This window comes from Mesorhizobium sp. M1295 (genome assembly GCF_040318135.1).
In the GTDB taxonomy this organism is placed as follows: Bacteria; Pseudomonadota; Alphaproteobacteria; order Rhizobiales; family Rhizobiaceae; genus Mesorhizobium.
Genome location: NZ_JAMYLU010000005.1, coordinates 166,963 through 221,672, shown reverse-complemented (window position 1 = coordinate 221,672; position 54,710 = coordinate 166,963). Strand labels below are relative to the sequence as shown.

At 63.4% G+C, this 54,710-nt stretch carries 60 protein-coding genes and 2 pseudogenes (2 of these 62 only partly in view); 35 read left to right on the top strand and 27 right to left on the bottom strand.

All coding sequences use genetic code 11. From position 1 onward, the window contains the following. The 3 genes from NKH29_RS10440 to NKH29_RS10430 form a co-directional block, all read left to right on the top strand. Window positions 1–85, top strand: the end of a protein-coding gene (locus tag NKH29_RS10440) for an ABC transporter permease (protein ID WP_023718882.1). It extends 677 nt beyond the left edge of the window; only the last 85 of its 762 coding nucleotides appear in the window; the start codon falls outside the window, past its left edge; its stop codon occupies window positions 83–85. A 137-nt stretch (window positions 86–222) separates the two neighbouring features. Continuing rightward, window positions 223–714: a MarR family winged helix-turn-helix transcriptional regulator gene (locus NKH29_RS10435; protein WP_352815867.1), complete on the top strand. Its 492-nt coding sequence runs from the start codon at window positions 223–225 to the stop codon at window positions 712–714. Continuing rightward, complete coding sequence (locus NKH29_RS10430; protein WP_352592336.1) at window positions 711–1,391, top strand: GNAT family N-acetyltransferase; 681 nt, start codon at window positions 711–713, stop codon at window positions 1,389–1,391. The genes NKH29_RS10435 and NKH29_RS10430 overlap by 4 nt, the downstream gene beginning before the upstream one ends. A gap of 101 nt (window positions 1,392–1,492) precedes the next feature. On the opposite strand, the gene NKH29_RS10425 is transcribed toward NKH29_RS10430, so the two are convergent. Next, entirely contained in the window at window positions 1,493–3,484 is a 1,992-nt protein-coding gene (locus NKH29_RS10425; protein WP_352481384.1) for a PhoX family protein, read from the bottom strand. A 203-nt stretch (window positions 3,485–3,687) separates the two neighbouring features. Between NKH29_RS10425 and NKH29_RS10420 the strand changes: the two genes are divergently transcribed. The 4 genes and pseudogenes from NKH29_RS10420 (at window position 3,688) to NKH29_RS10405 (ending at window position 7,223) form a co-directional block, all read left to right on the top strand. Next, on the top strand, window positions 3,688–4,026 hold the full coding sequence (locus NKH29_RS10420; RefSeq protein WP_023718878.1) for a hypothetical protein: 339 nt from the start codon (window positions 3,688–3,690) through the stop codon (window positions 4,024–4,026). A 14-nt stretch (window positions 4,027–4,040) separates the two neighbouring features. Further along, window positions 4,041–4,742 (top strand): phosphatase PAP2 family protein, encoded by a 702-nt coding sequence (locus NKH29_RS10415; protein WP_352481383.1) that lies wholly within the window; start codon window positions 4,041–4,043, stop codon window positions 4,740–4,742. Window positions 4,743–5,060: 318 nt separating this feature from the next. Continuing rightward, window positions 5,061–5,330, top strand: coding sequence for a helix-turn-helix domain-containing protein (locus tag NKH29_RS10410; protein ID WP_023718875.1), 270 nt, complete (start codon window positions 5,061–5,063; stop codon window positions 5,328–5,330). 181 nt (window positions 5,331–5,511) lie between these two features. Next, window positions 5,512–7,223, top strand: a pseudogene (locus tag NKH29_RS10405) (SulP family inorganic anion transporter). A gap of 13 nt (window positions 7,224–7,236) precedes the next feature. On the opposite strand, the gene NKH29_RS10400 reads toward NKH29_RS10405, so the two are convergent. Beyond that, window positions 7,237–8,097 carry an SMP-30/gluconolactonase/LRE family protein gene (locus tag NKH29_RS10400; RefSeq protein WP_023718873.1) on the bottom strand — a complete coding sequence of 287 codons (861 nt, stop codon included), beginning with the start codon at window positions 8,095–8,097 and terminating at the stop codon, window positions 7,237–7,239. A gap of 115 nt (window positions 8,098–8,212) precedes the next feature. Between NKH29_RS10400 and NKH29_RS10395 the strand changes: the two genes are divergently transcribed. Together NKH29_RS10395 and NKH29_RS10390 are read left to right on the top strand one after the other, a co-directional pair. Next, the gene (locus NKH29_RS10395) at window positions 8,213–9,016 is read left to right on the top strand and encodes a helix-turn-helix domain-containing protein (RefSeq protein WP_023718872.1); all 804 of its coding nucleotides are present in this window, start codon (window positions 8,213–8,215) and stop codon (window positions 9,014–9,016) included. A 911-nt stretch (window positions 9,017–9,927) separates the two neighbouring features. Then, window positions 9,928–10,146, top strand: a complete 219-nt coding sequence (locus tag NKH29_RS10390) for a DUF6647 family protein (RefSeq protein ID WP_352999550.1) — start codon at window positions 9,928–9,930, stop codon at window positions 10,144–10,146. Window positions 10,147–10,256: 110 nt separating this feature from the next. Here NKH29_RS10390 and NKH29_RS10385 read toward each other — a convergent pair whose 3' ends face one another. From NKH29_RS10385 to NKH29_RS10375, 3 genes are read right to left on the bottom strand one after another with little or no spacing between them, the layout of a single operon-like run. Continuing rightward, a complete protein-coding gene (locus NKH29_RS10385; protein WP_352999522.1) occupies window positions 10,257–11,063 on the bottom strand; it encodes a C40 family peptidase in 807 nt (268 codons plus the stop codon). A 41-nt stretch (window positions 11,064–11,104) separates the two neighbouring features. Then, on the bottom strand, window positions 11,105–12,049 hold the full coding sequence (locus NKH29_RS10380; protein WP_352999521.1) for a CHAD domain-containing protein: 945 nt from the start codon (window positions 12,047–12,049) through the stop codon (window positions 11,105–11,107). Then, entirely contained in the window at window positions 12,046–12,519 is a 474-nt protein-coding gene (locus tag NKH29_RS10375) for a CYTH domain-containing protein (RefSeq protein WP_023718867.1), read from the bottom strand. The genes NKH29_RS10380 and NKH29_RS10375 overlap by 4 nt, the downstream gene beginning before the upstream one ends. Window positions 12,520–12,607: 88 nt before the next feature. Here NKH29_RS10375 and NKH29_RS10370 point away from each other — a divergent pair, with 88 nt between their 5' ends. Genes NKH29_RS10370 through NKH29_RS10355 form a run of 4 tightly spaced genes read left to right on the top strand, consistent with a single transcriptional unit; the run spans window position 12,608 to window position 16,336 of the window. Continuing rightward, window positions 12,608–13,324, top strand: coding sequence for a CerR family C-terminal domain-containing protein (locus NKH29_RS10370; protein WP_502911234.1), 717 nt, complete (start codon window positions 12,608–12,610; stop codon window positions 13,322–13,324). Continuing rightward, complete coding sequence (locus tag NKH29_RS10365) at window positions 13,321–14,274, top strand: HlyD family secretion protein (RefSeq protein WP_352999519.1); 954 nt, start codon at window positions 13,321–13,323, stop codon at window positions 14,272–14,274. Before NKH29_RS10370 ends, NKH29_RS10365 begins: the two co-directional genes overlap by 4 nt. Beyond that, on the top strand, window positions 14,271–15,191 hold the full coding sequence (locus NKH29_RS10360) for an ABC transporter ATP-binding protein (RefSeq protein WP_023718864.1): 921 nt from the start codon (window positions 14,271–14,273) through the stop codon (window positions 15,189–15,191). Before NKH29_RS10365 ends, NKH29_RS10360 begins: the two co-directional genes overlap by 4 nt. An 8-nt stretch (window positions 15,192–15,199) precedes the next feature. Beyond that, complete coding sequence (locus tag NKH29_RS10355) at window positions 15,200–16,336, top strand: ABC transporter permease (RefSeq protein ID WP_023718863.1); 1,137 nt, start codon at window positions 15,200–15,202, stop codon at window positions 16,334–16,336. A 36-nt stretch (window positions 16,337–16,372) separates the two neighbouring features. On the opposite strand, the gene NKH29_RS10350 is transcribed toward NKH29_RS10355, so the two are convergent. The 3 genes from NKH29_RS10350 to NKH29_RS10340 all read right to left on the bottom strand — a co-directional run bounded on the left by NKH29_RS10350 (window position 16,373) and on the right by NKH29_RS10340 (window position 18,616). Beyond that, window positions 16,373–17,026: a glutathione S-transferase family protein gene (locus tag NKH29_RS10350; protein WP_352495448.1), complete on the bottom strand. Its 654-nt coding sequence runs from the start codon at window positions 17,024–17,026 to the stop codon at window positions 16,373–16,375. A 92-nt stretch (window positions 17,027–17,118) separates the two neighbouring features. Further along, window positions 17,119–18,096: a threonine/serine dehydratase family protein gene (locus tag NKH29_RS10345; protein ID WP_352495447.1), complete on the bottom strand. Its 978-nt coding sequence runs from the start codon at window positions 18,094–18,096 to the stop codon at window positions 17,119–17,121. Window positions 18,097–18,298: 202 nt separating this feature from the next. After that, the gene (locus NKH29_RS10340) at window positions 18,299–18,616 is read right to left on the bottom strand and encodes a hypothetical protein (protein ID WP_023718860.1); all 318 of its coding nucleotides are present in this window, start codon (window positions 18,614–18,616) and stop codon (window positions 18,299–18,301) included. Between the two features lie 181 nt (window positions 18,617–18,797). Between NKH29_RS10340 and mbfA the strand changes: the two genes are divergently transcribed. Continuing rightward, window positions 18,798–19,781: an iron exporter MbfA gene (mbfA, locus tag NKH29_RS10335; RefSeq protein ID WP_023718859.1), complete on the top strand. Its 984-nt coding sequence runs from the start codon at window positions 18,798–18,800 to the stop codon at window positions 19,779–19,781. A 6-nt stretch (window positions 19,782–19,787) separates the two neighbouring features. Here the strand turns inward: mbfA and NKH29_RS10330 are convergent, their stop codons facing one another. From NKH29_RS10330 to NKH29_RS10320, 3 genes are all read right to left on the bottom strand, one after another. Next, window positions 19,788–20,132, bottom strand: coding sequence for an antibiotic biosynthesis monooxygenase family protein (locus NKH29_RS10330; RefSeq protein WP_023718858.1), 345 nt, complete (start codon window positions 20,130–20,132; stop codon window positions 19,788–19,790). Beyond that, entirely contained in the window at window positions 20,129–20,461 is a 333-nt protein-coding gene (locus NKH29_RS10325) for an NIPSNAP family protein (protein WP_023718857.1), read from the bottom strand. Before NKH29_RS10325 ends, NKH29_RS10330 begins: the two co-directional genes overlap by 4 nt. Window positions 20,462–20,556: 95 nt before the next feature. Next, complete coding sequence (locus tag NKH29_RS10320; RefSeq protein WP_352481378.1) at window positions 20,557–20,772, bottom strand: DUF1127 domain-containing protein; 216 nt, start codon at window positions 20,770–20,772, stop codon at window positions 20,557–20,559. 68 nt (window positions 20,773–20,840) lie between these two features. Between NKH29_RS10320 and NKH29_RS10315 the strand changes: the two genes are divergently transcribed. Continuing rightward, entirely contained in the window at window positions 20,841–21,515 is a 675-nt protein-coding gene (locus NKH29_RS10315) for an ArsR/SmtB family transcription factor (RefSeq protein ID WP_352789094.1), read from the top strand. Between the two features lie 224 nt (window positions 21,516–21,739). Here the strand turns inward: NKH29_RS10315 and ligD are convergent, their stop codons facing one another. The 3 genes from ligD to NKH29_RS10300 form a co-directional block, all read right to left on the bottom strand. Further along, window positions 21,740–24,241 carry a DNA ligase D gene (gene ligD / locus NKH29_RS10310; RefSeq protein WP_352999517.1) on the bottom strand — a complete coding sequence of 834 codons (2,502 nt, stop codon included), beginning with the start codon at window positions 24,239–24,241 and terminating at the stop codon, window positions 21,740–21,742. 9 nt (window positions 24,242–24,250) lie between these two features. Next, a complete protein-coding gene (ku, locus tag NKH29_RS10305; protein ID WP_352999515.1) occupies window positions 24,251–25,102 on the bottom strand; it encodes a non-homologous end joining protein Ku in 852 nt (283 codons plus the stop codon). A gap of 125 nt (window positions 25,103–25,227) precedes the next feature. Next, window positions 25,228–25,734: a YciE/YciF ferroxidase family protein gene (locus tag NKH29_RS10300; RefSeq protein WP_023718852.1), complete on the bottom strand. Its 507-nt coding sequence runs from the start codon at window positions 25,732–25,734 to the stop codon at window positions 25,228–25,230. Between the two features lie 407 nt (window positions 25,735–26,141). Between NKH29_RS10300 and NKH29_RS10295 the strand changes: the two genes are divergently transcribed. The 3 genes from NKH29_RS10295 to NKH29_RS10285 all read left to right on the top strand — a co-directional run bounded on the left by NKH29_RS10295 (window position 26,142) and on the right by NKH29_RS10285 (window position 28,704). Further along, entirely contained in the window at window positions 26,142–26,288 is a 147-nt protein-coding gene (locus NKH29_RS10295; protein ID WP_023718851.1) for a hypothetical protein, read from the top strand. A gap of 257 nt (window positions 26,289–26,545) precedes the next feature. Next, window positions 26,546–26,926, top strand: a complete 381-nt coding sequence (locus NKH29_RS10290; RefSeq protein WP_502895944.1) for a thiol-disulfide oxidoreductase DCC family protein — start codon at window positions 26,546–26,548, stop codon at window positions 26,924–26,926. Between the two features lie 50 nt (window positions 26,927–26,976). Then, window positions 26,977–28,704: a saccharopine dehydrogenase family protein gene (locus NKH29_RS10285; protein WP_352999513.1), complete on the top strand. Its 1,728-nt coding sequence runs from the start codon at window positions 26,977–26,979 to the stop codon at window positions 28,702–28,704. On the opposite strand, the gene NKH29_RS10280 is transcribed toward NKH29_RS10285, so the two are convergent. The 3 genes from NKH29_RS10280 to NKH29_RS10270 form a co-directional block, all read right to left on the bottom strand. Next, the gene (locus NKH29_RS10280) at window positions 28,617–29,000 is read right to left on the bottom strand and encodes a DUF1850 domain-containing protein (RefSeq protein ID WP_352789103.1); all 384 of its coding nucleotides are present in this window, start codon (window positions 28,998–29,000) and stop codon (window positions 28,617–28,619) included. The genes NKH29_RS10285 and NKH29_RS10280 overlap by 88 nt on opposite strands. After that, window positions 28,997–31,093 carry a TRAP transporter permease gene (locus tag NKH29_RS10275; RefSeq protein ID WP_352999511.1) on the bottom strand — a complete coding sequence of 699 codons (2,097 nt, stop codon included), beginning with the start codon at window positions 31,091–31,093 and terminating at the stop codon, window positions 28,997–28,999. Before NKH29_RS10275 ends, NKH29_RS10280 begins: the two co-directional genes overlap by 4 nt. 180 nt (window positions 31,094–31,273) lie before the next feature. Further along, window positions 31,274–32,233 carry a TAXI family TRAP transporter solute-binding subunit gene (locus NKH29_RS10270; protein WP_352481372.1) on the bottom strand — a complete coding sequence of 320 codons (960 nt, stop codon included), beginning with the start codon at window positions 32,231–32,233 and terminating at the stop codon, window positions 31,274–31,276. Window positions 32,234–32,491: 258 nt separating this feature from the next. Between NKH29_RS10270 and NKH29_RS10265 the strand changes: the two genes are divergently transcribed. Together NKH29_RS10265 and NKH29_RS10260 are read left to right on the top strand one after the other, a co-directional pair. Continuing rightward, on the top strand, window positions 32,492–32,845 hold the full coding sequence (locus tag NKH29_RS10265) for a YciI family protein (protein WP_023718846.1): 354 nt from the start codon (window positions 32,492–32,494) through the stop codon (window positions 32,843–32,845). Further along, window positions 32,845–34,101 carry an RNA polymerase sigma factor gene (locus NKH29_RS10260; RefSeq protein ID WP_352999510.1) on the top strand — a complete coding sequence of 419 codons (1,257 nt, stop codon included), beginning with the start codon at window positions 32,845–32,847 and terminating at the stop codon, window positions 34,099–34,101. The genes NKH29_RS10265 and NKH29_RS10260 overlap by 1 nt, the downstream gene beginning before the upstream one ends. A gap of 15 nt (window positions 34,102–34,116) precedes the next feature. Here the strand turns inward: NKH29_RS10260 and NKH29_RS10255 are convergent, their stop codons facing one another. The 6 genes and pseudogenes from NKH29_RS10255 to hrcA form a co-directional block, all read right to left on the bottom strand. Then, window positions 34,117–34,740, bottom strand: a complete 624-nt coding sequence (locus NKH29_RS10255) for a glutathione S-transferase family protein (protein ID WP_023718845.1) — start codon at window positions 34,738–34,740, stop codon at window positions 34,117–34,119. Between the two features lie 183 nt (window positions 34,741–34,923). Continuing rightward, entirely contained in the window at window positions 34,924–35,904 is a 981-nt protein-coding gene (gene cysK / locus NKH29_RS10250; protein WP_023718844.1) for a cysteine synthase A, read from the bottom strand. A gap of 165 nt (window positions 35,905–36,069) precedes the next feature. Further along, window positions 36,070–36,686: pseudogene (locus tag NKH29_RS10245) on the bottom strand (LysE family translocator). Window positions 36,687–36,773: 87 nt separating this feature from the next. Continuing rightward, the gene (locus NKH29_RS10240) at window positions 36,774–38,126 is read right to left on the bottom strand and encodes a PQQ-dependent sugar dehydrogenase (RefSeq protein WP_352592301.1); all 1,353 of its coding nucleotides are present in this window, start codon (window positions 38,124–38,126) and stop codon (window positions 36,774–36,776) included. A 101-nt stretch (window positions 38,127–38,227) separates the two neighbouring features. After that, window positions 38,228–38,425 carry a hypothetical protein gene (locus tag NKH29_RS10235; RefSeq protein ID WP_023718841.1) on the bottom strand — a complete coding sequence of 66 codons (198 nt, stop codon included), beginning with the start codon at window positions 38,423–38,425 and terminating at the stop codon, window positions 38,228–38,230. Between the two features lie 33 nt (window positions 38,426–38,458). Next, window positions 38,459–39,571, bottom strand: a complete 1,113-nt coding sequence (gene hrcA, locus NKH29_RS10230) for a heat-inducible transcriptional repressor HrcA (protein WP_352481369.1) — start codon at window positions 39,569–39,571, stop codon at window positions 38,459–38,461. 132 nt (window positions 39,572–39,703) lie between these two features. On the opposite strand from hrcA, the gene rph reads away from it, so the two are divergent. Genes rph through NKH29_RS10205 form a run of 5 tightly spaced genes read left to right on the top strand, consistent with a single transcriptional unit; the run spans window position 39,704 to window position 43,027 of the window. Then, window positions 39,704–40,420 (top strand): ribonuclease PH, encoded by a 717-nt coding sequence (gene rph, locus NKH29_RS10225; protein WP_023718839.1) that lies wholly within the window; start codon window positions 39,704–39,706, stop codon window positions 40,418–40,420. 33 nt (window positions 40,421–40,453) lie between these two features. After that, on the top strand, window positions 40,454–40,864 hold the full coding sequence (locus NKH29_RS10220; protein ID WP_023718838.1) for a VOC family protein: 411 nt from the start codon (window positions 40,454–40,456) through the stop codon (window positions 40,862–40,864). Further along, a complete protein-coding gene (rdgB, locus tag NKH29_RS10215) occupies window positions 40,864–41,541 on the top strand; it encodes an RdgB/HAM1 family non-canonical purine NTP pyrophosphatase (protein ID WP_023718837.1) in 678 nt (225 codons plus the stop codon). The genes NKH29_RS10220 and rdgB overlap by 1 nt, the downstream gene beginning before the upstream one ends. Then, window positions 41,538–42,701: a radical SAM family heme chaperone HemW gene (hemW, locus tag NKH29_RS10210; protein ID WP_023718836.1), complete on the top strand. Its 1,164-nt coding sequence runs from the start codon at window positions 41,538–41,540 to the stop codon at window positions 42,699–42,701. Before rdgB ends, hemW begins: the two co-directional genes overlap by 4 nt. 5 nt (window positions 42,702–42,706) lie before the next feature. Next, window positions 42,707–43,027, top strand: coding sequence for a low molecular weight protein tyrosine phosphatase family protein (locus NKH29_RS10205; protein WP_023718835.1), 321 nt, complete (start codon window positions 42,707–42,709; stop codon window positions 43,025–43,027). A 190-nt stretch (window positions 43,028–43,217) separates the two neighbouring features. Here NKH29_RS10205 and NKH29_RS10200 read toward each other — a convergent pair whose 3' ends face one another. After that, on the bottom strand, window positions 43,218–43,406 hold the full coding sequence (locus tag NKH29_RS10200; RefSeq protein WP_023718834.1) for a hypothetical protein: 189 nt from the start codon (window positions 43,404–43,406) through the stop codon (window positions 43,218–43,220). A gap of 7 nt (window positions 43,407–43,413) precedes the next feature. Further along, the gene (locus tag NKH29_RS10195; protein ID WP_023718833.1) at window positions 43,414–43,596 is read right to left on the bottom strand and encodes a hypothetical protein; all 183 of its coding nucleotides are present in this window, start codon (window positions 43,594–43,596) and stop codon (window positions 43,414–43,416) included. Window positions 43,597–43,771: 175 nt separating this feature from the next. Here NKH29_RS10195 and rsmI point away from each other — a divergent pair, with 175 nt between their 5' ends. Genes rsmI through NKH29_RS10170 form a run of 4 tightly spaced genes read left to right on the top strand, consistent with a single transcriptional unit; the run spans window position 43,772 to window position 46,641 of the window. Next, complete coding sequence (gene rsmI, locus NKH29_RS10190) at window positions 43,772–44,698, top strand: 16S rRNA (cytidine(1402)-2'-O)-methyltransferase (RefSeq protein ID WP_352481367.1); 927 nt, start codon at window positions 43,772–43,774, stop codon at window positions 44,696–44,698. After that, entirely contained in the window at window positions 44,691–45,068 is a 378-nt protein-coding gene (locus NKH29_RS10185) for a YraN family protein (RefSeq protein WP_023718831.1), read from the top strand. Before rsmI ends, NKH29_RS10185 begins: the two co-directional genes overlap by 8 nt. After that, entirely contained in the window at window positions 45,020–46,321 is a 1,302-nt protein-coding gene (locus NKH29_RS10175) for a complex I NDUFA9 subunit family protein (protein WP_502911233.1), read from the top strand. Before NKH29_RS10185 ends, NKH29_RS10175 begins: the two co-directional genes overlap by 49 nt. 44 nt (window positions 46,322–46,365) lie before the next feature. Further along, entirely contained in the window at window positions 46,366–46,641 is a 276-nt protein-coding gene (locus NKH29_RS10170; RefSeq protein ID WP_352495436.1) for a metallothionein, read from the top strand. A 115-nt stretch (window positions 46,642–46,756) separates the two neighbouring features. Here NKH29_RS10170 and NKH29_RS10165 read toward each other — a convergent pair whose 3' ends face one another. Further along, window positions 46,757–47,992, bottom strand: a complete 1,236-nt coding sequence (locus tag NKH29_RS10165; protein WP_352481366.1) for a flavin-containing monooxygenase — start codon at window positions 47,990–47,992, stop codon at window positions 46,757–46,759. A 94-nt stretch (window positions 47,993–48,086) separates the two neighbouring features. Further along, window positions 48,087–48,893 (bottom strand): undecaprenyl-diphosphate phosphatase, encoded by an 807-nt coding sequence (locus NKH29_RS10160; RefSeq protein ID WP_352481365.1) that lies wholly within the window; start codon window positions 48,891–48,893, stop codon window positions 48,087–48,089. Window positions 48,894–49,054: 161 nt separating this feature from the next. Between NKH29_RS10160 and NKH29_RS10155 the strand changes: the two genes are divergently transcribed. The 6 genes from NKH29_RS10155 to NKH29_RS10130 all read left to right on the top strand — a co-directional run. Next, the gene (locus NKH29_RS10155) at window positions 49,055–49,747 is read left to right on the top strand and encodes a glutathione S-transferase family protein (RefSeq protein ID WP_352789108.1); all 693 of its coding nucleotides are present in this window, start codon (window positions 49,055–49,057) and stop codon (window positions 49,745–49,747) included. After that, entirely contained in the window at window positions 49,728–50,888 is a 1,161-nt protein-coding gene (gene queG, locus NKH29_RS10150) for a tRNA epoxyqueuosine(34) reductase QueG (RefSeq protein WP_352999508.1), read from the top strand. Before NKH29_RS10155 ends, queG begins: the two co-directional genes overlap by 20 nt. Continuing rightward, window positions 50,885–51,793: an SDR family oxidoreductase gene (locus NKH29_RS10145; protein ID WP_352999506.1), complete on the top strand. Its 909-nt coding sequence runs from the start codon at window positions 50,885–50,887 to the stop codon at window positions 51,791–51,793. Before queG ends, NKH29_RS10145 begins: the two co-directional genes overlap by 4 nt. A 56-nt stretch (window positions 51,794–51,849) precedes the next feature. Continuing rightward, window positions 51,850–52,941: a penicillin-insensitive murein endopeptidase gene (mepA, locus tag NKH29_RS10140; protein ID WP_352789116.1), complete on the top strand. Its 1,092-nt coding sequence runs from the start codon at window positions 51,850–51,852 to the stop codon at window positions 52,939–52,941. A 121-nt stretch (window positions 52,942–53,062) separates the two neighbouring features. Further along, window positions 53,063–54,088, top strand: a complete 1,026-nt coding sequence (locus NKH29_RS10135; RefSeq protein ID WP_023718823.1) for a glucokinase — start codon at window positions 53,063–53,065, stop codon at window positions 54,086–54,088. Window positions 54,089–54,207: 119 nt separating this feature from the next. Beyond that, window positions 54,208–54,710, top strand: the beginning of a protein-coding gene (locus NKH29_RS10130; RefSeq protein WP_352999504.1) for an ABC transporter ATP-binding protein. It continues 1,357 nt past the right edge of the window; only the first 503 of its 1,860 coding nucleotides appear in the window; the start codon lies at window positions 54,208–54,210; the stop codon falls past the right edge of the window.

The following is a 54,710-nucleotide window of genomic DNA, read 5'->3' as shown; positions in this document are numbered from 1 at the left end:
CCTCGGCATGACGGTGGTCTTCCTGCTTGTCTGCATAGCGATCGTCGCCTGGATCTTCAGAACCGGCTACCGGCTGCGCAACTGATCGATTGGCCTTGCCAGGCAAAGCAGCCTTATCGATCAACGGAAACAGCACTGAGTGCAGCCCCTGCGACGATAGCCCCTTGACCTTCATGTTTGGTTATATATCATGTTATGATTTATCGCGAGGCGGATTAGCCTATGGAAGACGTCGTACGATCGCTTGGCTTCCTGTGCCTGGGCAGCAGGATGAAGCGTATAGGCGAGCAACTGCAAGCGGAGGCGCAGCGCCTTCTCGACCGGCTGGATGTTCCGGTTCAGGCGAGCCAGTACCCACTGCTGGCCGCGCTCGACAGGCTCGGCCCCCTGCCTGTCGGGGAACTGGCGCAATCCCTTGGCATCGCGCAGCCAGGCGTAACGCGAAGCGTCTCGCTTCTCGCCGAGTTGGGATTGCTCGAGGTCAGTCCGTCGATCGATGACCAGCGGCGCAGGATCGTCTCCCTCACCAGGGACGGCCGGCGGCTGGTCGATGTCGCAAAGCGCGAGGTCTGGTCGCGCATCGAGAACGCCGTCGCGGATCTGTGCGCGGATCTTTCGGGGCCGCTTCTCGATCAGTTGGCCGCCATCGAGGACGGCCTCGCCGCGGCTCCTCTCGACCGTCGTGCACCAAAACCGAGAGATGCCGTGCAATGAAACACCTGCTTGACCGCCCGATCTGGAGCGCGCTTCAGACGCGACATCAGGCCTTCGCGCAAGGTGGAAACCTCGCCAGGCGATATCGGCCGTTGATTGTTCCTTTCGCCGCCACTGGCGCGGACGACGCGGAAAGCCTGCGGGCGCTTGAAAAGCTTGTCTCCCCAGGCGAGAGTGTGATCCTGCTTCAAGCGGACGCCATTGCTCTGCCCACGGGGCTTTCCGCGACGTCGACCGCAGCCGGGGTTCAGATGATTGCCGAGCAGCCGTTGCAGATCGTCTCCGACCAGCGCGTGCAACGTCTGACGCGAGACGACGCCGCTGAGATGCTGGCTCTGGCGTTGGTCACCAAGCCTGGCCCATTCACGCTCGAAGCCTTGAGCCTGGGCGATTTTTGGGGTGTGAAAATCGAGGGCAGACTTGCGGCGATGGCCGGCGAGCGCATGAAGCAACCTGGCTATACCGAACTCAGCGGGGTGTGCTCACATCCGGAATTTCGCGGCGGTGGCCTGGGCAAGCTGTTGTCAATATTCGTGGCAAACCGGATAGTGGCACGCGGCGAAGTTCCCTATCTCCACGCCTATGCCAGCAACGCCACGGCCATTAGATTGTACGAGTCCATTGGCTTCAGGTTGCGAAATACAATGAATGTGGCCGTGGTTCAGCGCACCGAATGATAGTCGGCGCATGATGCGTAGCATGGATGCATCCCGTATCGGAAAGGAAGGATTTCGTATCGCCGAAATCCTTCCTTGAGACTGCAAGACCTTGCTGCGTGTCAGACCGCGATCTTGCCACCACCTTGCCTGGTGATGGCAACGACCGCCGGCCGCACCGGCATGTCCGGCTTGAAGTCGGGCCAGCGGGTCGACAAATCCTCATAGTAGGACGGACGGCCGAAAGCCTCCCAGTCCTCGCCACCGTCGCCTGGATGCTGGACGGCAACGAAAGCGGTCTGGTCGTCCGGCGCAAACAGGGGACCACACATTTCGGCGCCGATCGGCACGCGGAAGAACAGTTTTGAGGTCGCCCGCGCCGGCCCTTCCGTATCGACCGCCCACAGACCGTCGGTGCGGCCAGTGGCCTTCGGACCCTGACCGTCGGTGGCGACCCAGAGGCGGCCGGTCGAATCAACCGCGCAATTGTCCGGCATGCCGAACCAGCCATTGGCCGTGGTTGCGGTCGAGAAGGTGGCGCCGACTGCCGCAACCGAGGGATCACCGCATTTCAAGAGCACCTCCCACTTGCCCTTGGTGGCGGCAAAATCGCCACCGTCCTCGACGATCTCGATGATGTGGCCAAAGGCATTTTCGGCACGCGGGTTGGCGGCGTCGACCTGATCGGCCTTGCGCTTCGAATTGTTGGTCAGCATGACATAGACCTTGCCGTTGGCGGCATTGGGCTGGATGTCTTCAGGGCGGTCCATCTTGGTGGCGCCGAGCAGGTCGGCGGCGCGGCGCGTCTCGATCAGCACGTCGGCCTGGCTGGCAAAGCCGTTCTCCGCCGTCAGCGGCCCTTGGCCGAAGACGATCGGCAGCCATTCGACCGAACCGTCGTCGGCAAACTTGGCGACATGCAAGGTGCCGTCGTCGAGCAAATCCATATTGGCGGCGCGGTCGTCCGGATTGAACTTGCCTGTGGTGACGAACTTATAGACATAGTCGAAGCGCTCGTCGTCGCCGAGGTAGAAGACGACACGGCCATCCTTGGCGACGATCGATTCGGCGCCCTCATGCTTGAAGCGGCCCATTGCGGTGCGCTTCTTCGGCACCGAAGTCGGATCCTGGACGTCGACCTCGACGATCCAGCCAAAGCGGTTCGGCTCGTTCGGCTCTTTGCCGATGTCGAAACGGTCGTAATGCGCTGCCCATTCATAAGCACCTTCGGGAATGCCGAGCCGCTTGTAATTGGCCGCTTCCTTGTGGCCTTGCGGCAGCTCGCCCGAGAAATAGCCGTGGATGTTCTCCTCGGCCATGACATAGGTGCCCCACGGCGTGACGCCGCCGGCACAATTGTTGACGGTGCCGACAACTTTCGTGCCGGTCGGGTCGGCGCTGGTCTTGACGCGGTCGTGGCCGGCGACGGGGCCGGACAGCGCGATCTCGGTGTTGGAGGTGATGCGGCGGTTGAGCTTGCCGTCGCGAACGACCTGCCATTTGCCGGCTTCCTTGCGGATCTCGACAATGGTGCCGCCATGCGCGGCCATCTCGACGTCGACTTGTTCCTTGCTGAGAGGCGCCTGCTTGGCTTTGCCATCGACGATGGTGACGAGGCCCGGAAACATCAGGTGCGGATTGGTGTATTCGTGGTTGACCACCAGCAGGCCGTGCTCGGCCGAGCCGTCGATCGGGATATAACCGACATAGTCATTGTTGTAGCCGAATTGTCTGGCCTGGGCTTCCGCCGACTGTTTTGTCGGATCGAATTCCGGCGAATCGGCGAACAGCGGATCGCCCCAGCGCAGCAGCACGTCGGCGTCATAACCGGGTGCAACGTGATGCTTGTCGTCGATGCCGGCCTCGAGCTCGTCGAAAGCGAAGGCGGAGCCTTCGGCGGCGCGGGCGTTGTCGGCGGTGATCAGCGCCAGCGGGCTGACGGTAGCGGCTATGGCCGAGACGGCAAGCGAGCCCTTGAGGAAGCCGCGGCGCGAGAACCGCGCGGCGATGATCTCACCCATGGTGCGGTTGTCGCTGGGATTGGCTCCTGGCCCATCGTTTTCCTCGAGCAGGCTGGTGCGGAAATGGGCGTCAGGGGTGCGATGTTCGGTCATAGGGGCCTGCCTCTGGCTGGATAGATTGCTGGAGCGTGTTGCCTGGCCAATCCGGTATCGCCGGCAGGTCACAGTTTGATGACATGCCGGCTAATTGCCATCTGCGATTTCGTGCCCAACATCAGCCCCGCTTGACCGCGACCGGCGCTTCGGAAACAAGAGCTGCGGCAGGCGCGCAAGGACCGCATCGGGAGGAGCAAAAAGTGAGTTTCTGGGGACTTGGGCAGCTCTGCATTTCGACAGTGATCTTCCTGCTTGCGGCGACGGCGGCGAAGCAATGGGGACTGGCGCCGAGCTTTGGCAAGATCGTGCTGACGTTGGCGCTCTATTCGCTCGGCAATCTGATCATGCTGAGGCTGATCCGTGAATTCGGCATGTCGGTGTCGTTCAGCCTGTCAGCGGTGATCCAGCTGGTGTCGGTGAATGTGGTGGCGCTGGTCTTCTTCGGCGAGCGCGTCAATGCCTTGCAGGCGACCGGCATCGTGCTTGCCATCGCAGCTGTGGCGCTGATCACGCTCGGACCCTATCTGCAAAGGCTGTAACTGCGATCGGGCCGATGAAGAAGACCGCAAGCAGACTGCGCAACTGGCTGGAGTTTCCGGTTCTGCTGGCCGGGCTGATCATTGCCGGCGGGCTGTGGGGGTTCGAGGAGCTAATGGAGATGGCGCGGGCCACTACGCCGCATGCCTTCGATACCGAAATCCTGCTTGCCTTCCGCAAGGCCGGCCAACCCGACAATCCGATCGGACCGGCGTGGCTGGAAGGAGCGATGCGCGACATCACCAGCCTCGGCAGCGCCAGCGTGTTGATGCTGATCACGGCAGCAATGATCGTCTATCTGCTCCTCATCCGCAGGCCAGGCGCGGCGCTTCTCATGTTCATCGCGGTAGCGGGCGGCCAGGTCCTGTCAAGCGTGCTCAAGTTCGATATAGATCGGCCGCGCCCCGATCTGGTCTCGCATCTCGCCGACGTGGCATCACTTTCGTTTCCGAGCGGCCACGCCATGCTGTCGGCGGTGACATATTTGACGCTGGGCAGCATGGCGGCGCGGTTTTTGCCCGGGCGGACAACGAAGATCTATGTGCTCGGTCTGGCGGTGCTGACGACGGTGGTGGTCGGCATCAGCCGCATCTATCTCGGCGTCCACTGGCCCTCCGACGTATTGGCCGGCTGGTGCGCCGGCTTTGCCTGGGCGATGCTGTGCTGGCTTGCGGCCCGGTTCCTGCAGCGATGGCTCGGGCGGGCCGGCGGCACCTGACTCATGTCAGTCGATTTGCGGTCAAATCAGCCTGTTGATCAGGCCATGACCGCAGCCTGCCAGCAGGAAAACCATCGACAGCAAGGCTGTCGAGGTCGCCAACGCATTGAATATCTTCACCTGCTCATCCTTTTTGAGTCGTTGCCTGTGAAATCGGGATCGCAATGGATGTCCCGCCAAACGATGCCGAAATTGTAGCATGCTAGCGCATCGGCTGGCAAAGAGTGCTGCATGTTTCACATATGCAAGATGATGCTTGAACCATCATAATGAAGGTATTACACGTGATATCGCAGACTCAGACGGGGGTTATGGCCGATGATCACTGCCGCGCAGATGCGTGCCGCGAGGGCGCTGGCCGGCATCGATCAGAAGACGCTCGCCGAGCGCGCCGGGGTTTCGCTTCCAACCATTCAGCGCATGGAAGCGAGCGACGGCGTGGTCCGGGGCGTGGTCGATACGCTGATGAAGGTCATCCAGGCCCTTGAAGAGGCCGGGGTCGAGCTGATCGGCGACAACCAGGCGAGCGAGCGTGGCGGCAGGGGCGTTCGCCTCAAGCCTGTCACGCCGCAGAACCCGCAAGGCTGACGGTACTGCCGCATCGCCGAAAATCGAAATCGATTTTCGGATAGTCCAATGCGCGGTTCAAAAGTGTTGGAGCGTACCTGTGCGTCGATTTGGACGCACGCCGCTCCAAGTCGCGACGGCGACCGCCGACAGTCCTGCCGACGATCCCGCCGCCTCCTTGGTTTCATGGGGAAGGCACTCGATGGATCAGACCCGGCGGGCAGTGCATCAACCGGCACGGCCGACATTTTCCGAACTGTTCACGCCGAAGCTGGTGACGGTGCTGCGCGAGGGCTATACGCTCGCGCACTTCAAGGCGGATGCCATCGCCGGGCTGACTGTCGCCATCGTGGCGCTGCCGCTGTCGATGGCAATTGCCATTGCTTCAGGCGTGACGCCGGAGCGCGGGCTCTACACCTCGATCATTGGCGGCTTCCTGGTCTCGGCGCTTGGCGGCAGCCGTTTCCAGATCGGCGGCCCGGCCGGCGCCTTCATTGTGCTGGTGGCTGCGACGGTGGCGCGAGTTGGCGTCGACGGCTTGCTGCTGGCGACGATGATGGCCGGCCTGTTCCTGCTTGCCATCGGCTATCTCGGGCTTGGCACCTACATCAAGTTCATCCCGTATCCGGTGACCGTCGGCTCACCGCCGGCATCGCCGTCATCATCTTCTCCGGCCAGATCGTCGAACTCTTCGGGCTGAAGCTCGCCGGCAAGGAACCGGGGCCGCTGGTGCCCAAGCTGATGGCCATCGGCGAGGCGGCCGGAACGATCAACCTCGCCGCAACCGCGGTGGCGGCACTGACCATCATCACCATTGCGCTGTTGAAGCGGTTTCGGCCGAAGTGGCCGGCCATGCTGATTGCCATCGGGCTGGCATCACTCGTCGTGGCATTGCTCGCCATGCCGGCCGAAACGATCGGCACGCGCTTCGGCGGCATCCCGCGCAGCCTGCAATGGCCGGCCTTCCCGCCGCTCAGCCTCGACAGGATAATCGACGTGCTGCCGGACGCCATCGCCTTTGCGCTGCTCGGGGCGATCGAATCGCTGCTGTCGGCCGTCGTCGCTGACGGCATGACCGGAAGGCGGCATCGCTCCAATTGCGAGTTGGTGGCGCAGGGCTTCGCCAATATCGCCTCCGCCTTGTTCGGCGGTATCTGCACCACCGGCACCATTGCCCGCACCGCGACCAATGTACGGGCCGGCGCGCATGGACCGGTCTCAGGCATGATGCACTCGGCCATCCTGCTTGCCCTGATGCTGGTGGCGGCACCGCTGGCCAGCTATATCCCGCTTGCAGCACTTGCCGGCGTGCTGGCGGTGGTGTGCTGGAACATGTTCGAGAAACAGGCCTTCGCCACCTTGCTGCGCGCCTCGCGCGGCGATGCGCTGGTACTGATGGCGACGTTCCTGATCGTCATCTTCCGCGACCTGACTGAAGGCATCGTCGTCGGTTTTGCGCTGGGCTCAATCCTGTTCATCGACCGCATGGCCAAGAGCATCGCGGTGGAGGCGGACCATCAATCCTTGGTGCAGGAAGACGTCGCCGACCGCGCCAGCGCTTATGATTCCAGCGAGGCGAGCGATGCCGATACTGTCGTCTACCGGATATCGGGCGCCTTCTTCTTCGGCGCCGCCTCGACCGTCGGCACGGTGCTGGACCGCATCGCCGACCAGCGCAGGAACTTCATCCTCGATTGTTCGGCGGTGCCGTTCTTCGATTCGACGGCGGCCAATGTCATCGAGGGCGCGGCCCACAAGGCCAGCCGCGCCGGCGTTCGCTTCATTATATTAGGCGCTTCACCGCAGATACGCCGCATGCTGATCAACCACGGCGTCAAGCGGCCGCTGGTGACTTATGCCGCCTCGATCACGGATGCGCGGGCGCAGCTGAAGAAAGCCGCGCCCGCCGCCTGAGCCGATGGCTGGCTTAGTCGAGGCCTAATGCCGCGATCTCGCCGTCGTTCATCAGCGGCACGAAGATTGTCGACTTGCCGTCGGTGCCGATGTCGGCGCTGCCCGGCTTGAACGTCGCAACCGCTTGCGGCGTGCCGCCGGCTTTGTAGCTGTAGAGCGTGCCGGTCATATACGCGGTGGCGTAAACGCTGCCGCCGATGGCGACGACGCCATCGAGGTTAGCGAACTTTTCTGCGCCGGGCAGTGACGCAATTGCCTTGGTGGCGAGGTCGACCGAGAGCAGGCCGCCCGGCTCCGCGGTGCTGAAATCGGGCTTGATGCCCTTGCCCCAGGAAGCGACGATCAGCCGGCCGCCATCGGCGAAGATGCCATTCGGCGAAGCAAGCGCCGCATCCCTGACGAACAGTTCGGGCCGGTCGCCGTCGATGCGATAGATCGTATCGGCAAGCATATCTGTGACGTAGACCTTGCCGGACGCGTCGGCGGTCACGTCGTTGAGGAAGACCGCGTTCGGCAAGTCGATCGTCGATGTTAGCTTGCCGCTTGCGAGATCGACGACGCGCACATGGGTGAGGTCGGCGACGTAGAGTTTGCCGTCGGCAATCGCCATGCCCTTGGGCGCGTCCATGCCGTCGGTCCAATGTTGCGTAACCATCTTGCCGTCCACAGACAGGACCGACAGGTATCCATTGCCGTCGGCGTCGCCGGGATTGCCAACGATATTGGAGATGATGATGCGTTTGCCGGCGGCATCGAACAGCGCCGATTCCGGTTGCTCAAGCCCGGTAGCGCGCCAGAGTTCGGCCGCCTGAACTGCCGGCGCGGCGGCGATGCCGACCAGAGCGAGAAGTATCGAGGTGAAGAGGCTCTTCATGGCTAGTCTCCTGTAATGGAATGGGGGAGAGCTAGGCTTTTCGATACTTTTCGGGAAGATGTATCGGGACTAGTACCGAAGGCTGATACCAAATCGCGTAAAAGAGGTGCATCCCATGAACGGCCCGATCTTCGAAGCGCTGAAGCGGACGCTTAAGGCCAAGGGCGTGACCTACCGTGTCCTTGCCGAGCGGATGGGCGTTTCCGAGCCGACGGTGAAGCGCATCTTCCATGAGCGCAACTGCAAGCTCGACCGGCTGATCGAGATCTGCGATGCCGCCGGCGTGGAGTTGGAGAACGTGCTCGGCTCGATGAACAGGGGACCGGGACCTGCCAACCGGATCGCGCCGGAGATCGAGCGCAGGCTCGCCGGGCGGCCGGCACTGCTGTTCGTATTCGTCATGCTTTCCGAGAAATTCACGCCAGAAGGCATCATGCGCTCACAAGGGTTGAGCGAGGCTTCGATGTTCCTCTATCTGCGCGACCTCGAGGAACTCGGCCTAGTCGCGCTTGGTGGCGGCCTGTCGGCAAGGCTGCTGGTCGAGGCGCCGATCCAGTGGAATTTCGACGGGCCATTGCGGCCGCTGTTCGAGATGACCAACAAGAATTTCATCGGCTGGGCCATCACCCATCTTGAGCGCGAGGCGACATTCGTCAGCTTCTCCAGGCGGATGCGGCCGGAAACGGCGGAAATGGTCAGGCGCGAGGCGGAGGAATTGGCGGAGCGCGCCAAATTGCTTGCTCATCACGACCAGCACACGACGCCCGAAGACGGGCTGGTCGGCTACAAATGGACGTTTGCGTTCGGCGCAACGCCGTTCCCGGTGATCATGCCGATCGGGCCACATCCGCGCGACGCAGGCGCGCGGACGGACAATCGAGTTGCGGCCGCCGCAAACGGACGACGTCTGCCGGCCTAGGTCAAATCACGGAACGACTGAGGTCGGATTCTTGGGTTTAGGCTGCTGTCCTCCACAGACGCCTTGTAAGCCGCGAACACTAGGCAAGCGGCGCCTATAAATTGGGTGACCGTGCCGATGTGCATGGACATCGGCTTGCGTAGGGTGAGCCTGTGATTATCCAGGCTGCTTTGCAGTCCGGGGCCGGCGTCAGGAGGTGCGCACGGGACACCGGCCAGTAATTTATGCATCGCTTCGCAGCTTACGGGAGCACGTCGCGAAGCCGTCGCATTCGTTGACCGCAATGCAAACCTGAACGCTCTTTCGTGGCGTTGTTTCTTCATCACGGCGGTGTCTCCCAATTGATGGCGCTGCCGATCAAGGAGGTCGTGACCATGAGCGCGCTCTTAAGGGCATGCTTGCCTTGCGTCCTAAGCGTGATCCTGGCGGCGACACTTGCCGCGTCCGCGGACGAGCCGGAGCTTAGGGGACCCAATGCCGATCCAGGCTCAGGATTGCCGCCGTTGGTCCTGCCTTATATCGAATTGCTCAGCGCACCCGGTGTAGTAGCATCAGCGACGCTTGCCGCGCCCGCGGGCGACTCGGAGCTTATGGGACCCGATCCCGCCCGGCCCGGCATCCAATTGCCCGGCGCACCTGGTGCTCTTGCTCCCATGAAGATGTCTGACCGGTCGCAGCCGGCCGCGCCAATGGCAATAGCGGTATGGCTTTCGTCTGAACTCGGCCTTCCGTCGATCGAAGAGCCCCCGGCGGTAAGCTTCGTACCTGCGCGCAGGTTTGCGGTTTCGCGACGTGGCGGCGGATCGCTGGAACAGCAGCCCCAATTTTGCCAGTCCGGACAATGTTGGCAAGCAGCCCACTGTTATTGCTATCTACGATGACGAAGCACGGACTATCTTCTTGCCGGAGGGCTGGAAGGCGGCACCCCGGCGGAGCTGTCGGTACTTGTGCATGAGTTGGTCCATCACGTCCAAACCGTGGCCGGGCTGAAGTTTGCATGCGCGGAAGAACGCGAGAAGGCGGCCTTTGAGGCGCAAGAGCGGTGGCTTGCCTTGTTCGGCAGCGACCTTCTGAAGGAATTTGAGCTCGATCCTTTCACGCTGTTGGTTCGCACGAACTGCCTGTATTGATGCTGAAGCCGCTTCGGGGGCAGCCAGTCTGACTGAGCTTCTTACCCCAGAGTATCGGCCGCAAAACCGGTTCTCGGAGGGCCCCATGCTCAAACCACAAGATCGAGCGGCTATCCGGCGGTCTCCGGAGCGGCCGCGACCGCGTTGTCATCCCAGACCATCTGCCGGTAGTCGAAGCCGTATTCCAGCGTCGGCTTGACGATGCGGAAATAGGGCGACAGGTCGAAGTCGCGCGGCGTGTAGAGCGAGTGATGGCGGATGTGCAGGATTTCCTTGCGCGAATAGCTCGACTGGGCCGAGGCACGGCCGGGCGCGCGGGTAATCTCGGGTAGGATCGGGTAGCGGATCTGGCCGTAAGCCTCGGCGATCAGCGACGAGCAGATGGCGCGCGTCGGGTCGCCGGAACCGAAAGCCAGCATGCGGCGGCGCCAGCGCACCGGCACCGGCGGCGTCGGCAAGAAGTAGCGCAGCATGTCGAATATGTTCTTGAGATCGTATCTGAGACCCAGGCTGCCGATCATGAAGGCGACGACCGCTTCGCGATCGTCGGGAGCCAGGCCGCTCGCCCGGCAGATGCGGGTGTTGTAGCTGCGGTAGCGCGACAGCGGCACGGCGATGCAGCCATCGCCGAGCGTGACCTCGATCAGGCGCCGCCGTTCCGACCCGTCCTCGGGCTCCGGCAATGCATCGCCGACATAAAAGGCGGCATGCGACCAGGTCGACTGGGTGAGGTATTTGATCGCCGCCGAGATCTTCTGGTTGCCTTCGATGAGCAGGATGTCGCCGGGCTCGAGCGTGCGGCGTAGCGTTTCGGCGTCCGACGGCGTGTAAGGCTCGTAGCCGGACGATTCCTCCTGCAGCCGGCCGGCAAGCCAGCGGCCAAGTCGGTCCAGAAGCGTGTCGCCGGGCTCGGTCATGCCAGACGGCGATTACCACAGGGCGACAAATTAGACCATGATCAGCCCACGCCAGGCGCGCCGGCGTCTTCGTGCGGTACCGCTATGAGACCCTCGCGCACCTTACGGGCGAGCTTCCTCATCGAGCGTTTCGGACTGTCGCCGAAAAGCTCGGCCGCCTCGGCGAGGCAGGTTTTTTTCAGGCCCTTTTCCGAGCGCTTCAGCAGCTTGCCAAGCAACCGCGTCTCCTCAGCGGGGCCAAGCGGCTGGTCCTCGGCATCGAGAAGCGCGCGCATGACGAGCACATCGTGCAGTTCGCCGAGCCGCTCGCCCAGTTCGTCGACGGCCTTGCGCCGCGTCTTGATCGGCGTCGGCCACAGCCTGCCGAGCAGCGACAGATGCATGCCATGCGTCTTGGCCGCCTTGCGCAGATCGTGAAAATCATCGGCCGCGCCGCGCGAAGCGGCCTTGTCCAGCGCTTTCCTGGCGCGGCGCAAAGTGATGCGCGCGCCTTCGGCGAGCACGTCGGCAGCCTGCTCCGGCTGGTCGGGCAAAGCGAGCTTGTCGATGCGGACGACACCTTCCTCGCAAGCGGCAACCGCCGCGCCTATCGCAGCGTCGAGGCCCGCTCCGACATGCAGCTCATGCTGGCGCGCGACGAGCCTGTCGCGGACGGCACCGAGACCGCCGCCGGCACTTTGCTCGGGAAAGCTTGCCGCCAGCCGGTCGATTGTTTCGACCAGCGCAGTCGCCTCACGCGGACCGGCAAGCAGGGCCGCCACCTGGCGGTAGCACTGATTCTCGGTCACGCAGAATGTTTCGTCCCCGGAACGAACTAGGCGCAGTAAAGCGCGGACGTTTTTCAACCGCTTGCGGCACTTGTGCAGCGCCTGTTCGGGCCTGTCATGCGCCGCGTCCAGATGAACGAGCGCCCTGCCGATCTCCTCGGCGAGGATGCGCCTGACCTCGCCGGTCAGCGACATGCGCGGATCGATACGAAAGCTCATGCGACGATCTCCGGAATCCCCCCAAGGGCGAGCGACGCGTTGTAAAATCTCGGCTCGCCGGTGACTTCGCGGCCGAGCCAATCTGGCAGCATTTCGTCCGGTACATCCTCCTGCGTCTCGAGCTCGGCGATCACCAACCCCGCAAGCGTCCCGCCGAAGACATCGACTTCGTAGAGATAGCCGCGGTGTCTAACATGGTGGCGTGTCTTCTCGATGACACGTCCGATGGCAAAGGCCTGCATCTCTTGCGCCTCCGCCAAAGGCACCGGATATTCGAATTCATCGCGCTCGCGGGCCTGGCTGCCGAACTTGAGCGTCAGCTTGGCAGCGGCATCATTGCTGATGCGCACACGCACCGTGCGGGTAGGCTCGGCGACAAGATAGAATTGACGGATATGAATGTCCGCCTTGACCATTCCCCGCCATTCCTCACCTGAGACCAGGAATTTACGCTCGATTTCCTTGCCCATGGCGAGGCACTAAAGCGCGCACGGCCAGAGTTGGCAAGCCGCTTGACCGCAGTTGACTTTAATCATTCGATTGATTAAAGTATAGACCATGATCAAATCGCCCAGTGCCAGCGGCCTTCCTCATGAAGCGCCCAAGACTGCCGCGGATATGACGCGGACGGCCCTCGTGCGCGCGGCGCTGAAGCTGTTCGGACGCCAGGGTTTCGACGGCACGTCGACGCGCCAGATCGCGGCTGAGGCCAAGGCCAATATCGGCTCGATCGCCTATCATTTCGGCGGCAAGGAAGGGCTCCGCAACGCGGCGGCCGACTACATCGTAGACACCATCCAGACCATTGCGGGCCAGGCGATCGGCAATCTGCAAGCGCCGCCCGCGGCATTGGCGGACACCGAGGCCGCGCGGGCACATTTAGCCGTCGCACTGGAGCGGATGGTCGCCTTCATCGCGGCAAGGCCGGAAGCCGGCGAGATTGTACAGTTCGTCCTGCGTGAGCTGTCGCATCCAACCGCCGCGCTCGACCGTATCTATGACGGCGTGTTCGAACCGGCGCATCAGCGGCTCTGCCTGATCTGGGAACAGTCGACGGGCGAGCCGGCCGAGAGCGAGCGCACTAAACTGACCGTATTCACGCTGATTGGCCAGGTCGTCTATTTCCGCATCGGCCGCGAGGCGGTTATGCGCCGGATGGGCTGGCGCGAGATCGGCGATGACGAGGCCGGCAAGATCGCGGCAACAGTAACCGACAATCTCAGCGCGATTTTAGCTCGGCGCGATTTGGCTGTCCGGAAGGATCGTGGATCATGAGCCTGCTCTGTTCTTTGCCGCTTGCCGCCCAGCTTTTCAGCGCCTGCGCGCCGGCAGCACCGCTCGCCGTCGGCTACGTCGAGGGCGATTATGTGCTGCTGGCGCCGATCGAGGTGGCCCAGGTCGAGACGATTGCGGTCAAGCGCGGCGACCGCGTAGCGCCCGGCACGCCGGTGGTGACGCTGGAAAACGCCGACGCCAAGATCGCCATCGCGCAGGCCGAGGCGGCCCTCGCGCAGGCCCAGGCGCAACTTGCCGACCTGCAGGTCGGCAAGCGGCCGGAAGAGATTGCAGTGCTCAGGGCGCAGGTCGACATGGCCAAAGCGCAGGCCGCCGACGCCAAACGCAGATGCAGCCGCGCCAGCGATCTGTTCAAACGCGGCACCGGCACGCAGGCCGATTATGATACGGCTTCCGCGGCGCTGGAGACGGCCAACGCGCAGGTCGGCCAGGCGGAAGCCAATCTCGCTGTCGGCGGCCTGCCGGCACGGCCGGAGACGATCAAGGCCGCCGACAATCAGGTCAGGCAGGCGCAATCGGCGCTGGAGCAAGCGCAATGGCGACTGTCGAAGCGTGTGCTCACGGCGCCCTCGCCCGGCAGGGTCAACGATGTCATCCGCTATCCCGGCGATACAGCCGGGCCGACCGCGCCGGTCATCTCCATACTGCCGGACGGCGCAGTGAAGCTCAGCGTCTATGTGCCGGAAAGCGCGTTCTCCTCGGTCGAGGTCGGCACGCTGCTCAACGTCCATTGCGATGGTTGCGGATCGGGCGTGAAGGCACGCGTCAGCTATGTGTCGCCGGATCCGGAATTCACGCCGCCGGTGATCTACTCGCTCGAGACCCGGCAAAAGCTGGTCTATCTGGTCGAAGCGCGGCCGGAAGGCGACGCCAGCGCATTGCAGCCCGGGCAGATCGTCGACGTCGATCTGGCGGACATCGGAAAATGAACGTCATCGACGTGCACGGCCTGGTCAAACGCTTCGGCGACAAGACTGTCGTCGACCATGTGACGATGACCGTGGCCGAGGGCGAGATCGTCGGCTTCCTCGGGCCGAACGGCTCGGGCAAAACGACGACCATCCGCATCATGTGCGGCTTGCTGACGCCCGATGAGGGTGAAGGCACGGTTCTGGGCTTCAACATCCGCACCGACAGCCTGCGGATCAAGCGCGAAGTCGGCTACATGACGCAGAGATTCTCGTTCTACGAAGACCTCACCATCGGCGAGAATCTCGAATTCGTGGCACGGCTCTACCGGCTGAAGCCGCTCGACGAACATGTGGCCAAGACGCTTGAGGAGCTCGGCCTGACATCCCGCAGAAACCAACTGGCCGGCACCTTGTCCGGCGGCTGGAAGCAGCGGCTGGCGCTGGCCGCCTGCATCATGCACAAGCCGAAACTGCTGCTGCTCGACGAACCGACGGCTGGCGTCGACCCGAAGGCGCGGCGCGAATTCTGGGACGAGATCCACCGGCTGGCGAGCGGCGGGCTGACCGTGCTGGTCTCCACCCATTACATGGACGAGGCCGAGCGCTGCCACCGCATCAGCTACATCTCCTATGGCAAGATGCTGGCCACCGGCACGGTTGAGGACGTGGTGAGGAATGCCGGGCTGACCACCTTCGTCCTGCAAGGGCCGCGGCTCGATCAGGTCGCTGCCGCACTTCATGGCCGCCCAGGCGTCGACCAGGTGGCGCCGTTCGGCGCGACGCTGCATGTAGTCGGCTCCGACAGGACGGCGCTTCAGGCAGCGCTCGCCGACGTCGAGAAAGACCACAAGGGCGTCAGGGTCTCGCCCGGCGAGACCAGCCTGGAGGATGTGTTCATCCAGTTCATGTCCGGTTCGAAGGACAATATGGGATGAAGAACGGGATAAACAGCGTCTTTTCCTTCGCCAGGCTCGGTGCGCTGCTGATCAAGGAGTTCATCCAGATGCGGCGCGACCGCATCACCTTCGCCATGATGCTGGGCGTGCCGCTGATGCAGCTGGTGCTGTTCGGCTATGCCATCAACAACGATCCGAAGAGCCTGCCGGCAGCGCTGGTGGCGATGAGCAGCGATCCTTACACGCGAGCCATGGTTTCGGCGCTGCAGACCACCGGCTATTACCGCTTCGACCATGTCGCGCAAAGTGCCGCCGAAGCCGAATTCCTGATGGCGCGCGGCGACGTTGCCTTCGTCGTCACCATTCCCGCCGATTTCGCCCGACGGGTCGAGCGTGGCGACAGCCCGCAGATCCTGATCGAGGCGGATGCGACCGACCCGGCCGTCGCCAGCGGCGCCATCTCGACGCTCGGCACCGTTGCCAACCAGGCGCTGCTCAGGGCGCGCGGCATGCAGGAGACAGCGGCCGAAGCTGCCCGGGGCCAGCTCCAGGTCGTAGTGCACCGGCGCTACAATCCGGAAGCCGTATCGCAATACAACATCGTGCCCGGCCTGCTCGGCGTCATCCTGCAGATGACGATGGTAATGATGACCTCGATCGCGCTGACGCGTGAGACCGAGCGCGGCACGATGGAGAACCTTCTGGCGATGCCGTCCAGCCCGCTCGAGATCATGCTGGGTAAGGTGCTGCCGTATCTGGCGGTCGGCGCCGTGCAGGTGCTGGTGGTGCTGGCGGCATCGAAGCTTCTGTTCGCCATCCCCTTCACCGGATCGATGTCGCTGCTGTTGACGGCCGTCCTGATCTTCGTGCTGGCGCTGGTGCTGCTCGGCTATACGATCTCGACGATTGCCCGCACGCAGATGCAGGCACTGCAGCTCACCTTCTTCTTCTTCCTGCCGTCGATCATGCTGTCCGGTTTCATGTTCCCCTATCGCGGCATGCCGGACTGGGCGCAGATTTTCGGCGAGGTGCTGCCGCTGACGCATTTCCTGCGCATCATCCGCGCGGTGATGCTGAAGGGCGCCGAGCTGCCGGCGGTGGCAACGGAGATCGGCTGGCTGGTGGTGTTCGTGGCGCTGTTCGCCGGCGTGGCGCTGGTGCGGTTCCGCCGGACGTTGGATTAGGGTCGAACTCGATCCGCTTGTGCAAATGACCGAGATTCACACCGGCTTGGCCTGACCCGGGACCGGCGCCAATTCAGGCGCATTGAGCCCTTCGAAGGGATCGCGCCAGGCGTCGATTTCTTCAAGCTGCCGATACCAGCGACCGACAGAAGGATAATCATCGAGCGGCAATCGGGCGACGTCGTTGAAGGGCAGAAACGTCGCCATTCGAAAGTCGGCATAGGAAACCGAACTTCCGACCAGCCAGTCTCGCTCGGAAAGCTCGGCATCAAGTATTGCGGCGGCGGTGCTGAAGTCGCTCAGGCCCTCCTCAACCCGCGCCTGATCGATCGGGCCGAGCCCATAGCGCTGTTTGGTCCCGCGTTCGAAATGCACGACGTCGCAGGCTCTTGCGAAGTTCTCTTTGCCCCAACTCAGCCATCGGATCATCTCGGGCTCGTCGTCGCCGGTGCGCCAGAAATGCGAATGCGTGTCGCGTGAAAACCGGCAGGCTATGGCGTCGGCCTCCCAGAGGCTTTTTCCCAAGCCCACAAGGATAGGCAATGAAAGATTTGGATTGAGCGGCCGAAAGCGCTCGGCCTGCCCCGGAGCGAAGGGAGAGGCGAATTCGAACTCGACCTTGGCTTTGAGATACCGTGCCACCGCGACCGCGAGGCGAGGATTGGGATTGCGGCTGAAGAACAGTTTCATTGATCTCAGTCTTTGAAGGGTACCGGTTCGACCGGGCGCAACGGACGCTCAAGCACCTCGAATCGGCACATGACCTGGAACTGGTTGCTATCCTAGCCGGCAGCAATGATCTCGGCATAGGTGCTGAGATCGACATTGCCACCGGAGAGCACCACGGCAATGCATTTCCCGGCAAGGTCGATCTCGCCTGACGACAGCGCGGCCAAGCCGACGCAACCGCCAGGTTCGACGACCAGCTTCAGGCAAGCCATGGCATCGCGCATCGCCTGTGCCACCGCCTTGTCGGAAACGGTGATGGCGCCGGCGAGATTCTTGCGGTTGATCTCGAAAGTGATCGCGCCCGGCTCGGCGACGAGAAGGGCATCGCAGATCGAGGTGTGGCCGGGCGCGTTCGACACCCTGGCGCCTTTGATCAGCGAGCGGCGTGTGTCATCGAAATGCTCGGGTTCCACGGCCCAGACGGCGGTGCCCGGTGAGGCGTCCTTGACCGCGATCGAAATGCCGCTGCTCAAGCCGCCACCGCCGCAGGGAACGACTACCGCATCCAGGCTGACGCCAAGCGCGCTTGCTTGGCGCATCAATTCGAGGCCGATCGTGCCCTGGCCGGCGATGATGGCCGGATCGTCGTAGGGCGGCACCAGGACCATGCCCCTTTCCACGTAAGAACGGACGACGGCAGTGCGATCGTCGCGGACCCGGTCGAAGGTGATCACTTCCGCGCCCATCTTCCTGACATTGCCGACTTTCATCGCCGGCGCATCGGTGGGCATGGCGATGACGGCCTTGACGCCGAACATCGCCGCTGCGGCGGCAACGCCTTGCGCGTGATTACCCGACGAGAAGGCGACGACGCCGCCAGCGCGTTCTTCCGCCGAGAGCGAGGAGAGCTTGTTGTATGCACCGCGGAACTTGAAGGAGCCGGTGCGCTGCAACGTCTCGGGCTTGAACAGGATCCTGGCGCCGAAGCGCTTGTTCAGCTCCGGCGATTCGATCAGCGGCGTTTCGACGATCAGGCCGGACAATCGCGCTGCTGCGCTGCGGATATCGGCGATGCCGGGAGGGGTGGTCATGGCGAGGTCCTGCAAGAAATGAGACCGCCTATGGTGCACGGAAAGGGAGGCCGCGCACCAATGAAAAAATGTGACGGTTACAATTCGTCTTGCAGGCAGGAGAGGAGCGTGCCTGCCACCTGCCGCCTCCTCGTCTCTCCGCCATGCGGTCGTCGCTTCAATCGACAAATCGTTGCCGATTGACCGGCTTGGCCGCCGCTCCTCACCCCAACAGCGTCTTTTGCCGTTTGGGACCGCCCATCTTACGCCAGGTGTTGAAGCGGTGGGTGGCGGCGGCGAAGGAGATCTTCATCTGCTGGGCGACCGAATAGCGCGACTTGCCCTCGTCGAACAGGCGATAGCAGCACTCGACACCCTCCTCAGTCAACTTGCCATCGGGAGCCTTGTTGTGCGGATTGGCGGGATCGAATTTTTCGACCTGCTGCTCGACCAGGCCTTTCAGGCGCTGCAGATCCGCCTCGATGTTGGCGATCAGGTCGAGGACTGGTTTGGGATCAAACGGCTGCTGTTTTTCCGGCATCTGCGGGTTCCTTTCTCTTGGTTCAGATTCGGTTATATAAGTGAACGTTCACCGATAGCAAACGACGACCTGCTCGGGGTTTCGAAATCTGTAGCTTTTGAGCATGAGTGGAGCACGCACGATTGACCGGCGACGTGCAAGGTCATAGTTTAGAACTATTCTAAACTAGGGTGAATTTCTCATGCTTTCCCGCGTTTTCGGCCTCGGCCGCCGTTCCTTTGAATCGCTCTCGGAACAGGAGATCCTGGCGCTCGCCATCTCCTCCGAGGAGGATGACGGGCGCATCTATCGCGCCTATGCCGACGGGCTGGCGGAAAGCTTTCCGCAATCGGCCAAAGTGTTCGAAGAGATGGCGGAGGAAGAGGACGGCCATCGCGATTCACTGATCGAGCTTTACCGCAAGCGTTTCGGCGAGCGGATACCGCTGATCCGGCGCGAACATGTGAAGGGTTATTACGAGCGCAAACCGGACTGGCTGGTGAGGCCGCTCGGCGTCGATCATGTGCGCAGCCAAGCCGAGGCCATGGAGCGGCAGGCCTACCTGTTCTATGTCGAGGCGGCCAAGCGCACAGGCGATGCGTCGACGCGAAAGCTGCTCGACGATCTGGCGATCGCAGAACAGGGCCACGAGACACTGGCGCAGCGGCTCGAACAAAAGCATGTGCCGGGCGCGGTCAAGGACGAAGAGGCGGCGGCCGAGCAGCGCCAGTTCATCCTGACCTACGTACAACCGGGGCTGGCGGGGCTGATGGATGGGTCGGTGTCAACACTGGCGCCGATCTTTGCCGCCGCCTTTGCCACGCACGACACGTTCCAGACCTTTCTGGTCGGGCTTGCTGCCTCGATCGGCGCCGGCATCTCGATGGGTTTCACCGAAGTGGCCTCCGACGACGGTAAGTTGTCGGGCCGCGGCTCGCCGGCAAAACGCGGTCTGACCGTCGGCGTCATGACAACGCTGGGCGGGCTCGGCCATGCGCTGCCCTATCTCATCCCGCTTTTCTGGACGGCGACCATTGTCGCCGCCGTGGTGGTTTTCTTCGAGCTGTGGGCGATCGCCTTCGTGCAGAACCGCTATATGCAGACGCCATTCTGGCGCGCCGCCTTCCAGGTGGTGCTGGGTGGCGCGCTGGTGTTTGCGGCAGGGGTGCTGATCGGGAATGCATAGCAGCCCCTATCCGTTCACCACCCGGCTGTCTGCTGGCGCCTCGGCGCGTTCGGTCAGGCCGTAGTCGCGCACGACGTGGGCGATGCGCAAACGATAGTCGGCAAAGATACCGCCGCGCCCGGCTTTCTGGGCCTGCCGATGTTCCTGCGTGTTGCGCCAGGCCTTCACCGCTTCCTCGTCGCGCCAGAAGGACAGCGACAGGATGCGGTTCGGATCGGCAAGGCTCTGGAAGCGCTCGATCGACAGGAAACCGTCGATGCCGTCGAGCAGCGGCCGCAGGTCGGCGGCGATGCCGAGGTAGGCTTCGCGCTTGCCCGCCGCCGGCTCGACCTCGAAGATGACGGCGATCATGGCTTCACCAAAGGACCATGCGGCGCGGAGGCCAGCTTGAGGAAGATGCGATCCTCCTTCAGGATGAATTTTTCCCGCCGGGCGAACTCGTAATTCGCCTTGCCGGCGGGATCGGCGGCGAGCCGGGCGCGGTAGACTTCGTAGGCCGCAAGACTGTCGATGTTGTAGGCGGCATAAGCCGTGGTGGCCGAGCCTTCGTGCGGCGCGAAATAGCCGATCAGATCGGCGCCGCAGCGCGGGATCGCCTGCCCCCAATTGCGGGCATATTCCTCGAACGCCGCCTTGCCGAACGGATCGATCTCGTAGCGGATGAAGCAGGTAATGGTCATTTTCGCCTCCTTGGCGGGTGGATGTTTCTTGCGACCACAGTTCGAGCCGGGTCGAAACGTTCCGAAGATCGATATGCTAGGCAATCCCTCCCTGATCATGCCTGCCAGAAGGATTTCGCGTATTCGCGACGGACGTCTTCGGGTGTCAGGCCAAGGTCACGCAGCAGATGATCGTCGATTTCGGCGAGATCGAGGCGCTGCGAATGACGGTCGTACCACCGCTTCAGGAGCCACAGCCGCAAGCGGCGCAAGACAATTAACGGGAACGGCCGGCGAGCAGGCGCGGCGCTGAGAATGGTCCTTGCAGGCATCGTCGTCTCCTTGATTTGCATCGAGATTAATGCTTGTCTGACGAGGATGCTTCGATGAGGAACGAACTATGCGCGAAGGCCCTGACATAGCCCGCATTGCCAGCCTGGTCGGCGATCCGGCGCGGGCAAACATGCTGTCCGCACTGATGGGCGGCACAGCACTGACGGCGAGCGAACTGGCACTCGAAGCCGGCGTGTCGCTTCCGACAGCGAGCTCCCATCTATCGAAGCTGATGGAAGGCGGGCTGCTGACGCTGGCGAGCCAGGGACGGCACCGCTATTACGGCCTCGCCGGCCCGCAGGTGGCAGGAATGATCGAAGCCATCACCGGCGTCGCTGCTGCTGTCGGGCCGCAGAGGGTGCGACCCGGCCCTCGCGACGCGGCCATGCGCGTGGCGCGGGTCTGCTACGACCACCTCGCCGGCGAGCAGGCGGTGGCGATGCTGGACCGTCTTGTCGCTCGACAAGTGCTCCTGCGCGACGACAAGGAGATCCAGCTTGGGCCGTCGGCCGCCTCGCATTTCGCCGCGATCGGCATCGACATCCATACCAAAGCGCGGCGACCGGTGTGCCGGGCGTGCCTCGACTGGAGCGTGCGGCGTTCGCACCTTGCCGGCACGCTGGGCGCCGCCATTCTCGACAAGATCCTCGCCGAGAAATGGGCGCGGCGCGAGAAGGACAGCCGTGCCGTGATCTTTTCACCGGCAGGCAAGCAGGCCTTCGAGAAAACGTTTCTCGCCTGACAGATCGCTTCGACGCGCTAGTACGCATTCGTCGTTTCACGGAAACGCCGAACCGCTCTGTCTTTTTGTTTTGACGCAATTCCGGACGGAAAACCTTTTCATACTTTTCCTGGAATTGATTTAAAGCGCGTCGCGTTCGACCGGCCTCATGCGATGCGCTTTAGGTCCTTGTTTTGATGCATGTCGTTATCGCAAAACCGCTGCACACTTTTGCGCGACATGCACTAGTCGCGCTTGAGCAGCTTGGCCTGCTTGAAAAAATCCGCCCAGGGATCGGCTTGCCCGAGCCGCTTCAGCGTCGTCTTGTCGCCGATCGGAAAGGCGTTGGGCGGCAATCCGGCCTCGATCTCCGCCCAGGTCACCGGCATCGATACCGTGGCGCCCTTTTTGGCGCGCGACGAATAGGGGGCGACGGTGGTGGCGCCGCGGCCGTTGCGCAGATAATCGACGAAAATCCTGCCCGTGCGTGCCTTCTTCGACAGCGTCGCCGTGTAGCGGTCGGGTGCGGCCTGTTCGAGCGCTCGGGCGAACTCATGGGCGAAGCCCTTGACCTCGTCCCAATCCGCCGACGGCTTCAGCGGCACGACGACGTGGTAGCCCTTGCCGCCCGAGGTCTTGACGAAATTCGGCAGGGACAGTTCGTCGAGTCGGCCGCGGATATCGAGTGCCGCCGCGCGCACCGCCTTCACGTCGACGCCCTCGTCGGGATCGAGATCGAAGATGATCTGGTCCGGCTTATCCAGTTGGTCCGTGGCCGAACCCCAGATGTGTATTTCGACCACGCCGAGCTGCACCAGAGCCACGACACCGTCGAAATCGCGGATGAACAATATCTCCTCGCCGTCGGTCGGATCCTTCATCACGGCGATCTTGTCGTGCATGCCGGCCGAGGCATGCTTCTGGAAGAAGCGTTGGCCGCCGACGCCGTCCGGCGCCCGCACGAGGCTGAGCGGCCGATTGATGACGAACTGCTTCATGCGCGGCCAGACCAGCGCGTAGTGATCGACCAGATCCTGCTTCGATACGTTCTCCTCGGGCCACAGAAGCTTGTCAGGGCGGGACAGCGTAACCGAGGTTTTCGCCGCGCCTGCGGTTTTGGTGGGCTTTGGCTTCGGCTCTGCCGTGGCTGAGCGTGCTTTCGGTTTCTCCTGCACGACTTCCTCCGCCGGCTTGTCCTCGCGCAATCCCTGGAAGGACGCGTGGCGTATTATACGGTCCGACGTCCAACTGCGAAACTCCACTTCGCCGACAAGTTCGGGCTTGACCCAGACCAGCCCCTTGCCCCTTGGCACCGCGCTGTCGAAGGGCGAGGTTGTCGTCTTCAGCGCATCAAGCCTTTTCTTCAGCTCGTTGGTGCTTTTGGCCGTGAAGCCGGTGCCGACGCGGCCGGCATAGCGCAGCTTGCCGCCCTCGTGATAGCCGACCAGCAGCGAGCGCAGGCCACGCCCGGTCTTGTCCGACGGCATGTAGCCGCCGATGACGAATTCCTGGCGCGCCGTGCATTTCGACTTCACCCAGGAGGGAACACGCCCGCTGCGGTAGGGCGCATCGGCACGCTTGGAGACGACGCCTTCGAGGCCCAGGCGGCAAGCATGCTCCAGCATGATCTTGCCGGGCTCGGCAAAGTGGTCGCTGAAGCGCACGGCCTGCTCTTCGGTCTGTCCGGCGAGCAGGCTGCGCAGCCTTTCCTTGCGCTCGACCAGCGGCTCGGAACGGATGTCTTGACCATTGAGCTGCAACAGGTCGAAGACATAGTAGATGAAACGGTCCGTACGGCCCGCCGACAGATCTTGCTGAAGCAGCGAAAAGGACGACACGCCATTATCCGCCAGCACGACGATTTCGCCGTCGATGACGGCATCGGTACATTTCAGGCCGCCAAGTGCCGCGATAATTGAGCCACCAAATTTGTCGGTCCAGTCGAGGCCGGTGCGTGTCAAAAGCCGCACCTCGGTACCGGCAAGCTGCGCCTGCATGCGATAGCCGTCGAACTTCACCTCATGCAGCCAGTCCTTACCGGGCGGGGCGTCCCGCTCCAGCGTGGCGAGCGCCGGCTCGACGAATTCGAGCCGCCTTGCCGCGACAGCCTTCGCTTTGCCGGCGGCCGGCCTGTCGGACTGCCAAACCCTTGGCTTCTTGCCGTCGGCGGTCTTGCCTTCGCCGACCTCCTCGATGGTCAGGCCGGATTTCACCGATTGCGGCGCCTCCTGCAAAATGTCCTCACCGGGACGCGCGGCGGCATCGTCGGACTTGATCAGCAGCCAGTTGTCGCGTTTTTCGCCGGGCCGCGGCTTCAGCCGCACCAGATGCCAGGCGCCATGCAATTTGTGGCCATGCAGTTCGAAATTGATATGGCCTTTCTTCATCCCTTTGGCAGGGTCGCCTTCGGGGACCCACGTGCCTTCGTCCCAGACAATGACCGAGCCGCCGCCATATTGGCCCTTGGGGATGGTGCCTTCGAACGGCGCATAGTCGATCGGGTGGTCCTCGACATGCACCGCGAGCCGCTTCTCATGCGGGTCGAGGCTGGGGCCTCGCGTGACCGCCCAGCTCCACAGCACGCCGCCATGCTCGAGACGAAGGTCGTAGTGAAGCCTGGTGGCGGCATGCTTGTGGATGACGAAGATGCCACCCGGCTCGGCTTTCTTGCCGCGCGCGAGCTTACCGGCCGGTTCGGCGGTCTTCTTAAAATCGCGCTTGGCGTGATATTGCTCGAGGCCGGCCATGGTCTGATCCTAAGCCGATTTGCGCCGGGCGGCTTTGGGCTTGGCGGCTTTTGCCGGGCGTCTGGCCTTTGCCGGCGGGCTGGCCTCCGACGAAAGGCTCTTCTTCAGTGCATCGAAGAGATTGACGACGTTGGAGGGCCGCGGTTCTGCCTTGGTCTTCGGTGCCTTCTTGCCGGCCTTCTTGGCGCGGACCAGCTCGATCAGCGCGTTTTCGTATTTGTCCTCGAATTCGGAAGGATCGAACTTCGCCTGTTTCTCATCGACAATGTGTTCGGCCAGCCTGATCATCTCGGCGTCGGTCTTCACCGGCTTGATGTCGCCGAACACCATCTCCGGCCTGCGAACCGTATCACCATAGCGCAGCGTCGTCAGCAGCAGGCCCTTCTCCAGCGGCTCGATGACCACCGGACGCTCGCGGCGGTAGAGCACGATGCGGGCAAGGCCCGCCGTCTTCTTGGCGGCCATGGCGTCGCGGATGACGGCAAAAGCCTCTTCCGAGACATCGTCCGCAGGCGTCACATAATAGGGCGTGTCGAGATAGATCTGCTGGATCGAAGATTTTTCGATGAACCCGTCGAGGCTCATCGTATGCGAGGATTCGATCTGGACGGCTTCGATCTCCTCCTCCTCGATTTGGACGAAATCGCCGTCGCCGATCTCGTAGCCCTTGATCTCGTCGCCTTCATCGAGCGGCTTGCCGCTTGCCGAATCGACATAGACGCGCCTGACAGTGTTGCCAGTCTTGCGGTTGAGCACGCGGAACGAAACTTTTTCGGCCTGGGTGACGACATTGATCACTTCGACCGCGCAGGTGACCAGCGAAAGCTTGAGGTACCCTCTCCAGGCGGGGCGCGGCGCCATGACAAACTCCCTGCGCGACAACGTTCAACCGAGAACGGGCAAAGTCCGTTCCGGTTCCGGCGGCGCAAAAGGCAAGTCCGGGCTTTCGGCCCAGCCTTGCCTGAACTCCATTCTCGATCGCGGCCCTACTCGGCGGCTTGCAGGTTGATCTTGCTTTCCGCCATCTCGGTAAGCTTGCGGTCGGTTGCCTGTTCCTCCTTGAGGTTGTTGGCCAACACATTGGCGCAGTCGCTGCGGCCCAGTTGCTTGGCCCAGGCAATCAAGGTGCCGTAACGGGTCATCTCATAATGCTCGACCGCCTGGGCGGACGCGATCAGTGCAGCGTCGAGGACCTCCTTGTCGGCGATGTCGCCGCTGACCTCATCGGCCTCTTCGAGAATGCCATCGATGGCCGGGCAGTCGACTTCCTTGGCCTTCACGCCGTGCAGCTCGAACACCTGCTCGACACGCTGAATATGACCCTTGGTCTGGGCGAGATGCTTCTCAAAGCCGGCTTTCAACTGCGGATCACTCGCCTTGTCGATCATCTTCGGCAGCGATTTCTCGATCTGTTTCTCGGCGTAATAAATGTCGCGCAGCGTGTGCACGAACAGATCGTCGAGTGTTTTGATGTCCTTCGAAAAGAAGCCCATGGCCTTTGCCTTTCCATTGCTCTTGCTGTTTCGGATTTTTGGCTGCGGCTTCAGCCGGAAGCTGCAGCCCGCGCAGCCGGTTCGTCCCGGCACTGGGAAATCAACGTGCGGCTGACGGGCCGGTTCCTGGTTTTTCGACCACGTGCACGGAAATTTCGCGGTGGCAGCAAAAGTGAAACAAACGCGCGCCTCGGCGACATTCAGGCGAAACATATGTGATGCAAAAGTCACACTGGGCGAAATGCCGACGGACAGCACGGAAACACCGCGAATCAGCCGCATTGCAGCCATGAACAAAGGCATTTTCGACCAGAGATTAACATCGCGTTCACCGACTATTCACGCCTGGACGCTATGATCCCCGCAATTCGGAAGGGACATCCGAAACGGGACAGGGACCGAGTAAAATGAGCTTCTGGAATCAAATCGCCGGCTATGCCGCCGCCATCCGCGAATTCGTCGCGCCGACCTATCGGCCCGAGCGCTATTACATGCGCGGCCCAGGCCCCGCCTGCGCACGCCGTGGCAACACGCTTGGGATCAGCGTGCACTGATGATGACCATGGAAAGCCGTCACGACAGCCGTATCTGCCGGCCCGACGCCGACAACCGGTCAACGACCTATCGCGCCGAGCGCCCTGCGCTGACCGACAGACGGCGGGCGACAACGCCAAGCCTCTAACATTCCGGGCTTTGATCCAGCCGCCGGCAGGCTTAGTGTCGCCTGACACCAGCTGCCGGGCGCCACGTGATCGTCAAGCCGAACCATTCTCCTGAGCCGCCAGAATTCGAATCAAGTCGCTCGTTGATCGTGTTCGACGGCGTCTGCGTGTTGTGCTCGGGTTTTGTGCGGACGGTGGTAAAGCTCGACCGCAAGGGCCACTTCCATTTCGTAACGGCGCAATCGCCGCTCGGCGAGATGCTGTTCAAGAAATACGGGCTGCAGACGGATCGCTACGAGACCAATCTCGTCATCATCGATGGCGCGGCTTTCACACGCCTGGACAGTTTCGTTGCCGTCATGGCCGAACTCGCCTGGCCATGGCGAGCGGCGCGGATCCTGCTGTTGTTGCCGCGCCCGCTTCGCGACTGGCTCTACGATCGCATCGCAAAGAACCGCTACGCCCTGTTCGGCAAGAAGGACAATTGTGAAATCCCTTCCGCCGAGGTGAGGGCAAGATTGATCGGCTAGGCTCATCGCCGTGGCCGGGAGCGGCGCGGGGCATTTTGGGGGAACTGCGGATGAAGGTTCTTGTCATCGGCGGTTATGGCACCTTTGGCGGTCGCACCGTCGAGCTTTTGGAGGGCGAGCCCCATCTGATCCTGTTCGTCGCCGGGCGCTCGCTCGCCAAGGCTGACGCGTATTGCAAGAAGCGCGCCCCGACGGCAGCGCAACTGCTGCCGTCACTGTTCGACCGTGACGGCGATCTCGCCGTGCAACTCGCTGCATTTGAGCCTGATATTGTGGTCGACGCGAGCGGTCCGTTCCAGGCCTATGGCGAGGGACGCTATGGCCTGATCGAGGCATGCATCGCCCGGCGCGTCAACTATCTCGATCTTGCCGACGGCTCGGATTTCGTCGCCGGTGTCTCTGCGTTCGACGAGGCGGCGCGAAACGCCGGCGTCTTCGTGCTATCCGGAGTCTCGAGCTTTCCGGTGCTGACGGCGGCGGTTGTGCGCCGCCTGTCTTCGGACCTGACGCGGGTCGACGGAATTCGCGGCGGCATCGCGCCGTCGCCCTTCGCCGGTGTCGGCGGAAACGTCATTCGCGCTATCGCCGGTTACACCGGTCAGCCGGTGCGCCTTGTTCGTAATGGCCGTCCCGAACAAGGCTGTCCGTTTACCGAGCAGCTGCGCTATACTATCGCGCCGCCGGGCCAGCTGCCGCTTCGAAACACGCTGTTCTCGCTGGTCGACGTTCCGGACCTGCGTGCTCTGGCCGAGCTTTGGCCGGAGGCGAGGACCATCTGGATGGGAGCCGGGCCGGTACCCGAGGTGCTGCACCGCGCCCTGATCGGCCTCGCCTGGCTGGTGCGCGCCGGGTTGATCGGTTCGCTTTCGCCGCTGGCGCCGCTGATGCATCAGGCGACGAACCGGCTGCGCTGGGGCGAGCATCGCGGCGGCATGTTCGTCGAGGTGGAGGGATCGGACCGCGCGGGCGCCACCGGCAAGCGCTCGTGGCATCTCTTGGCCGAGGGCAACGATGGGCCGCTGATCCCGTCGATGGCGGTTGAAGCGCTGGTCCGCAAAGTGCTGGCCGGACATCAGCCCGCGCCGGGCGCACGGGCGGCGGTGCGCGATTTAGAGCTCCGGGACTATGAGGCCCTGTTCGCCGGGCGGACGATCTACACCGGCTTCAGGAACGGGGCCGCGGACGAGGACAAGCCGCTCTATGCCGAGCTGCTCGGTGCCGCCTGGCAAGGCCTTCCCGAGGCAATTCGGTCAATGCATGACCGTACGGTCACGGCCGCAGGCCGCGCTAGCGTAGAACGCGGGCACAATGTTCTTGGCCGGCTAATGGCCTGGATGGTCGGCTTCCCCGGAGCAAGCGAGGACATCCCGGTTCATGTCCGCTTCGACACCGACAAGGACGGCGAGACCTGGACGCGGACATTCGGCAAGCACAGTTTTTCGAGCCTACAGTTCGCAGGCCGGGGTCGATCGCAGCGCCTGCTGTGCGAACGCTTCGGCCCGCTGACCTTCGCGATGGCACTGGTTGCCGAGGACGGCCGGCTGGCACTGGTCTTGCGCCGCTGGAGCTTTTTTGGCTTGCCGCTGCCGATCTGGCTCGGTCCACGCTCGACTTCCTACGAAACGGTGGAGGATGGCCGCTTCCGCTTCCATGTCGATATCTCGCATCCGCTTGCCGGCATGATCGCCCGCTACCGTGGCTGGCTAGAGCCTTCCGACCCGCACGGCTCCAGCGAGATCGTGTCGCCTGCCACCTTGCCAAATTCGCGGCAGTCCTGAGCCGTGCACAGCGTCCAGCCTTGACCCGTGGCGCCCGAGGCGGCGAGCACCAGGCGCCGCTGTGGCCCGACCCGGGGCGCATAGACCCACCAGCCGTCGCGCAGCGCCGAGCCTTGCGGCGGCTCCATGCCGGCGCCCGAGCCCTTGATTCGTGCCTCGACGAGTTGCAGGCCGGACGGCAGCACCTTCCAGTCTTCCTGCCAATGGGTCTTCTCCACAGAATGCGTCCAGGAGAGCGTGAAGGCGGCGACCGCGAGCGTCATCGTCTTGCCGGCCGCGACGATGCAGAGGCTCATGCCGAATTGGCCAGTGACGCCTGCCGCGCGCGCCAGCAGTGCCACCCGATCCAGGCAAGAGACAGCGCCCAGCCCGCCTCGTCGGTGAGCGGCAGCGCCGCAACCAGCAGCACGCCAGCGGCGAAGGCGACGAGGCGTTCCCACCAGGCCATGCGCCGGGCGAGAAAGCCGACGGCGGCGGCGCCCCACAGGACGATGCCCATGCAGGCTTTGATGACGATGTAGGCGACCTCGACGGGATAGCCGAACTGGGCGGCGATCGGGCCGGGGTCCTGCAGCATCAGCGCCGGGGTATAGACCGCCATGAACGGCACCACGAAGCCAGCAATGGCAAGCTTGGTGGCCTGGATGCCGATCTTGAGGCCGCTTTCCTTGGCCATGGGTGCGGCGGCGAAGGCGGCCAGCGCCACGGGCGGGGTGAGATCAGCCATGATGCCGAAATAGAAGACGAACATATGGCTGACCACCAGCGGCACGCCGAGCGACAGAAGCGCCGGCCCGGCTAGCGACGAGGTGATGATGTAATTGGGAATGGTCGGGATGCCCATGCCGAGCACCAGGCAGGTGAGCATGGTCAAAAGCAGCGACAGGAACAGATTGTTCTCGCCGATCGAGATGATCCAGCCGATGAAGGTCGAGGCGATGCCGGTGAGCGTCAGCGTGCCGATGACGATGCCGACGATGGCGCAGGCAATGCCGACCGGCAGCGCGTTCTTTGCTCCCTCGGCAAGGGAATCGATGCATATGCGCAGTGTCTCGCGCCCGCCCTTGAAGGTGAGGCAGGCGACGACCAGCACGGCGATGACCAGGCTGAGGATGTTGACGCCGAACTTCATGAAGGAAGCGGCGGCAAGCCCGAGCGCCAGCCAGAAGACGACGCGGAAGGCGAGCGGCCCGATCGATGCCGCCAGCGGCGTGCCGAGGATAAGCACAATGGTCAACGCCAGGCCCATGGTGCCGGCGAAGACCGGTGTGTAGCCGGCAAACAGCAGGTAGATCAGTGCTGCGAGCGGCAGTACCAGCGGCCAGTGTTGTCTCACCGCATCCCACGGATTGGGCAGGTCGGCCTTGGCCATGCCGTGCAGGCCGGCCTTGCCGGCCTCCAAATGCACCTGCCAGAAACAGGCGCCAAAATAGAGCAGCGCCGGAATGATCGCCGCCTTGACCACCGCGGCATAGGGAATGTTCAGCGTCTCGGCCATGATGAAGGCAACCGCACCCATCACCGGAGGCATGATCTGGCCGCCCATCGACGAGGTCGCCTCGACGGCTCCGGCGAAGGCCGAGCGGAAGCCGAAGCGCTTCATCAGCGGGATGGTGAACTGGCCGCTGGCCACCACGTTGGCGACGCCGGAGCCGGAAATGGTGCCCATCAGCGCCGAGGACAGCACGCAGACCTGCGCCGGGCCGCCGCGCCATGAGCCGACCAGGCCAAGTGCAAAATCGTTGAACAGCGCGATCATGCCGGCGCGTTCGAGAAAGGCGGCGAAGACGACGAAGATGAAGATGTAGGCGGCCGAGACATAGATCGGCGTGCCGTAGATGCCTTCGGTGCCATAGGCGAAGGTGTCGACGAGCTGGGCGAAATCATAGCCGCGATGGATGAAAGGCGGTGGCAGATGATTGCCGGCAAATGCGTAGGCGAGAAAGATGAACGCAATAACGGCAAGCGGCAGTCCCATCAACCGCCGCGCCGCCTCGAAGACCAGCACGACCAGCACCGCGCCGACGATCAGGTCAGGCGTGGTGAGGAAGCCAGAGCGGCGGATCAGGTCGGCATAGAATACCCAGTTGTACAGACCGGTGGCGAAGCCGAGCACGCCGAGAGTCCAGAAGACTGCTTTCGCCGGGACGCTTTTGGCACGCAGATTGGCGATCAGGGCAAAGCCGAGCAGCAGCAGGAAGCCGACATGCATGGCGCGCACGACCTGGCTCGGCAGGCTGCCGTAGGCGGCGATGTAGATCTGGAAGATGGAGAAGGCGACGGCGATAAAAAAAGCCGCCTTGCCGGCGATGCCTTCGCCGAAGCCCGGTGGCAGGCCTTCGACAGCGATTTCGGCTGTGGTGGAAAGAACGGTCGGGGTTTCGGTCATTGGCGGGGTTCCTGGGGGGCGTCCCTCTCCCTTGAGGGGAGGGTGGACAGCCGCCGAAGGCGGATGGACGGGTGGGGTAACCTCAACTGCCTCGACCTTTGCCTGAACGATGGAGCGCGTCGCCGAGGACCCCTCCCGGCCCTGCGGGCCACCCTCCCCTCAAGGGGGAGGGATGGCGCCTTACTTCACCAATCCCTTTTCCTTGTAATACCTCTCGGCGCCTGGATGCAGCGGCACCGGCATGCCGTCGAGCGCCTTGGCCGGGTCGATCGCCTTGGCGGCGGCATGGGCAGCGGTGAGCTGGTCGAGATGCTCGAACAGCAGCTTGGTCATCTGGTAGGCGGTCTCGTCGGAGACATCGGCGCTGGTGATCAGGAAATTACCGACGGCGGCGGTCGCGACATCATCGGTCTGGCCCTCATAGGTGCCTTTCGGGATGACCACGGAAAGATAGGGCGAGCCGATCTTGGCGACGTCCTCCGCCGGCACGGCAACGATGTTGACCGGGACCGAGGTGGCGAGGTCGCGGATCGAGGCAACGCCCAGGCCAGCCGATTGCAGCGTAGCGTCGAGCTGGCGGTTCTTGATCAGCTCCACCGATTCGGCGAAGGGCAGATATTCGATCCGCCCGAGGTCTTCGTATTTCAGCCCGGCAGCGGCGAAGATCGTGCGGGCGTTGAGCTCGGTGCCCGAGGCCGGCGCGCCGACCGACAGGCTCTTGCCCTTGAGGTCGGCGAGCGTCTTGATGCCGGACTCCTTGCTGGCGACGATCTGGATGTAGTTGGGATAGATGGCGGCAATGCCGCGCAGCTTGTCGAGCTTGCCTGGGAAGCCGGCTTCGGTATTGCCCTCGGCGGCCAGCTTGACGGAATCGCCGAGCGCAAAGGCGATCTCGCCCTTGCCCTGTTGCAGCAGGTTGAGGTTTTCGACCGACGCTTTCGTCGCCTGCACCTGGGTACGCGCGCCTTCGATGCCCTTGCCATAGATCTCCGACAGCGCTACGCCGAGCGGATAGTAGACGCCCGACGTGCCGCCGGTCAGCACGTTGATGAATTCCTGTGCCTTGACCGATACCGCGCCAAGGCCAAGCGACAGCGCCAGCGCGCCGGCTGCAACAAATTTCGTCCTGAAATTGAGCATGCGATTTCCTCCCTGAAAATGCGCCGCCGTGCCCTCCTCTGCGGCACGAAGCGAAGCGAGTTTAGACAGCGGGCGGGAAATGCCAACCCGCAATAGCAGCGATTAGACGAACGGCTAGGCGATGCCGTAACACATCGGCGCTTGCGCGAGATCGCATCGCGGCCGAAAGATTTTTCCAGCGCCTGTCGAAATCGGGCAGGGCCGCGCGACATACGTCCGGCTCGCAACGATGCGGCCTTCGAGAAACGGGAGAAGACCATGCGATATATGCTTTTGATCTACGGAAACGAAGCGGGGATGGCGGCCGCGCCGGCAGATGCGGTGACACAGATGTCGAGCGCCTATGTCGCCTACACCGAAGCGCTGAAGAAATCGGGCGCCTGGCTCGCCGGCGACCGGCTGAAGCCGACGCAATCCGCTACCTCGGTGCGGATGGCCAATGGCAAGACCAACGTGCTCGACGGCCCCTATGCCGACACCAAGGAGCAGCTTGCCGGTTTCTATATGATCGAAGCGGAGGACGTCGACGCGGCTATTGCCTGGGCGGCGCGCTGCCCGGGCGCCAGCACCGGCACGGTAGAGGTGCGGCCGATCTGGGAACTCACCATGTGATGCCTGAACTGCCCGACACCGCACGGGCGGCGGCGGAAGCGGCCGCCCGGCAAAGCTACGGCAAGCTGGTCGCCTATCTCGCCGCACGCGCGCGCGACGTGGCCGCTGCCGAGGACGCCTTGGCCGATGCCTTTGCAGCGGCGCTCGAGCGTTGGCCACAGGCGGGCGTGCCCAACAAGCCGGAAGCCTGGCTGCTGGCGGTGGCGCGCCGGCGCCGCGTCGACGCGCTCAGACGGCGGCTGACAAGCGAGGCGGGCCGCGACCACCTCAGGCTGATCGCGGAGGAGATGGAGGCACGCATGGCCGACGAAGACCTGCCGGACGAGCGGCTCAGGCTGATGTTTGCTTGCGCTCATCCGGCGATCGAGGCCGGTATCCGCGCGCCGATGATCCTGCAGACGGTTCTGGGCTTCGACGCAGCGACCATCGCCTCGGCCTTTCTTGTCTCGCCGGCCACGATGAGCCAGCGCCTGGTGCGCGCCAAGGCCCGCATCCGCGAGACCGGCATTCCGTTCCGCGTGCCGGAGCGGGCCGAACTCGGCGAGCGGCTGGGCACCGTTCTGGAAGCGATCTACGCGGCGTTTGCCGAAGGCTGGTCCGACCCCGCCGGCACCGAAGCGCAGCGGCGCAATCTCGCGACCGAAGGCATCTGGCTCGGCCGGCTGGTCGCCTCGCTGATGCCGGATGAGCCGGAAGCACTCGGCCTGCTGGCGCTGATGCTGTTCGCCGAAGCGCGGCGCGCAGCGCGGCGCAATGCGGCAGGCGACTATGTGCCGCTAGCGGAGCAGGATCTTGCACTGTGGGACGATACAATGATCGACGAAGCGGAGATGCTGCTCGGGCGCGCCGCTGCCAAGGGCGTGGTCGGCCGCTACCAGCTCGAGGCCGCCGTGCAGTCAGCCCATGCGACAAGGCGGCTGACCGGCGGCACCGACTGGGTCGCGATCAAGGAGCTCTACGACGCGCTGTCGGTGATTGCCGGCTCGCCGGTGGTGTCGATCAACCGTGCGGTGGCGATTGCCGAGGCCGAAGGTGCTTCGGCAGGATTGGGCGCCCTTGATCAACTCAGCGGCGACAAGCGGCTGTATGACTATCAACCTTACTGGGCCGCCCGAGCGGGCCTGCTGGCAAGACTCGGCAGAGTTCCGCAAGCGAGCGAGGCCTATGACCGGGCTATCGGCCTCGAACGCGATCCGGCCGTGCGCCGGTTCCTGCAGGAACGACGGGCAGGTCTCGACCGCGCGGAAAGACACTGAGACAAGGCGGAGTGCTTAGGCCGGCCACATGTCGTGGGAAGCATTCAGCCTCTTTATCACCCGATGTTCCCGCAAATTGGCCCACAGGCGTTCGATGTTCGGCCAAGCGGTTGGAATCTTCGCGACCTCGGGATGCCAAGCCACCAACATGACGAGATAGATGTCGGCCAGCGAGAGCCGGTCGCCGACCAGCCAGTCGCGGCCTTCGAGGGCGGCATCGAGAATGGCGAAGCCGCGATCCATTTCCGAGACCGCCGCCTGTTTGACGGCTTCCACGCCGCCGGGATCTGTCGTGTAGCGATGAGCGTAGAAGAACCGCAGGTCAGCCGAATAGATGACGGAGGACATGAAAAACATCCAGCGCAGGAAGTCGGCACGGTCAGGTGTGTTCGCTGCCGGCGCTAGAGCTGCTTCCGGATAGCGTTCGGCGAGCAGGATGCAGATTGCCGCCGACTCGGTCATCGAATGCCCGTCCGGCAAGACCAGGACCGGGACCTGGTTCAAGGGATTGATGTCGAGGAAGGCCTGGTTGGGTCGGCCTTTTGGAACATCGATCTGGTCGAAAGGCACTCCCGCTAAAGCAAGCGCCGCCTCGACGACAAAGCCGCCGGTATTGGCACGCGTATAGAGCTTGTACATGAAGTCCTCCACCTGCCGGTGCAGCGACGATTTGATATGGAAGTGACTCGCCGCTCAAGCGAACGACGCCCGCCACAGGTGGTTTTTCAGCAGTCCACGCCGAAGCGTCGAAACAGAACTTTTTATGCCGGAGGGGCAGCGCGAAGGATCGCTACGAACCGGCCAAAAACTCCTGTCCAGACTCTAAGCACCCAATCCCTCGAATAGGATCGTGGAGAGATAGCGCTCGGCGAAGGAGGGGATGACGACGACGAGGTTCTTGCCCTTGTTCTCCGGCCGCGAGCCGACGACGATCGCCGCCTGCAGGGCGGCACCCGACGAGATGCCGACCGGTACACCTTCGAGACGGGCGACGAGCCGTGCATTGGCGACCGAATCCTCGTTCGAGACCTTGACGATCTCGTCGTAGATCGTCGTGTCGAGGATTTTTGGTGCGAAGCCGGCGCCAATGCCCTGGATCTTGTGCGGGCCGGGTTGGCCGCCGGACAGTACCGGCGAGGCCTCCGGCTCGACGGCGACGACATGCACCGAGGGCTTGCGCTTCTTCAGCACCTGGCCGACGCCGGTGATGGTGCCGCCGGTTCCAATGCCGGCAACGAAGATATCGACTTCGCCATGGGTGTCGTTCCAGATTTCCTCGGCTGTGGTGCGGCGATGGATTTCCGGATTGGCCGGGTTCTCGAATTGTTGCGGAATGACGGCATCGGGCAGCGTCGCGGCCAGCTCGTCGGCCTTGGCGATGGCGCCCTTCATGCCTTTCGGCCCTTCGGTCAGCACCAGCTCGGCGCCGAGCAGCGCCAGCATTTTGCGGCGCTCGACCGACATGGTTTCCGGCATCGTCAGGATCAGCTTGTAGCCTTTGGCGGCGGCGGCAAAGGCGAGCGCGATGCCGGTATTGCCCGAGGTCGGCTCGATAAGCGTGGTCTTGCCGGGCGTAATCCTCCCAGAAGCCTCCAGTGCCTCGATCATCGACACGCCGATGCGGTCCTTGACCGAGGCGATCGGGTTGAAGAATTCGAGCTTGGCCAGCAGATTGGCGACGACACCCTTCTCCCTGGCGAATTTGTCGAGCCGCACCAACGGCGTGTCGCCGATCGTCTCGGTGATCGAATTGTAGATGCGGCCGCGGCCGGGCACGTGTGTGGGGGTGGCGGGCTTGTTCATTGATTTTCCTCCCAGAGGTCAAGCGGCAAGAGTCGGGCGGGCATAAGATAGAGCCATCCGCCGCGCAAGATAGGCTGTCGATCGAAAATATCCGAGTGAAGTTCGTGCCGAATGCCCTCGCCTTGGAAAGGCGTGACAATTCCTGGCCGGCTTGGCGAAAGAGGTCTATTGGCGGGCGGCGATAGCTGCCGCCGCCCCGATCATGAAACCGGCGGCGGTGCGGTTGAGTGCCCTCAGCGCCCGCGGCGACTTCAGGAACCAGCGCGCTTGGCCGCGAGCGCCAGATAAGGCACCAGCACCACAAGCAGGACGACGATCGTGAGCGCAACTAGGATGCCGTAATCGGCCAGCGTGATCGTCTTCAGATCGACGATGGTCGGGGTGATGGCTAGATAGAAGATCATCGTCTTCGGATTGCCGAGCGTGACGGCGAGACCGGCTACAAAGCTGGATGCCAAGCCGCCCTTGCCTTTCTTCGCCTCCACCGTCTCGGGCGTGATGCCGTTCGTCCAGAAACGCCAGCCAAGAAAAGCGAGGTAGGCGACGCCCAGCCATTTGATGATCAGAAAGATCATGCCAAAGGTCTGTGCGACGAAAGCGAGGCCGAGCACCACGGCCGTGAGATACGTCAGGTCGCCGAGCATCAGCCCGAAGGACATGGCCAGCGACGAGCGGAAGCCGGAACCCAGCGCACGCGCAACGAGTGCGGTGACGCCGGGGCCGGGGATGGCTGCGGCGATGCCGAGGGCAGCACTATAGGCGAGGAACCCGGTGAGCGTCATGATTCGCTCTTGTCGCACAATGTGGAAGTTGGGTGAATTCCCTCGGCCCGGATTCGATTGCGCCAGCGCAGCAGGCGACACCGCCGTTCAAGAGCGGCCGTCTTCGTAGGTAACGCGCCAGATGGTGCCGTTGCCGTCCTCGGTGACGATCAGCGAGCCGTCCTTGGCGATGGCGATACCGACCGGGCGGCCCCAGACGGCGTCGTTCGAGATAACGAGGCCGGTCATGAAGTCCTCATATTCGCCGGTCGGCTTGCCATCCCTGAATTTGAGCCTCACCACCTTGTAGCCGGTCCTGGCGCCACGGTTCCACGAACCATGCATGGTGACGAAGGCGTCACCCTGATAATCCGCCGGAAAGTTGTTGCCGTCGTAGAAGGCTATGTTCATCGGCGCCGAATGCGCCTGCATCAGCACGTCGGGGACAGTGGCCTTGCCGGCGAGGTCGGGCCGCTCGCCCTGATGGCGCGGATCCTCGTGATTGCCGATGTAGTACCAAGGCCAACCATAGAATCCGCCGTCCTTGACTGCAGTTGCAAATTCGAACGGCACATTGTCGCCGAGTTCGTCGCGCTCATTGACGACGCACCACAATGCGCCGGTGGCGGGCTGCACGGTCATGCCCGTACAGTTGCGCAGGCCGGTGGCGACAGTTCGGGGATTTTTCCCATCCGGGTCGAAGGCGAGCACATCGGCACGGCCGTCCTCGGAGCCCCAGGCCGCACCGAGCGGCTTTGAGTTCACCCAGGCGTCCAAGCCATCATCCGGCTCCTCCATGTCCTCGCCGACGTTCGACGCGGAGCCAACCGACAGATAAAGCGTCTTGCCGTCCGGCGAGAAGGCGATGTCGCGGGTCGTGTGACCACCCGACGGGATTTCCGCGACAATGGTTTCTGGTTTGCCGGATGCCTTCAGGTCGCCGTCGCGATAAGGAAAGCGGACGATGCTGTCGCTGTTTGCGACATAGACCCATTGCGGCTTGTCTCCTGGCGGATAGAAGGCGATGCCGTAGGGATAACTGAGCCCCTTGGCGAAGATCGCTTTCTCGATGGGCTTGGCGCTGTCCTCGGCGAGACGGTAGACACGTATCTGGTCGGCATGGCTGTTGGCAACGAACAGGTCGCCATTCGGAGCGACGCGCACGACGCGCGGATTGACGATGCCGGATGCGATCAGTTCGGCCGAAAAGCCCGGCGGCAAATCTGGCTTGGCGCTTTCGGGCCGTTCCGCCACGCCGGCGCCGTTCGAAGCGGATTGGGCGGGATCGGCTGGCGGCATGTCTTGCGCCCCGATCAGGCGGCGGGTGCCAGGCCTGTCGGCGTGCCAATCGCCAAAAGCGGCTTCGCCTTTGAGCACCTTCTGATCCGCCTGCTGGGCGGCTGCCGGTGTCGCAACAAGGAGAGCAGCGGCAATGGCCGCAAAGCCGCCAGATCGGATCATCAACGTCCTCCGGGATTCGCCTCGAAAAGGGCAAACGGGATGAGGCATTGGTCGTTCCAAGCGGCCGTCCAGCACACGAGGATTTGAAGCCGAACCCCGATTCACTTGCCGGCGGCGTAGAAATCGTCGTCGAGGCGCTTTTCCAGCGCGACCAGATCGGCCGGCAGCGGCAAGCCCATGGCCCGCATCTCTTGCAGCTTCTCGCGCAACTGCTCTTGCACCTCGTGCTGATCCTCTGGCTGGTTGATCATTTCTTCGAGCAGCAGGCTGATCTGGGCCTTGAACGATTCCAGCGCCATTCTTTTTCTCCTTGCGGCAGGCCGCGGCGGCTCCTAGCGCAGCATGCGCGAAATCAGCTGCGCGGTATAGTCGACCATCGGTACTATGCGCGCATAATTCAGCCGCGTCGGCCCGATGACGCCGAGCGCACCGACGACGCGGGCGTCCTTGTCGCGATAGGGTGCCACCACCAGTGATGAGCCCGACAGAGAAAACAGCTTGTTTTCCGAACCGATGAAGATGCGCACGCCCGGGCCCTCCTCGGCGAGGTCGAGGAGCTGGATCAGTCCGTCCTGGGTTTCGAGATCCTCGAAGAGATGCCGCAGCAATTCGATGTCGGCCTGGGCAGTGACGTTTTCCAGGAGATTGGCGCGGCCGCGCACGATAAGCCGCCCAGGCACCCCGCTTTCGGCGCCTGCCCAGACCGCCAGGCCCTTCTCGACCAGATCCTGTGAAAGCGTATCGAGGGCTGCCCTGGTCTCTTCCTTGATGCGGGCGATCTCGACCCGCGCTTCGGCCAGGGTGCGGCCGCGAATATGGGCGTTGAGGAAATTGGAGGCTTCGTGCAATTGCGAGACGGTGATGCCGGCGGGCAGATCGACGACGCGATTTTCGACGTCGCCGTTCTGCGAGACCAGCACGGCCAACGCCTTGGTCGGCTCGAGCTGGATGAATTCGATGTGCTTCAGCGCCACCTCGTTCTTGGCGGCGAGCACAAGGCCGGCGCCGCGCGACATGCCGGACAGCATCTGGCTGGCCTCGGTCAGCATATGCTCCAGCGTCGCGCCCGAGCCGGAGGCGCGCACCTGCGCCTCGATGGTGCGGCGCTCCTCGTCGGAGAGGTCACCGAGTTCCATGAACGCATCGACGAAGAAGCGCAGGCCAGCCTGGGTCGGCAGACGGCCGGCCGAAATATGCGGCGCATAGATCAGGCCGAGATGCTCGAGGTCGCTCATCACGTTGCGGATGGTGGCCGGCGATAGCGACGACGGCAGGATGCGCGACAGGCTGCGCGAGCCGACCGGCTCGCCATCCCTCAGATAAGAATCGACGATGCGCCGGAAGATGTCGCGCGAACGCATGTCGAGCGATTGAAGCGCGGGCGATTGCAGCGCGTGCGACGGGAGCACGTGCGATTGCGAACCGGGATCGACTGCCTTGGTCATTTCGAGCCAAAAACCTCCGGCCCGAAGATATAGACTTCCGCGGCGTCGGCGCAACCGGTCCATTTTCCTTTGCGCCTCACGCCCCGTGCGGCTACAAGCCGGCCAAGATCCCGAAGAAAGAAAGAAGCCTGAATGCGCCCTTCCAAACGCCAGTTCGACGAAATGCGCCCCATCTCCTTCGAGCGCGGCGTCTCCAAGCATGCGGAAGGCTCGTGCCTGGTGAAGTTCGGCGACACGCATGTGCTGTGCACGGCCAGCCTGGAGGAAAAGGTGCCGGGTTGGATGCGCAACTCCGGTAAGGGCTGGGTGACGGCGGAATACGGCATGCTGCCGCGTTCGACCGGCGAGCGCATGCGCCGCGAGGCTTCGGCCGGCAAACAAGGCGGCCGCACGCTGGAGATCCAGCGGCTGATCGGCCGCTCCCTGCGCGCCGTGGTCGATCTGCAGGCGCTCGGCGAGCAGCAGATCACCGTCGACTGTGATGTGATCCAGGCCGATGGCGGCACGCGCACCGCTTCGATCACCGGCGGCTGGGTGGCGCTTTACGATTGCCTGCGCTGGATGGAAGCCCGCCAAATGGCGAGCCTGGGCAAGGTGCTGAAGGATCACGTTGCGGCGATCTCCTGCGGCATCCATGATGGTCAGCCGGTCATCGACCTTGACTATATCGAGGATTCCTCGGCCGGAACCGACGCCAATTTCGTCATGACCGGCAAGGGCGGCATCGTCGAGATCCAGGGCACGGCCGAGGGCGAACCGTTCTCGGAAGAGCAGTTCGCGGCCTTGATGGGGCTGGCCAAGAAAGGCATTCAGCGCCTGGTCAGCCTGCAGCAGATGGCGGTGGACTGATCTTCAGGTTATGACGATGAGGGTGACGATCCTGTGACTCCTTCCGCAATCCTGGAATCAGCACTCTACGTGACGGATCTCGCTGCCGCGGAACGGTTCTATTCGGGCGTCCTCGGGCTCGATCCGCTCGGCAAGGTCGAGGGCAGGCATCTCTTCTTCCGCTGCGGCGACGGCGTGCTGCTTATCTTCAATGCCGAGGCGACGAAAGTGCCGCCGCCGGCCGACGCCAGGCTGCCAGTGCCGCCGCATGGCGCCGTCGGCGAGGGCCATCTCTGTTTCGCCGCAAGCGCCGACGAGATCGTGCGCTGGAAAGCGCACCTGGAAGCAAAGAGCATCGCCATCGAAAGCGAGTTCGAGTGGCCGCAAGGCGGCCGCTCGATCTATATTCGCGACCCCTCGGGCAATTCGATCGAATTCGCCGAGCCAAGAATCTGGGGCATCTGATGCATTCGCAGACTGTTCATTCGCCAATTGTTCATTCGCTTGATGGGCATAAGATCGTCGTCGCAAGCCACAATGCCGGCAAATTGCGCGAATTCGCCGATCTGATGGCGCCGTTCGGCATAGAAGCGAGGTCCGCCAAGGAATACGGCTTGCCGGAACCGGACGAGACCGGCACCACTTTCGAGGAGAACGCGCTCATAAAAGCCTTGGCCGCTGCCAAGGCCACTGGATTGCCGGCGCTGTCGGACGATTCCGGCCTATGTGTCGATGCGCTCGACGGCGCACCCGGCGTCTACACTGCCAACTGGGCCGAGACGCCGGACGGCCCCCGCGACTTCGGCATGGCCATGCAGCGCACGGAAGTGGCCTTGCAGGAAGTTGGCGCGATCGCGCCTGCTCAGCGCAAGGGCCGCTTTGTCGCGGTCATCTGCCTAGCCTTTCCCGACGGCCAGGCTGAATATTTTCGCGGCGAGGTCGAAGGTACGCTGGTATGGCCGCCGCGCGGCGAACTCGGCTTCGGCTACGACCCGGTGTTCTTGCCCAACGGGTTCGAAAAAACCTTCGGCGAGATGACCGCTGAGGAAAAACATGGCTGGAAGCCGGGCCAGCCGACAGCATTGTCGCACCGCGCCCGCGCCTTCCAGAAATTCGCGCAAGCCCGATTGGCCGCGGCATGACCATGCTGCTCGACCGCAGCCCGGGTTTTGGCGTCTACATCCACTGGCCGTTCTGCGCGGCCAAGTGCCCCTATTGCGACTTCAACAGCCATGTCCGCCACCAGCCGGTCGACCAGGAGCGTTTTGCGCGCGCCTTCGAGGCCGAGTTGGCGACCATGCGCGGCCGCACCGGGCCGCGCGAGGTGACAAGCATCTTTCTCGGTGGCGGTACGCCGTCGCTGATGAAGCCGCAGACCGTGGCGGCGGTGCTGGATGCCGTGGCGAAGAACTGGACGGTACCAGATGGCATCGAGGTGACGCTGGAGGCCAATCCTTCCTCGGTCGAGGCCGAGCGCTTTCGCGGCTATCGCGCGGCGGGCGTCAACCGGGTGTCGCTTGGCGTGCAGGCGCTGAACGACAAGGATCTGCGCTTTCTCGGCCGTTTGCACAATGTCGATGAGGCCCTGCATGCGATCGGCCTGGCGCGCGAGATTTTCCCACGGTTGTCCTTCGACCTGATCTACGCGCGGCCGGACCAGACGCCTGAAGCGTGGCAGACGGAACTCGAGCAGGCGATCGGCCACGCCGCCGACCATCTGTCGCTGTACCAGCTGACCATCGAGGAAGGCACGCCGTTCCATGCACTGCATGCAGCAAGGAAATTCATCATTCCAGACAACGATGTTGCCGCCGATCTCTATGCGTTGACGCAGGAGATCACCGCCGCGCACGGACTGCCGGCCTACGAGATTTCCAACCACGCCAGGCCCGGCGCTGAAAGCCGGCACAATCTCACCTACTGGCGCTATGGCGAATATGTCGGCGTCGGTCCCGGCGCGCATGGCCGTTTCGTCGAGAGCGGGCGGCGCGTGGTGACAATCGCCGAGAAAATGCCGGAGACCTGGGCCAATCTGGTCGAGGCCAAGGGCCATGGCGTCACCGGCGGCGAGATCCTAACGCGATCGGAAGAAGCCGACGAGTTCCTGCTGATGGGGCTGAGGCTGGCGGAAGGCATCGACCTTTCCCGCTACGAGGCGTTTTCCGGGCGCGGCCTGTCGACGGCACGGCTGTCGGTGCTGCAGGACGAAGGCCTGGTGGCGCCGATCGGCAATGCCCGCCTGCGCGCCACGCCGGCCGGCATGATCGTGCTCGATGCCGTCGTGGCGGATCTGGCCAGATAGTACCGGTGAAGAACGTTCTCTTCGTCTGCAGCCAGAATCGCTTGCGCAGCCCGACGGCGGAGCAGGTGTTTTCCGGTCGCAGGGACATCGAGGTCGCTTCGGCCGGCACCAATCACGATGCCGACACTCCGTTGACGCACGAACTTGTCGCCTGGGCCGATATCATCTTCGTGATGGAAAAGGCGCACCGCGGCAAACTGCAGCAGAAATTCAGGGCCAGTCTAAGGAAGGCTCGGGTGATCTGCCTCGATATTCCCGACGACTATGAATTCATGGACCCGGAACTGGTCCGGTTGCTGGCGGTGAAGGTATCGCGATATCTCTGAAGGCTGTCGCGCTACTGCGCCTTCGTCATCCTCGGGCTTGACCCGAGGATCCATGCCGCTACCCTTGTCGAAGAATGCTGCGGTAGAATAATTCTGAACTGTCGAAACGCTTGAATATTACGGCATGGATCCGGGTGTCTGCGCCGCGTCGCTGCGCTCCTTGCTCCGTCCCAGGATGACGAAAAGAGGATCAAGCGTCGTGCTTGAAACGACGCTTGCCGCGGTCCTTCTCGGCATGCGCTTCTCCGGAGCGGGTCTGCTTGATCTCGCTCTTGTCGCGCGGAGCAGAATGCTGGTCGCCTGTGGGATGTGATGCTGCGCCATCGCGGGCGCTTTTTGTTTCGAGACGGGTGATGAAAATATCGAAGCGATTGGGCATCGTCCGGTCAGTGCTCCGTCGTGCTGTCGGTTTCGGTTACGGGCTTGCTCTCTGCCAATGGCTGGCGTGCGAGCGGTTTCCTGGCCTCGCCATCCGCGTTGCCACGCAGGCTCTTGTCGCCTGGCGCGGCGAAGCGCTTGCGGCCGGCATAATAGGGTTCGAAAACGTCCTGTATCGTCAGGCTGTCCATCCTGCTCCTCCCGAGATCAGGGTTAAAATTCGCCGGCAACGGTTTCGTTCCCTACTATGGCAAAGGCATGGCGGCCGGTTCACGTCGGGACCCCGTTTGGAACCGGGCGTTTGCAACCCAGGCTTTTGCAACCAGGCGTGAGCCGTGCCAAACAGGGTCGAACGGAGTTGTGCAGGTGACCGGCGAATTGGCCAAACGCAGTTATGTGGTCGGGCAGACCGAGATCGCCGCCCGGCCGCTCGAGCCGGCGTTCTATCTGGTGGCTACGCCGATCGGCAATCTCGCCGACATCACGCTGCGCGCGCTGGAAACGCTCGCCGCCGCAGATATCGTCGCCTGCGAGGACACGCGTGTTTCGCGCGTCCTGCTCGACCGCTACGGCATCCGCCGCCGCACCACCGCCTATCACGAGCACAATGCCGCCGAGGCCGGGCCGAAGCTGATCGCGGCACTGCTGGCCGGGCAGAGCGTAGCGCTGATCTCTGATGCCGGCACACCGCTCATCTCCGATCCCGGCTACCGGCTGGTTGGCGAGGCGCTGGAACGCGGCATTCGTGTCGTGCCGATCCCCGGACCGTCGGCGCCACTTGCCGCTCTGACGGCATCCGGCCTGCCTTCGGACGCCTTTCTGTTTGCCGGCTTCCTGCCGGTGAAGACCGGCCAGCGGCTGACGCGGCTGGAAGCGCTGAAGGCGGTGCCGGCAACGTTGATCTTCTTCGAATCGCCGCGCCGGCTGGCCGAGACGCTCAGTGCCATGGTCGAGGTGCTGGGCGGCGCCCGCAAGGCGGCGATCGGCCGCGAGTTGACCAAGACTTTCGAGGAGATGCGGACCGGCACCCTGCAGTCACTCGCCGGCCATTACGCGGCAGCCGATACGCCTAAGGGCGAAATCGTCATCTGCGTCGGCCCGGCCGATGCGGTCGCTGATGAGCCTGAAGACATCGACCGGCTGCTGCTTTCGCTGGCGGCCGAGATGCCGGCCTCCAAGGCGGCGGCGGAAGCCGCCAAGATGACGGGTGGCCAAAAACAGACGCTCTACCGACGGCTGCTCGACCTCAGGAATGCCGGAAGAGACGGGGCCGGCGGAGACCGCGATGGCTGAACGGCGGAGCGCCAGCCGGCAAAAGGCCTACCGGCGCGGCCATCACGGTGAATGGCTGGCGGCGGCGGCGCTGATGCTGAAGGGCTACCGGATTCTTGCCCGCCGCCACCGTACCAGGTTTGGCGAGATCGACCTGATCGCGCGGCGTGGCGATTTGGTGCTGATCGTCGAGGTCAAGGCACGCCGTACGCTGATCGAGGCGATGGAGGCCGTCGGCCGCGAATCGGAGCGCCGCATCGAAGGCGCGGCCGATTTCTGGCTGTCGCGCCAATCCGACTACGGAAAATTATCGGTGCGCTTCGACATGGTGGCGGTATTGCCGTGGCGCTGGCCGGTGCATGTCGAGAACGTTTTTTACGGGGGGAACTAGGTCATTCCCGAAGTGGGGTCGGTTTTGCCGCGATCTCCGGTTCAGATTCGATTGCCTGTCGTCTCGTCGATGGGAACAAGCAAGTAGCGCCATTTGCCGCCTGGATCATGTGCCGACGCTCACCTGGATTCGCTCAATCGATCGGTTTGTCGACCTGGTCTCCGCCCAGCACTGACTGGAACAAAAGCGTTCCTGCGTTGTTCTCCAACCGTCCTGATGTTCGACGGGCTGGTTCAAATGCCGATCAGGGCAGTCCTCGTGGCAGGCGTGCGAGGACAGGGATGGCGAGGCAAATGGATCCTGACGATCTCAACCAGGAACGGATCGTCACCGTGTTCGGCGGAACTGGCTTTCTCGGGCGCAGGATCGTGACGCGGCTCCTGGAAAGGGGTTTCACGGTGCGCGCCGCATCTCGCCATCCGGCTCGCGTGGCCCTGGTCTTTTCCTCGATTACAAGGATGCCCGAAGCAGTCGAGGCGGATATATTGGATGCGTCCTCGATTGGGTCGGCCATTACCGGATCACAGGCGGTCGTGAATGCTATCAGTCTTTACGTCGAGCAGGGCGTCCAGACCTTTGAACGCGTCCATGTGAAAGCCGCGGCCGATCTCGCTGCCGTGTCGCGCAAGGTCGAGATCGATCAGTTCGTCCAGATTTCAGGGATCGGCTCCGATCCTCAATCGGATTCGAATTATATAAGGGCACGTGGGCGCGGAGAAGTTGCCGTGGGAAACGCATTTCCCGGCGCTTTCATTGTGCGTCCCGCCGTCATGACAGGACCTGACGACGCTTTCCTCACGACCATTGTGAGGCTGATACGCCTCCTGCCGGTCTATCCGCTGTTCGGCGATGGTGGCACACGGCTTCAGCCGGTCTATGTGGCCGACGTCGCGGAAGCAGTGAGCCGGCTGATCGACGGGCGAAGCCACAAGGGTTCATCCATATTCGAATTCGGGGGCCCGCGTATCTATACCTATAAGGAATTGCTTCGGGAGATCGCCCGACAGCTCGATACGCACGTAAAGCTGATGCCGGTGCCGTTTGCTGTATGGAACGCCTTGGCTGGCGTCGCGGAACTCCTCCCGGCTGCCCCCATAACGCGCAACCAGATCGATCTTATGCGTCAGGATAATGTGGCAGCAATCGACGCGCCGGGCCTGAAGGAACTCGACATCGAGCCGCGGGATATCGACGAGGTGATCCGCGTGATCGAACAGCGCCGTGGCGTAGGCTCGCGCTCGTCTCCGCCTTAGGACGGCCCTCTGATCCTGGCGGGAACCTATCGCCGCGCGACAGGTTGGTCGAGCTTGAAGCCAATGAAAGAAGGAAAAGAACCATGGCCAGATGCGATCAATGCGGGAATGACTACGACAAGGCTTTCAAAGTGACGATGGCCGAGGAGACCTACACATTCGACAGCTTCGAATGCGCGGTCCAGAAACTTGCTCCGACGTGTCCGCATTGCGGATGCCGGATCATCGGACATGGCGTCGAACAGGATGACATCATCTACTGCTGCGCACATTGCGCCGCTGAGGAAGGTGCGAGCGCGCTGACCGATCGCGCGCCTTGATGCACCTCCTTTGGCGTCTCCAGGGCGACCATTCCGAATGACTGCGCCGGCTCATCCCCATATGGCCAGTGCTGTCAGCCCGACGACGACCAGCCGAGGTCCAGGCGCGCCGAGGTCAAGGCCGCCGCACCTGGACAAGTCGCTCCACAATGCCAGCCACCTCCTCTGGAATGGCCGGTATGGTGCCCGATTTCCGTGTCGACCCGAAATCGAGGCCGGCGAAAAAGAGACCTGGAACAGCGCCGACGCCATCCTCGTGGACGGGCTGGCCGGCCGCATCGAGCGCGCCAGGAAGCCGGACCCATGAGAAATCGCCGGTGAAACCCGTGCACCAGATCACTGATCTGATGCCGCTCGCCGTCCAGTCGAGGGAGCGGATCGGAGGATCGGGCAAGCGCGGGGCAACCGTCTCGGCTGGATCATCCTCGGCCAGGGGCGCATCGAGGCCGGCGCGCTCAATGTACTCGTCGACCAGGCGCTTGGCATTCGCCGAAACCTCGTCGGCAAATCGCATATGGTCGTCGAGTTCGTCACCGAAGACGAGGCTGCCATTCTCCACGCCCCTGAAGCGGCCGAGCAGCACCACGCCCTGTGCACCCAGCGATTGCAGGCTGATTGTATGGGTCGCGCCGACCAGCGCGCGGGCCTGCAGCTTGCCGGAGGGGAGGACGAGTTCCTTGCGCGGAACGTCGAGAAAACCGGACAGCGTCAGCCATTTAAGTATGTTGCCCCCGCGGTAGCGCCGCACCCAACGGCCGTTGCGGCTGGTCGCCAAAAAGACCGCACGTCCGGCCACCGCCAGATCCTCGGCGATCTGGCCGCCCGACTGGCCGCTGCCGACCACCAGCACCGCGCCATTCTCGAACTCGGCCGGGTTGCGATAAGCCGAAGAATCGACTTGGCGAACTGCCGCCGGCAAGTCCGCCGACCCTGGTGGCCGGACCTGTCGGTTCTGGTCGCCGGTGGCGATCACCACATTGCGCGCCAGAAGCACGCCACGAGCCGCCGTAGTGACGCGAAAGATCCCATCGTCTCTCGTCAGCTCTTGAACCGGAGTTTGGGTGCTTACCGGCAGGCGGTGCCGCTCGGCATAGCCTTCGAGATACGCGACAAATTCATGGTGGGTTATCGCGCCCCAGGGCTCCGGCCCCTCGTAGGAATCACCGGGTAAGATGGAGCGAATGGTCGGCGAATTCAGTCGAAACGAATTCCATCGCTGCGTTCGCCACGTTTCGCCGATCCGGCCTCGATCGAGCACACGGTGGTCGCGGCCCTGCCGTTTCAAGAAGTAGCTGACGCCGAGCCCCGCCGGACCGGCGCCAATAACGAGGGCGTCAAGAACTTCGCTCATGCATTCCCCCTGCCAACCATACGTCCACAAGATCGTATGGCTCGGCTTCGGGCAAGAACAGAGTTCCGGCTGGGATTGCGCTATCCGCGCCGGCTCACCCCCAGATTGCCAGCCCCGCCAGGCCGACGATGCCCACGACCAGCCGCCACCAGCCGAACAGCGCATAGCCATGGCGCGAGACATAGTCGAGCAGGAAGCGCACGACGATTAGCGCGGTGACGAAGGCGGCGACGAAGCCGACGGCGATGATAGGCAGGTCGGCACTGCTCAGCACATTGCGGTTCTTGAACAGGTCGAAGGCGAAGGCGCCGACCATGGTCGGGATGGCAAGGAAGAAGGAGAATTCCGCCGCCGCCCGTTTGTCGACCCCGAGCAGCAGCGCGCCGACGATGGTCGAACCCGAGCGCGATGTGCCGGGGATCAGCGACAAGCACTGGAACAGCCCGATCTGCAGATAGAGCCTGGTCGGGAACCGCTCGACATCGTGGTAATATGGCTTCGGCTTCATGCGATCGACCAGCAGCAGGATGACGCCGCCGATGATCAGCATGATGCAGATCAGCCGCGGCGATTCGAACAGCACCGTCTTGATGAAATCATGCGCCAGCGCGCCGACGACGGCCGCCGGCAGGAACGCGATGAGAATGCCAAGGACGAAATGCCGCGTCAGCCGATCGTATGGCAGTTCGAGCAGCATCTTCCAGAGCCGGCGGAAATAGACGCTGAGGATCGCCAATATGGCGCCGAGCTGGATCAGGATCTCGAAGGCCTTGCCGGTCGAATGAAAGCCGAGGAAATGGCCGGCGAGCAGGATATGACCGGTCGAAGACACCGGAATAAACTCGGTCAGGCCCTCGAGCATGCCGAGCAGCAGCGCTTCGACGACGGTCTGGCTTTCCATGGCAACCTCGGCGTTGGAGGGAGGGCTTGAGAAAACGGCTTGCTTGTCACGGCGCGGAACTCCCCCTATAGGTCGCAGCACCCTGACAGCCCCTGAATCGGGCGGCCAAGACTTACCGGCGCAGCCGGCGATTTGCCAGTGCGCTCTATTATCGCGGGACCATGCTAACGCTTTTCCACCATCCGATGTTCGCCAGCTGCCGCTTCGTCCGCCTCGCCTTTGGCGAGTATGGCGAGGAACTGGCACTGATCGAAGAGAAGCCGTGGACGCGGCGCAAGGAGTTCCTGGCGCTGAACCCGGCCGGCACGCTGCCGATCCTGCTTGCCGAGGGCGACGTGCCGATTGTTGGCGCAGTGGTCATTGCCGAATATCTCGACGAGACGCGCGGCGTACTCAAGCGCGACAAGCGGCTATTCGCCGAAGACCCGTTGGAACGCGCCGAAATCCGCCGGCTGACCGACTGGTACCTCAACAAGGCGGAAAGCGAGGTTACCCGGCATCTGGTGCGCGAGCGCGTCCTGAAGCCGGTCATGCCGGAAACGGCGGGCGGCGGCTCGCCCGATTCGGCGGCGATCCGCGCCGCCCGCGCCAATATCCGCCAGCACATGAAGTACACCAACTGGCTGGCCGGCACCCGTCATTGGCTGGCCGGCAACAAGGTCACCTATGCCGATCTCGCGGCGGCGGCGGCACTGTCGGTGCTCGACTATCTCGGCGAGATCGACTGGCGCGAACACAGCGCTGCGCGCGAATGGTATACCAGGGTGAAATCACGGCCTTCGTTCCGGCCGCTTCTGTCCGACCGGGTGCGCGGCCTGTCGCCGGTGTCACATTATGCGGACCTCGATTTCTGACGCGGCAAAGCTGCGCGCGCTCATCGACCGCGAGGCGCGGAACGCCGGCTTCGACGCTGTTGCCGTCACGACGCCCGATGCGATCCCGCAGGCGCCGGCCCGGCTAGCCGAATTCGTTGCCGACGGCTTTCACGGATCGATGGACTGGATTGCCGAAACGCTCGAGCGGCGAGGCAAACCGACGGCGCTTTGGCCGGAGGTCCGCTCGATCATCGTGCTGGCGATGAATTACGGCCCCGACCACGACCCACGCGACATCCAGACAAAGCGCGACCGCGGCGCGATCTCCGCCTATGCGCAGAACCGCGATTATCATGACGTGATGAAAGGCCGGCTGAAGGCGATCGCCGGCAAGCTCGTGGCGCGCACCGGCGGCGACGTCAAAGTGTTTGTCGACACCGCGCCGGTGATGGAAAAGCCGCTGGCCGAGGCGGCCGGCCTCGGCTGGCAAGGCAAGCACACCAACCTGGTCAGCCGCGCCCATGGTTCCTGGCTGTTCCTCGGCACTATCTTCACGACGGCCGAGCTGGTGCCGGACGCGCCTGAGGACGATCATTGCGGCTCCTGCCGCGCCTGTCTCGACGCCTGCCCGACGGACGCCTTTCCGGCGCCTTACCGGCTCGATGCGCGGCGCTGCATTTCATACCTCACCATCGAGAACAAAGGACCGATCCCACATGAGTTCCGGGAAAAGATCGGCAATCGCATCTACGGCTGCGACGACTGCCTGGCCGCCTGTCCGTGGAACAAATTCGCCCAAGCTGCCTCCGAGGCTAAGCTTGCCGCCCGCGCGGACTTGCGCGAACCGCCGCTCGCCGAGCTGCTTTGCCTGAACGACGCTGCCTTCCGCGCGCTTTTTTCGGGCTCGCCGGTCAAGCGCATCGGCCGCGACCGTTTTATCCGCAACGTGCTGATCGCGGCCGGCAATTCCCAGGACTTGTCGCTGGCCGGCGCCGTCCGCGCGCTGCTCGACGACGCCTCGCCGCTGGTTCGCGGCGCTGCGGTATGGGCGCTGGCGCGGCTTGTGCCGGGTCGGGAGTTTGCCGAACGCGCCGCAGCCGCTTTGCAACTAGAAGGTGACGAGGCGGTGAGAGGCGAATGGCTTCTGGCCCTGGCAAAGCCGATCGAGGCGCATACATGACAAAAAAGCAGATTTTCATCTTCGGCGCCGGTTATTCGGGCAAGGCCTTCGCCCGCGCCAACAGGGATGCCGACACACCGATCTTCGGTACAACACGGTCGCTGGAAAAATTCGCGGCGCTGCGGCAAGCCGGTATCGTGCCGCTGCGTTTCGATGGCACGCTGACCTCCGAAATCGGCGATGCGCTTGGGAAGACAACCCATCTCGTCGTCTCGGTCGCGCCGGACGAGGCCGGCGACCCGGTGCTGGGCGCGGCACGCGAGGTGATCGCGGCCAACATGCCGGAGCTCGAATGGATCGCCTATCTCTCCACCGTCGGCGTCTATGGCGACCATGGCGGCAACTGGGTGGACGAGGCCGCCGAATGCCGGCCGTTGTCGAAGCGGTCGGTGATGCGTGTCGCAGCCGAGCAGGATTGGCTGCAACTGGGCCACGACATCCACCGGCCGGTGGCGATCCTGCGGCTTTCCGGCATTTATGGGCCGGGCCGCAACGCCCTGGTCAATCTCGAAAACGGCACCGCCCGGCGACTGGTCAAGCCGGGCCAGGTGTTCAACCGCATCCATTGCGACGATATTGCCGGCGCTCTCTGGCATCTAGCCGAAGGCGATCGCGGCGGCATCTTCAACGTCACCGACGACCTGCCGGCGCCGCCGCAGGACGTCGTCGCCTATGCCGCCAGGTTGATGGGCATCGAGCCGCCGCCCGAAATTCCGTTCGAGACCGCCCAACTTTCGCCCATGGCGCGGTCCTTCTATGGCGAGAACAAGCGTGTCGCCAACGCGGCGATCAAGGCGGCCGGCTATGGCTTTCGCTTCCCCGACTACCGCTCGGCTCTCGACGCCATGTGGGCGAGCGGCGACTGGCGCGACGGCGAGGCGCGCAGTCCGATGAAACGGTCGTGATCGATACGTTGCGCGGGGCGTGGTATGATGCGGTTCAAATCGCGGAGGGGTCCAGCTTGGGGAAGACGTTAAAGCGAGCCTTGCCGGGAAAAACACTGCTGCTGACGGCAGCACTGGCCGTCGCCGGCCTAACGCTTGCCGCGCAAACGGCGAGCGCTGAGCAACGGGCAAAAGAGCTGTTCGGCGCCAAAAAGCTGCCGGCACTCGCAGCAGCGCAATCGATCGGCTTTTATTCCAAAGGCTGTTTTTCCGGCGGCGTCGCGCTGCCCATGGACGGCCGGCACTGGGAGGTGATGCGACCGTCGCGCAACCGCCGTTGGGGCCATCCGGCAATGATCGCGCTAATCGAGAAACTATCACGCGATGCTGCAGCCGACGGCTGGCCGGGCCTGCTGATCGGCGACATCTCGCAACCGCGCGGCGGACCGATGCTTACCGGCCATGCCTCGCACCAGATCGGCCTCGACGCCGACATCTGGCTAACGCCGATGCCCGACCGCAAGCTTTCGACCGAAGAGCGCGAAAACATCAGCGCTACCTTGATGGTCGATGAAAAGACCCATCTGGTAAAGGATGGCCTGTGGACGCCGATGCACACGCGGCTGTTGAGGCGCGCCGCGAGCTATCCCGAAGTCGAGCGCATCCTGGTCAATCCAGGGATCAAGAAGAAGCTCTGCGACACGGTCAAAGGCGACCGCAGCTGGTTGCGCAAGGTCAGGCCGTTCTGGGGCCACGATTACCACTTCCACATTCGTATCGGCTGCCAGCCTGGGTCACCCGACTGCAAGGCGCAGGAAGCGACGGCGCCAGGCGATGGCTGCGACCAGGCGCTGGCCTGGTGGTTCACCGAGGAGCCGTGGCGCCCCAACAAGAATCCGGACAAGCCGAAGGCACGCGACGTGATGACGATGGCGAACCTGCCCAGGCAATGCCAGTTCGTGCTCGACGCGCTGGCTCCGGCCTCGGCGGAAGCAGTCACCTATTATGGCGACGGCGTGCCGATCGCGGCCGTACCCGCTCCCGCGGCAGAGCCTTCGCCGCCGCCGACGGTCGCAGCCGGCGCGGCAGCGCTTCCGGCCTCGGCGAACGCCTTTGTGGCGACCCCCGAGATCCGCATTCCGCTGCCGCGGCCACGACCGGGGCACTGATGCGGGCAGCGTGTTCGCTGTCTGCATCCGTGCATCTCCACTTCGAAAACCGATTTCCCTTTTTGCGGTCATGCGCTAGTCAACGAGAGAACGGCGATACGCGTCGGGAACGGACGAGAGCATGCCAGGCGTAAGCGACGACGACACTCTGTTGCGGTTTCCGATTCTGATCGGCGACATAGGCGGCACCAATGCGCGCTTCTCGATCGTGCTTGACGCGAATTCCGAAGCCGGCGAGCCGACGATCGTCCAGACCGCCAACTTCAATACGATCGACGAGGCGATCCAGTCGGCCGTGCTCGACCGCTCGTCGGTCCGGCCGAATTCAGCTGTGCTGGCGGTAGCCGGTCCTGTCGAAAGCGACGAGATCCCGCTTACCAATTGCCCATGGATCGTCAAGCCGAGACAGATGTTCGCCAGTCTCGGTCTCAGCGACGTCGTGGTGCTCAACGACTTCGAGGCGCAGGCGCTGGCCGTCGTCGCGCTCGGCGAAGAGCATATGGAAAAGATCGGCGGTGACGCGCCGGAACCGAATTCCGGGCGGGTAGTGCTCGGCCCGGGAACCGGGCTCGGCGTCGCCGGGCTGGTCTATGCGCTGCATCACTGGATACCGGTGCCCGGCGAGGGCGGCCATATGGATATCGGCCCGCGCTCGCCGCGCGATTTCCAGGTGTTTCCGCATATCGAGAAGCTCGAGGGCCGCATCTCCGGCGAACAGATCCTGTCCGGGCGCGGCCTGGTCAATGCCTACCGGGCGGTGGCCAAGGCGGACGGCAAGCCGTCGCCCTTTACCACGCCCGCCGAGATCACCGCCGCGGCGCTGGCAAAGAACGATCCGGTGGCCGAAGAGGCGCTGTCGATCTTCGTCACCTGCCTGGGACGCACCGCCGGTGACCTCGCTCTGGTGTTCATGAGCCGCGGCGGCGTGTTTCTCACCGGCGGCATCGCGCAAAAAATCCTGCCGGCGCTGCGGACCGGCAATTTCCGCGCCGCCTTCGAGGACAAGGCGCCGCACAGTGCCCTGATGCGCAGCATGCCGGTCTATGTCATCACCCATCCGCTGGCGGCGCTTTTAGGGCTGGCCGCCTATGCCAGAAATCCGTCGCTGTTCGGCGTGCAGACGGCGGGGCGGCGCTGGCGGGTCTAGGATACACGCTGCGCCGCGACGAAGTTTCGCCATTCTCGGCCATAGGCAAGCCGTCATTGCGGCGTTAAGACGTTGCCGAATTGCAGCCCGGCCGAACCAAAACCACAAAGCGCTCCAACTTGACACTTCCAGCACCAACCAAAGGGAAAGTCCGGCCCGGCGAGATCGTGGCGGTGATCCGCCGCATCATCGCCGAGAACAGCCGCGATTACCGCTGGTACTATGTTCTTGCCGTGCTGTGCCTGGTGACGATCGCGGCGACGACCGCCTTCACCGCCTGGATCATGAAGGATGTCATCGACCAGATCTTCTACAAGCAGCGCGGCGATCTTATCGCGCTGATCAGCGTGTCGATTCTGGCCGCCTTCATGCTGCGCGGGCTGGCCAGCTACGGCCAGGCAGTGACGCTGGCCAAGATCGGCAACAATCTGGTGGCGCGCTATCAGCGCCGCATCTTCGACCACCTGATGAAGCTCGGCGTCAGTTTCTTCAACGACACCCGTTCGGGCCGGCTCGCCGCGCAGATCAACGAGAACGTCAACGGCATCCGCGATCTCCTGTCGATGACGCTGACATCGCTGGCACGCGATGCCGTATCGCTTGTCGCGCTGGTCGGCGTCAT

Coding starts and splice junctions, on each gene's coding strand:
- NKH29_RS10270 (WP_352481372.1), bottom strand. CDS start 32,233: ATGCTCAATTTCAGGACGAAATTTGTTGCAGCCGGCGCGCTGGCGCTG.
- NKH29_RS10410 (WP_023718875.1), top strand. CDS start 5,061: ATGATCACTGCCGCGCAGATGCGTGCCGCGAGGGCGCTGGCCGGCATC.
- NKH29_RS10435 (WP_352815867.1), top strand. CDS start 223: ATGGAAGACGTCGTACGATCGCTTGGCTTCCTGTGCCTGGGCAGCAGG.
- hemW (WP_023718836.1), top strand. CDS start 41,538: ATGACCATGCTGCTCGACCGCAGCCCGGGTTTTGGCGTCTACATCCAC.
- NKH29_RS10300 (WP_023718852.1), bottom strand. CDS start 25,734: ATGGGCTTCTTTTCGAAGGACATCAAAACACTCGACGATCTGTTCGTG.
- NKH29_RS10340 (WP_023718860.1), bottom strand. CDS start 18,616: ATGCCGGAAAAACAGCAGCCGTTTGATCCCAAACCAGTCCTCGACCTG.
- NKH29_RS10260 (WP_352999510.1), top strand. CDS start 32,845: ATGCCTGAACTGCCCGACACCGCACGGGCGGCGGCGGAAGCGGCCGCC.
- NKH29_RS10395 (WP_023718872.1), top strand. CDS start 8,213: ATGAACGGCCCGATCTTCGAAGCGCTGAAGCGGACGCTTAAGGCCAAG.
- NKH29_RS10345 (WP_352495447.1), bottom strand. CDS start 18,096: ATGACCACCCCTCCCGGCATCGCCGATATCCGCAGCGCAGCAGCGCGA.
- mbfA (WP_023718859.1), top strand. CDS start 18,798: ATGCTTTCCCGCGTTTTCGGCCTCGGCCGCCGTTCCTTTGAATCGCTC.
- hrcA (WP_352481369.1), bottom strand. CDS start 39,571: ATGACCAAGGCAGTCGATCCCGGTTCGCAATCGCACGTGCTCCCGTCG.
- cysK (WP_023718844.1), bottom strand. CDS start 35,904: ATGAACAAGCCCGCCACCCCCACACACGTGCCCGGCCGCGGCCGCATC.
- ku (WP_352999515.1), bottom strand. CDS start 25,102: ATGGCGCCGCGCCCCGCCTGGAGAGGGTACCTCAAGCTTTCGCTGGTC.
- NKH29_RS10365 (WP_352999519.1), top strand. CDS start 13,321: ATGAGCCTGCTCTGTTCTTTGCCGCTTGCCGCCCAGCTTTTCAGCGCC.
- NKH29_RS10135 (WP_023718823.1), top strand. CDS start 53,063: ATGCCAGGCGTAAGCGACGACGACACTCTGTTGCGGTTTCCGATTCTG.
- queG (WP_352999508.1), top strand. CDS start 49,728: ATGCGGACCTCGATTTCTGACGCGGCAAAGCTGCGCGCGCTCATCGAC.
- NKH29_RS10425 (WP_352481384.1), bottom strand. CDS start 3,484: ATGACCGAACATCGCACCCCTGACGCCCATTTCCGCACCAGCCTGCTC.
- NKH29_RS10235 (WP_023718841.1), bottom strand. CDS start 38,425: ATGGCGCTGGAATCGTTCAAGGCCCAGATCAGCCTGCTGCTCGAAGAA.
- NKH29_RS10295 (WP_023718851.1), top strand. CDS start 26,142: ATGAGCTTCTGGAATCAAATCGCCGGCTATGCCGCCGCCATCCGCGAA.
- NKH29_RS10275 (WP_352999511.1), bottom strand. CDS start 31,093: ATGACCGAAACCCCGACCGTTCTTTCCACCACAGCCGAAATCGCTGTC.
- NKH29_RS10200 (WP_023718834.1), bottom strand. CDS start 43,406: ATGCCCAATCGCTTCGATATTTTCATCACCCGTCTCGAAACAAAAAGC.
- NKH29_RS10415 (WP_352481383.1), top strand. CDS start 4,041: ATGAAGAAGACCGCAAGCAGACTGCGCAACTGGCTGGAGTTTCCGGTT.
- NKH29_RS10320 (WP_352481378.1), bottom strand. CDS start 20,772: ATGCCTGCAAGGACCATTCTCAGCGCCGCGCCTGCTCGCCGGCCGTTC.
- NKH29_RS10160 (WP_352481365.1), bottom strand. CDS start 48,893: ATGGAAAGCCAGACCGTCGTCGAAGCGCTGCTGCTCGGCATGCTCGAG.
- NKH29_RS10255 (WP_023718845.1), bottom strand. CDS start 34,740: ATGTACAAGCTCTATACGCGTGCCAATACCGGCGGCTTTGTCGTCGAG.
- NKH29_RS10350 (WP_352495448.1), bottom strand. CDS start 17,026: ATGAAACTGTTCTTCAGCCGCAATCCCAATCCTCGCCTCGCGGTCGCG.
- NKH29_RS10380 (WP_352999521.1), bottom strand. CDS start 12,049: ATGAGCTTTCGTATCGATCCGCGCATGTCGCTGACCGGCGAGGTCAGG.
- NKH29_RS10240 (WP_352592301.1), bottom strand. CDS start 38,126: ATGATCCGATCTGGCGGCTTTGCGGCCATTGCCGCTGCTCTCCTTGTT.
- NKH29_RS10165 (WP_352481366.1), bottom strand. CDS start 47,992: ATGAGCGAAGTTCTTGACGCCCTCGTTATTGGCGCCGGTCCGGCGGGG.
- NKH29_RS10155 (WP_352789108.1), top strand. CDS start 49,055: ATGCTAACGCTTTTCCACCATCCGATGTTCGCCAGCTGCCGCTTCGTC.
- NKH29_RS10360 (WP_023718864.1), top strand. CDS start 14,271: ATGAACGTCATCGACGTGCACGGCCTGGTCAAACGCTTCGGCGACAAG.
- NKH29_RS10195 (WP_023718833.1), bottom strand. CDS start 43,596: ATGGACAGCCTGACGATACAGGACGTTTTCGAACCCTATTATGCCGGC.
- NKH29_RS10315 (WP_352789094.1), top strand. CDS start 20,841: ATGCGCGAAGGCCCTGACATAGCCCGCATTGCCAGCCTGGTCGGCGAT.
- NKH29_RS10145 (WP_352999506.1), top strand. CDS start 50,885: ATGACAAAAAAGCAGATTTTCATCTTCGGCGCCGGTTATTCGGGCAAG.
- NKH29_RS10325 (WP_023718857.1), bottom strand. CDS start 20,461: ATGACCATTACCTGCTTCATCCGCTACGAGATCGATCCGTTCGGCAAG.
- ligD (WP_352999517.1), bottom strand. CDS start 24,241: ATGGCCGGCCTCGAGCAATATCACGCCAAGCGCGATTTTAAGAAGACC.
- NKH29_RS10185 (WP_023718831.1), top strand. CDS start 44,691: ATGGCTGAACGGCGGAGCGCCAGCCGGCAAAAGGCCTACCGGCGCGGC.
- NKH29_RS10370 (WP_502911234.1), top strand. CDS start 12,608: ATGATCAAATCGCCCAGTGCCAGCGGCCTTCCTCATGAAGCGCCCAAG.
- NKH29_RS10375 (WP_023718867.1), bottom strand. CDS start 12,519: ATGGGCAAGGAAATCGAGCGTAAATTCCTGGTCTCAGGTGAGGAATGG.
- NKH29_RS10400 (WP_023718873.1), bottom strand. CDS start 8,097: ATGAAGAGCCTCTTCACCTCGATACTTCTCGCTCTGGTCGGCATCGCC.
- NKH29_RS10330 (WP_023718858.1), bottom strand. CDS start 20,132: ATGATCGCCGTCATCTTCGAGGTCGAGCCGGCGGCGGGCAAGCGCGAA.
- NKH29_RS10280 (WP_352789103.1), bottom strand. CDS start 29,000: ATGAGCCTCTGCATCGTCGCGGCCGGCAAGACGATGACGCTCGCGGTC.
- NKH29_RS10385 (WP_352999522.1), bottom strand. CDS start 11,063: ATGACCGAGCCCGGCGACACGCTTCTGGACCGACTTGGCCGCTGGCTT.
- rdgB (WP_023718837.1), top strand. CDS start 40,864: ATGCATTCGCAGACTGTTCATTCGCCAATTGTTCATTCGCTTGATGGG.
- NKH29_RS10285 (WP_352999513.1), top strand. CDS start 26,977: ATGAAGGTTCTTGTCATCGGCGGTTATGGCACCTTTGGCGGTCGCACC.
- rph (WP_023718839.1), top strand. CDS start 39,704: ATGCGCCCTTCCAAACGCCAGTTCGACGAAATGCGCCCCATCTCCTTC.
- NKH29_RS10430 (WP_352592336.1), top strand. CDS start 711: ATGAAACACCTGCTTGACCGCCCGATCTGGAGCGCGCTTCAGACGCGA.
- NKH29_RS10265 (WP_023718846.1), top strand. CDS start 32,492: ATGCGATATATGCTTTTGATCTACGGAAACGAAGCGGGGATGGCGGCC.